This window comes from Acidobacterium sp. FHG110202_01 (assembly GCF_059115305.1).
In genome coordinates this window covers 115,343-173,013 of record NZ_JBZYWJ010000008.1, presented here as the reverse complement: position 1 = coordinate 173,013, position 57,671 = coordinate 115,343, and the positions used below count along the sequence as shown (strand labels likewise).

39 protein-coding genes (2 of these 39 running past the window's edge) are annotated in these 57,671 nt (G+C 57.0%); 24 read left to right on the top strand and 15 right to left on the bottom strand.

Annotated elements, in window-relative coordinates; genetic code table 11:
- Together AC5S16_RS17430 and AC5S16_RS17425 are read left to right on the top strand one after the other, a co-directional pair.
- Positions 1–129, top strand: partial view of a PadR family transcriptional regulator gene (locus tag AC5S16_RS17430; protein ID WP_493931379.1) — the final stretch only. 219 nt of this gene lie to the left of the window's left edge; the window shows 129 of its 348 coding nt (coding positions 220–348); its start codon lies off the left edge, out of view; the stop codon is at positions 127–129.
- Positions 126–2,771, top strand: a complete 2,646-nt coding sequence (locus tag AC5S16_RS17425) for an ABC transporter permease (RefSeq protein WP_493931378.1) — start codon at positions 126–128, stop codon at positions 2,769–2,771. Before AC5S16_RS17430 ends, AC5S16_RS17425 begins: the two co-directional genes overlap by 4 nt.
- A 36-nt stretch (positions 2,772–2,807) precedes the next feature.
- Here the strand turns inward: AC5S16_RS17425 and AC5S16_RS17420 are convergent, their stop codons facing one another.
- The 4 genes from AC5S16_RS17420 to AC5S16_RS17405 all read right to left on the bottom strand — a co-directional run bounded on the left by AC5S16_RS17420 (position 2,808) and on the right by AC5S16_RS17405 (position 7,150).
- Positions 2,808–3,800, bottom strand: a complete 993-nt coding sequence (locus tag AC5S16_RS17420) for a substrate-binding domain-containing protein (RefSeq protein WP_493931377.1) — start codon at positions 3,798–3,800, stop codon at positions 2,808–2,810.
- 267 nt (positions 3,801–4,067) lie between these two features.
- A complete protein-coding gene (locus AC5S16_RS17415) occupies positions 4,068–4,901 on the bottom strand; it encodes a response regulator (protein ID WP_493931376.1) in 834 nt (277 codons plus the stop codon).
- A gap of 736 nt (positions 4,902–5,637) precedes the next feature.
- Entirely contained in the window at positions 5,638–6,477 is an 840-nt protein-coding gene (locus tag AC5S16_RS17410; protein ID WP_493931375.1) for a DNA-formamidopyrimidine glycosylase, read from the bottom strand.
- Between the two features lie 40 nt (positions 6,478–6,517).
- Entirely contained in the window at positions 6,518–7,150 is a 633-nt protein-coding gene (locus tag AC5S16_RS17405) for a hypothetical protein (protein ID WP_493931374.1), read from the bottom strand.
- 348 nt (positions 7,151–7,498) lie between these two features.
- Between AC5S16_RS17405 and AC5S16_RS17400 the strand changes: the two genes are divergently transcribed.
- From AC5S16_RS17400 to AC5S16_RS17390, 3 genes are all read left to right on the top strand, one after another.
- Positions 7,499–8,815, top strand: a complete 1,317-nt coding sequence (locus AC5S16_RS17400; RefSeq protein WP_493931482.1) for an adenylosuccinate synthase — start codon at positions 7,499–7,501, stop codon at positions 8,813–8,815.
- 128 nt (positions 8,816–8,943) lie between these two features.
- Positions 8,944–9,240 carry a putative quinol monooxygenase gene (locus AC5S16_RS17395; RefSeq protein ID WP_493931373.1) on the top strand — a complete coding sequence of 99 codons (297 nt, stop codon included), beginning with the start codon at positions 8,944–8,946 and terminating at the stop codon, positions 9,238–9,240.
- Between the two features lie 79 nt (positions 9,241–9,319).
- Entirely contained in the window at positions 9,320–9,955 is a 636-nt protein-coding gene (locus AC5S16_RS17390; protein WP_493931372.1) for a nuclear transport factor 2 family protein, read from the top strand.
- Between the two features lie 170 nt (positions 9,956–10,125).
- Here the strand turns inward: AC5S16_RS17390 and folP are convergent, their stop codons facing one another.
- Positions 10,126–10,989 carry a dihydropteroate synthase gene (gene folP, locus AC5S16_RS17385; RefSeq protein WP_493931371.1) on the bottom strand — a complete coding sequence of 288 codons (864 nt, stop codon included), beginning with the start codon at positions 10,987–10,989 and terminating at the stop codon, positions 10,126–10,128.
- Between the two features lie 29 nt (positions 10,990–11,018).
- Between folP and dacB the strand changes: the two genes are divergently transcribed.
- The 3 genes from dacB (at position 11,019) to AC5S16_RS17370 (ending at position 13,970) form a co-directional block, all read left to right on the top strand.
- The gene (dacB, locus tag AC5S16_RS17380; protein WP_493931370.1) at positions 11,019–12,602 is read left to right on the top strand and encodes a D-alanyl-D-alanine carboxypeptidase/D-alanyl-D-alanine endopeptidase; all 1,584 of its coding nucleotides are present in this window, start codon (positions 11,019–11,021) and stop codon (positions 12,600–12,602) included.
- A 126-nt stretch (positions 12,603–12,728) separates the two neighbouring features.
- Complete coding sequence (locus tag AC5S16_RS17375; protein WP_493931369.1) at positions 12,729–13,283, top strand: hypothetical protein; 555 nt, start codon at positions 12,729–12,731, stop codon at positions 13,281–13,283.
- Between the two features lie 210 nt (positions 13,284–13,493).
- A complete protein-coding gene (locus AC5S16_RS17370; protein WP_493931368.1) occupies positions 13,494–13,970 on the top strand; it encodes a P-loop nucleotide/nucleoside kinase family protein in 477 nt (158 codons plus the stop codon).
- A 22-nt stretch (positions 13,971–13,992) separates the two neighbouring features.
- Here AC5S16_RS17370 and AC5S16_RS17365 read toward each other — a convergent pair whose 3' ends face one another.
- The gene (locus tag AC5S16_RS17365; RefSeq protein ID WP_493931367.1) at positions 13,993–15,051 is read right to left on the bottom strand and encodes a zinc-dependent alcohol dehydrogenase family protein; all 1,059 of its coding nucleotides are present in this window, start codon (positions 15,049–15,051) and stop codon (positions 13,993–13,995) included.
- Between the two features lie 82 nt (positions 15,052–15,133).
- On the opposite strand from AC5S16_RS17365, the gene AC5S16_RS17360 reads away from it, so the two are divergent.
- The gene (locus AC5S16_RS17360) at positions 15,134–15,724 is read left to right on the top strand and encodes a TetR/AcrR family transcriptional regulator (RefSeq protein WP_493931366.1); all 591 of its coding nucleotides are present in this window, start codon (positions 15,134–15,136) and stop codon (positions 15,722–15,724) included.
- Positions 15,725–15,748: 24 nt separating this feature from the next.
- Here AC5S16_RS17360 and AC5S16_RS17355 read toward each other — a convergent pair whose 3' ends face one another.
- Positions 15,749–16,990 carry an SGNH/GDSL hydrolase family protein gene (locus AC5S16_RS17355; RefSeq protein WP_493931365.1) on the bottom strand — a complete coding sequence of 414 codons (1,242 nt, stop codon included), beginning with the start codon at positions 16,988–16,990 and terminating at the stop codon, positions 15,749–15,751.
- Positions 16,991–17,176: 186 nt separating this feature from the next.
- On the opposite strand from AC5S16_RS17355, the gene AC5S16_RS17350 reads away from it, so the two are divergent.
- Positions 17,177–17,518 carry a PadR family transcriptional regulator gene (locus tag AC5S16_RS17350; protein WP_493931364.1) on the top strand — a complete coding sequence of 114 codons (342 nt, stop codon included), beginning with the start codon at positions 17,177–17,179 and terminating at the stop codon, positions 17,516–17,518.
- The gene (locus AC5S16_RS17345; RefSeq protein WP_493931363.1) at positions 17,515–20,211 is read left to right on the top strand and encodes an ABC transporter permease; all 2,697 of its coding nucleotides are present in this window, start codon (positions 17,515–17,517) and stop codon (positions 20,209–20,211) included. Before AC5S16_RS17350 ends, AC5S16_RS17345 begins: the two co-directional genes overlap by 4 nt.
- A gap of 21 nt (positions 20,212–20,232) precedes the next feature.
- Here AC5S16_RS17345 and AC5S16_RS17340 read toward each other — a convergent pair whose 3' ends face one another.
- Positions 20,233–23,568, bottom strand: a complete 3,336-nt coding sequence (locus AC5S16_RS17340; protein WP_493931362.1) for a TonB-dependent receptor — start codon at positions 23,566–23,568, stop codon at positions 20,233–20,235.
- 246 nt (positions 23,569–23,814) lie between these two features.
- Here AC5S16_RS17340 and AC5S16_RS17335 point away from each other — a divergent pair, with 246 nt between their 5' ends.
- The 5 genes from AC5S16_RS17335 to AC5S16_RS17315 all read left to right on the top strand — a co-directional run bounded on the left by AC5S16_RS17335 (position 23,815) and on the right by AC5S16_RS17315 (position 32,389).
- A complete protein-coding gene (locus AC5S16_RS17335; RefSeq protein ID WP_493931361.1) occupies positions 23,815–27,198 on the top strand; it encodes a protease pro-enzyme activation domain-containing protein in 3,384 nt (1,127 codons plus the stop codon).
- 100 nt (positions 27,199–27,298) lie between these two features.
- Positions 27,299–27,655 carry a c-type cytochrome gene (locus AC5S16_RS17330; protein ID WP_493931360.1) on the top strand — a complete coding sequence of 119 codons (357 nt, stop codon included), beginning with the start codon at positions 27,299–27,301 and terminating at the stop codon, positions 27,653–27,655.
- Positions 27,652–27,987 (top strand): DUF2127 domain-containing protein, encoded by a 336-nt coding sequence (locus AC5S16_RS17325; protein WP_493931359.1) that lies wholly within the window; start codon positions 27,652–27,654, stop codon positions 27,985–27,987. Before AC5S16_RS17330 ends, AC5S16_RS17325 begins: the two co-directional genes overlap by 4 nt.
- Positions 27,988–28,009: 22 nt before the next feature.
- On the top strand, positions 28,010–28,924 hold the full coding sequence (gene lipA / locus AC5S16_RS17320) for a lipoyl synthase (RefSeq protein WP_493931358.1): 915 nt from the start codon (positions 28,010–28,012) through the stop codon (positions 28,922–28,924).
- Positions 28,925–29,431: 507 nt separating this feature from the next.
- A complete protein-coding gene (locus AC5S16_RS17315; protein ID WP_493931357.1) occupies positions 29,432–32,389 on the top strand; it encodes an Ig-like domain repeat protein in 2,958 nt (985 codons plus the stop codon).
- A gap of 116 nt (positions 32,390–32,505) precedes the next feature.
- Here the strand turns inward: AC5S16_RS17315 and otsB are convergent, their stop codons facing one another.
- Positions 32,506–33,288 carry a trehalose-phosphatase gene (otsB, locus tag AC5S16_RS17310; protein ID WP_493931356.1) on the bottom strand — a complete coding sequence of 261 codons (783 nt, stop codon included), beginning with the start codon at positions 33,286–33,288 and terminating at the stop codon, positions 32,506–32,508.
- Entirely contained in the window at positions 33,278–35,566 is a 2,289-nt protein-coding gene (locus AC5S16_RS17305) for an alpha,alpha-trehalose-phosphate synthase (UDP-forming) (RefSeq protein ID WP_493931355.1), read from the bottom strand. Before AC5S16_RS17305 ends, otsB begins: the two co-directional genes overlap by 11 nt.
- Positions 35,567–35,977: 411 nt before the next feature.
- Between AC5S16_RS17305 and AC5S16_RS17300 the strand changes: the two genes are divergently transcribed.
- The 3 genes from AC5S16_RS17300 (at position 35,978) to AC5S16_RS17290 (ending at position 41,455) form a co-directional block, all read left to right on the top strand.
- On the top strand, positions 35,978–37,432 hold the full coding sequence (locus AC5S16_RS17300) for a carbohydrate porin (RefSeq protein ID WP_493931354.1): 1,455 nt from the start codon (positions 35,978–35,980) through the stop codon (positions 37,430–37,432).
- Positions 37,433–37,620: 188 nt separating this feature from the next.
- Positions 37,621–39,150, top strand: coding sequence for a helicase HerA-like domain-containing protein (locus AC5S16_RS17295; RefSeq protein WP_493931353.1), 1,530 nt, complete (start codon positions 37,621–37,623; stop codon positions 39,148–39,150).
- Between the two features lie 274 nt (positions 39,151–39,424).
- Complete coding sequence (locus AC5S16_RS17290) at positions 39,425–41,455, top strand: S53 family peptidase (RefSeq protein ID WP_493931352.1); 2,031 nt, start codon at positions 39,425–39,427, stop codon at positions 41,453–41,455.
- 284 nt (positions 41,456–41,739) lie between these two features.
- Here AC5S16_RS17290 and AC5S16_RS17285 read toward each other — a convergent pair whose 3' ends face one another.
- The gene (locus AC5S16_RS17285; protein WP_493931351.1) at positions 41,740–42,402 is read right to left on the bottom strand and encodes a cysteine hydrolase family protein; all 663 of its coding nucleotides are present in this window, start codon (positions 42,400–42,402) and stop codon (positions 41,740–41,742) included.
- Between AC5S16_RS17285 and AC5S16_RS17280 the strand changes: the two genes are divergently transcribed.
- The 3 genes from AC5S16_RS17280 to AC5S16_RS17270 all read left to right on the top strand — a co-directional run bounded on the left by AC5S16_RS17280 (position 42,401) and on the right by AC5S16_RS17270 (position 45,688).
- Positions 42,401–43,120, top strand: coding sequence for a gluconate 2-dehydrogenase subunit 3 family protein (locus AC5S16_RS17280; protein ID WP_493931350.1), 720 nt, complete (start codon positions 42,401–42,403; stop codon positions 43,118–43,120). The two genes, AC5S16_RS17285 and AC5S16_RS17280, sit on opposite strands and share 2 nt — an antisense overlap.
- Before the next feature lie 16 nt (positions 43,121–43,136).
- Positions 43,137–44,711, top strand: a complete 1,575-nt coding sequence (locus AC5S16_RS17275) for a GMC oxidoreductase (protein ID WP_493931349.1) — start codon at positions 43,137–43,139, stop codon at positions 44,709–44,711.
- A 206-nt stretch (positions 44,712–44,917) separates the two neighbouring features.
- Positions 44,918–45,688, top strand: a complete 771-nt coding sequence (locus AC5S16_RS17270) for an SDR family NAD(P)-dependent oxidoreductase (RefSeq protein WP_493931348.1) — start codon at positions 44,918–44,920, stop codon at positions 45,686–45,688.
- Between the two features lie 261 nt (positions 45,689–45,949).
- Here the strand turns inward: AC5S16_RS17270 and AC5S16_RS17265 are convergent, their stop codons facing one another.
- The 3 genes from AC5S16_RS17265 to AC5S16_RS17255 all read right to left on the bottom strand — a co-directional run bounded on the left by AC5S16_RS17265 (position 45,950) and on the right by AC5S16_RS17255 (position 53,031).
- Complete coding sequence (locus tag AC5S16_RS17265) at positions 45,950–49,666, bottom strand: BadF/BadG/BcrA/BcrD ATPase family protein (RefSeq protein ID WP_493931347.1); 3,717 nt, start codon at positions 49,664–49,666, stop codon at positions 45,950–45,952.
- Positions 49,667–49,886: 220 nt separating this feature from the next.
- Positions 49,887–51,677, bottom strand: coding sequence for a hypothetical protein (locus AC5S16_RS17260; RefSeq protein WP_493931346.1), 1,791 nt, complete (start codon positions 51,675–51,677; stop codon positions 49,887–49,889).
- 70 nt (positions 51,678–51,747) lie between these two features.
- A complete protein-coding gene (locus tag AC5S16_RS17255; RefSeq protein WP_493931345.1) occupies positions 51,748–53,031 on the bottom strand; it encodes a radical SAM protein in 1,284 nt (427 codons plus the stop codon).
- A 271-nt stretch (positions 53,032–53,302) separates the two neighbouring features.
- Here AC5S16_RS17255 and AC5S16_RS17250 point away from each other — a divergent pair, with 271 nt between their 5' ends.
- Positions 53,303–55,405, top strand: coding sequence for a sigma-54-dependent Fis family transcriptional regulator (locus tag AC5S16_RS17250; protein WP_493931344.1), 2,103 nt, complete (start codon positions 53,303–53,305; stop codon positions 55,403–55,405).
- 231 nt (positions 55,406–55,636) lie between these two features.
- Here the strand turns inward: AC5S16_RS17250 and AC5S16_RS17245 are convergent, their stop codons facing one another.
- Positions 55,637–56,935, bottom strand: coding sequence for a metallophosphoesterase family protein (locus AC5S16_RS17245; RefSeq protein WP_493931343.1), 1,299 nt, complete (start codon positions 56,933–56,935; stop codon positions 55,637–55,639).
- Positions 56,936–57,205: 270 nt separating this feature from the next.
- Here AC5S16_RS17245 and AC5S16_RS17240 point away from each other — a divergent pair, with 270 nt between their 5' ends.
- Positions 57,206–57,671, top strand: the 5' portion of a protein-coding gene (locus AC5S16_RS17240; RefSeq protein ID WP_493931342.1) for a hypothetical protein. 83 nt of this gene lie beyond the right edge of the window; the window shows 466 of its 549 coding nt (coding positions 1–466); its start codon is at positions 57,206–57,208; its stop codon lies beyond the right edge, outside the window.

Sequence of the window (57,671 nt, the reverse complement as noted above, 5' to 3'; positions counted from 1 at the left end):
CGTCGCGCGCGGTTTTACCAGCTGACACGTGCAGGCGGCAAGCTGCTGGAAGCTGAGAAACGAGGTTGGGAGCAAACGACGGAGATTATCGCGAAGTTCTTCGCAATGAAAGCGGAGGATTTCTCATGAGAATTATCAGGCGTCTTTTGGCGCGTCTGGTTAACTTTGCTACGGGGCGGCGCGATGACCAGCGTCTGCAGGAAGAGATGGAAGAGCACATCGCGCTGCAGACAGAGGAGAATCTGCGTACGGGCATGTCACCCGGCGAGGCGAGGCGTCAAGCGGTAATAAAGTTTGGCACAGCAGCATCCGTTAAGGACGATTATCACCAGGAGCAGGGGCTGCCATTGCTTGAAAACCTGCTACAGGATCTGCGGTACGCGCTTCGCCAGATGCGCAAATCGCCGGCATTCACGGTAATGACGGCGCTGATTCTGACTCTTGGCATCGGCGTAAATACAGCCATCTTCAGTATCGTTTATCACATTCTTCTGGAGCCTTTGCCATTCCCGCAATCGAATCAACTTTATGCGGTTTGGGCTCGCTCTGATGCTCAGGGCAACACGCATATCGCGGCGTCCGGCCCGGATTTCCTTGATTATCAGGACCAGAGCCGGTCCTTCTCCCGGATCACCGAATACCTTCCTTATTTCAGTGAGACGTGGACCGGCGATGGAGATCCGAAGCTGCTTCGGTGTACAGGCATTTCGGAAGGTTTCTTCAACATGCTCGGCGTTCGCCCATATATGGGCCGCTTTTATACCTCAAAGGAGTACACCGATCTCCGGAATCCTACTGTTGTGGTGTCCTACCGATTTTGGAAATCAAAGCTTGGAGGCGACCCTCATGTTCTGGGCCGAGTGATCCACACTAACGAAGCACCCGCTACGATTGTCGGAGTTGCACCGCCTCTCCCCGATCTTTTTCCTGATACAGATATTTTTGCTGAAGTAAACACACGCCCAAGCTGGGAATTTATGAAGTGGCGGAGCAACAAATTCCTGCGGGTGATGGGCCGGCTGAAACCAGGAATGACTGCGGCCATGGCGGAAGATGAGTTGACCAGAATTTTGCGCCGCGCTCCAGGAGAACCACCGGATGTTCGCGTGCAACTCGTTCCTTTGAAAGAAGACCTGGTTGGCCCTGTACGCACGCAGTTGCAAATGATTTTGCTGGCTGTCGGGCTTGTGTTGGTGGTGGCATGCATCAATGTCGCTGCTCTGCTGCTTGCCAGATCAGCGCGCCGCAGCAGTGAAATGGCCGTTCGGTTGAGTTTAGGAGCTGCGCGGAAACGGCTGCGGCAGCAGCTTTTGACAGAAGGATTCGCGCTGACGTTTGTGGCATGCTCGCCGGGTGTTGTTGCAGCGTGGCTAGTGCTCAAGCTTCTTCCTCGCCTGCCTGCGCTGGGACTGCCGAGGCTGGATGGAATCCATATAAACGGCTCTGCTCTGCTGTTGACTGCAGGTATTGCTGTCCTGACAACGCTTCTCTTCGGATGGGCGCCATCGCTCATATTTTCCGAACTTGATCTTGCGTCCTCCTTGAGGACAGGCCGGAGTAGTGCCGGCATGGGGCATCGCCGGTTCTTTTCCGGGCTGATTGTTGCAGAGATCGCTTGCTCTATGGTCCTGTCGATTTGTGCCGGACTGCTTCTGCATAGCTATTGGCGGCTTTTGCGTGTTGATCCTGGATTTGAGCCTGACCACACGCTGACGACATATTTGCGGACAATTGAGTACGGACCAGCAGGGCGGGGTTTCTGGAGAGACGTGCTTGACGGTGTAGGAGGCCTTCCTGGAGTACGCGCTGTGGCTGTTGCCGACTGCACGCCTGGTCAAGGCGCTGCCGTCACTACGCTCGTATTCAGCGACCGTGCCAATGATCCCAATCTCCCCGCTCCTGCCAAAGGCTGCTGGGCAAGCTCCGATTTTTTCCGTGTCGCAGGAACGCCTCTTCTTCATGGACGCTTTTTTGATTCCAGCGACAATGCTGATTCCGGGCCTGTGGTCATCATCAACGAACAGGCTGCGCGCCGCTATTGGCCCGGAGAAAACCCCCTTGGAAAACTGATCGGCGTCAACTATACGGGGGCGGGCAGAGTAGGCGCGTCCACTCCACGGCTGCGCAAGATCGTAGGAGTCGTGAAGGGAATGAGACAGGGCCCTCCGGAAGCACCGATTGAGCCTGCGGTATATATGCCTTATTTGCAGGATGAGACCTACCACGATCTCGCGTCCATGAGCCTGTTCGTGCGCAGCGCAGGCGATCCGCTTGCGCTCGACCACGCCATTCGCGCAAAGATTCATGCCGTCCGGCCCAGCCAACCGGTTGAGGACATACGAACCCTGGAGAATATTGTCTCGCTCTCCATGGCCCCGAGGCGATACAGCCTCTCGTTGCTTGCAGCATTCGCAGCATTGACGCTACTTGTTTCCGCAGTGGGCATCTATGCGATTGTGTCTTACACCACTCTCCAGAGGACACGGGAATTCAGCATCCGTATCGCTGTCGGGGCAACACGCAGCAACATCATGGCTACTGTGTTGCGCCAGGGCTTGGTTCTTACGCTCATCGGGATTTCTCTCGGTATAGGCGCAGCGTTGCTGGCTACCCGTACGCTTGCTCAACTGCTCTTCGGTGTCAGCCCTCTTGATGCACTGAGCTTTTGCTCTTCAGTGGTTTTGCTGGGGCTGATTTCATTCACAGCATGTATCGTGCCTGCGCTGCGGTCGGCCCACCTTGATCCGGTCGAGGTGTTGCGGTCCGAATGAGGCAGCCCAGTTAGACGAACCCCGATGAGAAATCCCTCAGTGCCCCGCCTGCGCCGCAGAGTTCGCATACAGATCTACGTTCACCTTGTCCACCACCGCTGTCCCCGTGTCGATAAATGCGGGGAACGGCGAGAAGGTATCGACGCTGTAGTCGCTGCGCAGCGTTTTCGGTCCGTCGTGGAAGACCTGGTCGAGCGCCTTCAGCCCGACATATCCCATTGTGTAAGGCTTCTGCGCAATGGTCGCATCAACCACGCCGCTCTTGATCAGGTTGAGCGTGTCAGGATCGATATCCATCGCAATCAGAGTGCGGTCCGCTGCGTGAGCATTCTGGAGCACTGTTCCCACTTCCTTGCCTGCAGCAGCTTCAAGGCAGACAAAGGCATCGATCTTTCCCGCGCCCGTTCGCGCCAGGAACTCCTGCGTCTTATCGAATGCAGCGGTAGGCTGTCCCTTGATATCGACCACCTCGACCGTCTTGATTCCCGGATGGTCGCTGAAAACATCCTGGTAGCCCTTGAAGCGCTCATCAAGATTCGGCTGCCCCGGCATGGTAAAGAACACCACGTTTCCTTTTCCGCCGGGAAGCTTGCTCACCAGCCGCTGGCCGCCCAGGTGTCCCGCTTCAAGATTGTTGGTGCCGATAAAAAACAGCCGGTGGCTGTGCGGAGCGTCCGAGTCCATCGTAATCACCGGAATGCCCGCATCGATCGCTGCATTGATCTCCGGCGTAAATATTGATGCATCCGCCACCGAGATGAGAATGCCGGCAGGCTTGGCCGCAATGGCATGCTGCAATTCAGTCAGCTCGGCCTGCTGATCGTAGGTATCCGGGCCCACCACTCTGGCCTTGGCGTGATACTCCGATGCGGCCTTGTTGAATCCCGCCGCCGCCGTCTGCCAGTAGGCAAGCTTCAGATTGTTTGCGATCAGGTAATACGTCTCGGAAGTGGAATGACGCTGGCACCCTGTGAGAAAAAGCAGTGCGATGGTCAACGACAGCAGGAACCTTCTATGAACCGTTTGCATAGGGACCTCGCAATGTGAGAATTGCGCGGTAGTCCCGCCCAAGCAGCGGTCCATTCCTGATTTTTTTCCGGGGCCCGGACAGGCCGCCGCGCCGTACGCGCAGGAATTCTACTCCTATACAGAAAAGTTTGGCCCGGCGTATGCCCCTCAGGTGAAAGGCGCAGACAAAACTATCGTGTATGGAGGCATGGTGTGCCCTGGTGCCGGGTGCCCCAGGTTCGCGCAGCTAACCTGGGGTTGTTCGAAAAAATGTCGGCCAGTAACCGCTCAGGCTTCGAGCGATTCCGTCTCTTCCTCGAGGCCGTGGCGGCGCAGCAGGTTGGGCAGGTTCTGCGAGAAAGCTGAGCGCGGCATCACCATATCGCAGCCGGCCTCAATAGCCTTCACCTTCAGATCGCCCTGCAGGTGCGAGAGAAATCCAATGACCGAGGTCCCGCGCTTGAGCTTCGACTTGATCTTCGGGATCAGCGTCAGCGGCTTGGCATTGGCGTTGTTCAAATCAAAGACAATCAGCGACGGCTTCTCTTCTTCCGGAACATTGACAAGCTTCGAGACGATGTCCTTGTCGGCTTTTACGAACCCAACCTTCACGCCCAGCTTGCGCGAGGTCTCATGAATCTTAGCCTGGAAGAACAGGTCTTCGATAAAGCAGAAGATGCGCGTGGGCGCGTCTTCGCGCGCTGGAGCGGGCGGTGGTTCCACGGGGGCAATTGCATCGATCGGCTGGAATCCATTCAGATGATGCCCATTGCCGTTCCGGTATTCGATGGTCGATGGCGGCCCGTCGGCAACATTGCCGTTCACGGCGCGATAGCTGTGATCCATGGGACCGACAAAAACCTGCTGCTTGCGCTGCTTGTTTCTGCGGCGCCCGCCACCCTGTCCGTTGCCGCTTCCGTTCTTCTGGAAAAATCGGTTTTTTCCGGATTGCTTCGGGTTTTGTCCCTGTTGCTGGTGGTTCTGCTGCCCGTTTGGCTGGGGATTCGGGCCTTTTCCGCCCTTGCGTCTGCGACGCCGGCGGCGATGACCCTGGGGCTGACCGCCCTGCGGCACAGGACCCTGCGGCGGCTGTGCCTGGGGCTCGTTCTGTTCTGTTGTCATGCTTGCACTTCCTGGTGCGTTGACATTTGGTTACAGCGTATTTCCGGCGGAAAGCTGCTGCCTGCTTTCTTTTATCGGGTGAGCCGGGAGATTCATTGATTCATAACTCCGCGCCTTTCAGCACAGTCGCCTGATTCAGAATGACGAGGGAGGAACCGGGTTCCAGCCTGCACTGTATCGCGGAGCTCGGGAGTACGATCTCTTTCAACTCGCTATCACTAGTATTGGGTGTTCACCCGGGGCTTCGCCCTCTGATGAAACGCGCCAGTTGAATTCTTGACTGTCGAGAAACGCGGCGAACATTCCGGGTTTTCGCTACCCGGCATCAGCCGCTCGATAGGCAAAGACAATACTACTCATTATAGACGAGGCTGGCAAGAGGCTGGATGCGGGAATTTCAAAAATCAGTCCAGAGACAGGAAAGGACCGCCTTCATAGCGGCCCTTCCTTGATGGCCAATCACTGGCCTCCCTCGAAAAACCCGCCTGCCAGTAGCATTCGGGTGAAGATCTCCGGCCCGGGTGAAGATCTTTAGCCTTACTCTCGAAAACCGGAGTCTGTGTTTTTGCCTTCCGCCTAGTCCGGAAAGCCATACGTCGCTGGCACAGACTTAATAAGCAATTCTTATGCCGTAGTATTCATTGTTTAGAATCAATCCCTTACAGCATGGGCCCATCAAATATCTTCAGATTCTGGAAGGCACAATTCAAAGGAGTTTCATAAAACCATACATTTTTCACTTCTGACAGCTGGGGCAATAATGGGTCCCCCGCCCGCCGAGGACTGTCCTCCGAATTGCTGTCCCGCAGACCAGGCAGGGCTCACCTCCGCGCATGTAAACCCGGTGTTCGAGCTGAAAAAACCCCTTCACTCCCTCGGCGTCCACATAATCGGATACCGACGAACCGCCCAGCCGGATCGCGTCCTTAAGAACCACCTGCAAAGCTTCGTGCAGTCTCAGGAGCTGCTCCCGCTTGAGTCGCCCGGCCATGCGCGTCGGCCGGATTCCGGCCCGGAAAAGGCTCTCATCGGCATAGATATTTCCCACCCCATGCAGCAGTTTCTGGTTCAGCAGTGCAGCTTTAATGGAAGTTTTTCTCCCCCGAAAGAGCGCCGCAAACTCTTCAGGAGAGATAGTCAGAGGTTCAACCCCGGTTCCTGAAAACGGCCTGCCGCTCTTCTCTGAGCCATGGTCTACATTGTGAATCGCCAGCCGCCCAAAGCGCCGCGGGTCAACAAAACGCAGCTCTCTCCCGGAATTGAGAGACAAAACGGCATGGGTATGCGATGGCATAGGAATCGATGCAGCAGACACAAGCAGACGTCCAGTCATGCCGAGATGCACAACCCATTGCGAGCTGAGTTTCTTCCTTCCGCCCGCCAGATCAAAGACAATGTGCTTGCCCACACGGTACACGCGCTCAATCCGCTTGCCCGTCAATTCGCGCGCCATCTCTCCGGGGTTGGTCTTGAAAGGCTCCGGCTTCGACCCCAGCCAGACCGCCTCGATCATGTCGCCGCGCACACGCAGGTCGACACCGTTGGCGACAGTTTCTACTTCAGGCAATTCAGGCATCGCTCTTATTTTTGCAGATGGCTATGAGAACGTTGAGGCATCAAGGCGCCTTGGCCAGCTGCTTTTCCGATTCTGCAACCAGCTTTCGGAATTCATCGACAGCGGGAACGCCTGGAGATTGAAGCGCGTCTTTTGCTGTGTATCGCCAGACCGGCGGAGTATCCAGCGGATTGACGTCCGGAGTATTTTTATTGCCGCGATACACGACGAACATATCCTGAGCCGGCCCGGCTTCCATCTGCGGGTGAGGATCGGAAGCTTGCGGGGCCGATGGGTCGTTGGCTCCTGGATTTCCATGCTGGACACCGATCCTGCCGCCTGAATCAGCGGGTTGGAGCACAACAGGCCGGTTGTTGACAGGAACACCGCCAATGGCAGGCTGCACGATTTTGCCGCTGCCTCTACGAACCGTAATAATCAGATCTGCGGTCGAGTCGCTCATCACTGGAGAAAGCCTGCCCCATTTCATCAGGGTTTTTTCCACGTCCTCGCGGGCGGTGGCATTGGCGTTCGGATTCTCGATGTCCATCCCGGCATCGGGATCAGCCACAACCAGCACCGTTTGCGCCTGAAGAATATCTGCCGGCAGCAGAGCTTTTTTCTTGTCCTTTGCAGCACAGATCAGACAGAAAAAGAGCAGTATCGAGGCTGTAAAACTCCTGCGGCAAAGCACGGCTGCCCTCCCTCAAGCTGCGAATCAGTCTAGTCCACAGAGCGCGTAATGTGAAAGATTTACGGAACGGACTTACTTTTTGGTCTCCCGGTCTGCTCGCGTTATCATAGGTATTTGGGTTGAGCATTCGCCCACGATCTGACACAGACCCTCAAGCCAGAGATTCTCGCTTCAGTTTTTTTTCGAGTTCCAGCCGCCTGAGGGAAAGTGTGCGAAACGCATTTTCAGAATTGGTCTGCCAGAAGCCACCGTCCTCAAGTTGCCGCGACCACCAGGGAGCGGCAGCCCTGAACAATGCCAGACGAGGCCGCAGTAATTCTGAAAATGCCGGAAGGCGTAGATAAAGTGATGCGAGCAAAAACAGCAGTGGTTCTGGGCGCCCAGTGGGGCGATGAAGGCAAAGGCAAAATCGTCGACGTGCTCTCCGAGCGCTTCTCCGTCGTGGCCCGCTACGCCGGCGGACACAATGCCGGACACACCGTCATCATCGGCGGGCAGAAGTTCATCCTCCAGCTCATTCCCTGCGGCATCCTGCGCCCGGGCTGCAAGGCCGTCATCGGCAACGGAGTCGTCCTTGACCCCATGGCCTTTCTGAAAGAGGTAGCCAAGCTGCGCGACCTCGGCGTCGATGTAGACAACCATTTATATGTATCGAACCGCGCCCAGGTCATTCTCGAATACCACCGCATGATCGAGCTTGCCGCCGAGAGCGCCCCCGGCCGCCAGAAAATCGGCACCACCAGCCGTGGCATCGGCCCTGCGTATGAAGACAAGATGGCGCGCAACGGCCTGCGCGTCGTCGACCTGCTCAACACCAACCTTCTCAAGACACACATCGAGAACGCCTGTCACGAGAAGAACACCATCGCCAACGCGCTCTTTGGTGCAAAGCCCCTCGATCCGGCAAAGATGTATGTCGAGTATGCCCGCGCCGCTGAGCAGGTTGCCCCTTTTGTCACGGACACGGCCTCGCTGCTTAACAAAGCCATTAACGAAGGCGGCAGCGTAATGTTTGAAGGCGCGCAGGGCACCATGCTCGACATCGACCACGGAACCTACCCCTTCGTTACCTCCTCTTCCGCCACTGCCGGCGGAGCCGTCACAGGAACCGGCGTCGGCCCCACGAAGATAGGAACCGTGATCGGCGTCACCAAGGCCTACGTCACGCGCGTCGGCGAAGGTCCCTTCCCGACCGAAATCTTCAACGGAGCAGGCGATATCCTGCGTGCCCGCGGTCAGGAATTCGGCGCCGTCACCGGCCGCCCGCGCCGCTGCGGATGGCTCGATCTGCCGCTGCTTCGCTACTCCAACCAGATCAATGCCACCGAATGGCTCGTCGTCACCAAGCTCGACGTCCTCGACACACTCGAGGAAATCCCCGTCTGCACCGGCTACAAGATCGATGGCAAGCTCATCGACACCATGCCTGCCGACGTGCGCGGCCTCGAAGCCATCGAGCCGGTCTACACCAATCTCAAAGGCTGGCAGACCTCGACCGAAGGCATCACCGAATTCGAGAAACTACCCAAGCTCGCGCAGGAATATCTCCGCTTCCTCGAAAAGGAATCGAATGCGAAGGTCGGCATGATCTCCACCGGCCCCGACCGCGACCAGACCATGCTGCTGCCCGAGTTCGCCGCCGCCCTCGACGAACTGCACGCATAAATAAAGGGGCTTGTCATTCTGAGCGCAGCGAAGAATCTGTTTTTTGCTGGCTCCTCCACGATGACGGAGGGCCACGCGAATGACCGCTTCCCTTCGCGCCCCTTTTGTCGTACTTTCAACCTTGAGAAATGAAACCCATGGTCAGCTTTACTGTCCGCCTGCGCTTTGCTGATGAAGACCGCCAGAACGTCTCCGAGATTCTGGAAAAGCTGGCCGTTGCCTCCCGCCAGGAACCCGGATGCGTCTCCTACATTCCGCACTGGGTCGAGGCCGAACCCACCACCGCCGTCATCTACGAGCAGTACAGGGACGCCGAGGCGCTCGAAGCTCACCGCGCCTCGCCCCACTTCAAGCAGTACGCCGTGGGTGGCCTCTACCAGCTGATGCGCGAGCGGGAAGTCGAAAACTTAACTGCAGTCATTTAGTGTTTCGAGCAGGATACAAACCGAAGGGCCGCCCATCTTCGGCATCGCATCCAACCATGCTTGGGAATATCCTGAGATTATGCCGGACAACCATCCAGTTCTCCGAATCGAGCCTTTAACGCCAAAAAGCGACCATCCGGCATTTCTTTTTGACTCGCTGCTTCCCGGCAGACTAACATCCGATACGCACATGCCCCGATACTCCCGCGTCCGTACCCCGCTTTCAGCAATGAAGGGCGCAGGATTTTTGTTGCTCCTGTTCGGCTTTTTCGGGCCGATTACAGTCACCCCGGCATTCGCGGCTCTGCCCCACCGCCCCGGGCACGAACTGCATAAGGAAATCGAAGTGCTCGAGATGCAGTGGCGCCAGGCACAGCTGAGCAATGACGTGACCGCCATGGACCGCCTGCTCGCCGAGGACTACATCGGCATCAGCGCCAACGGCACCATCGAAACCAAGGCCGAAGCCCTCGCCCTGCGCCGCGCCGGAACGCTCCACATCACCACCCTCGACCTGGACGACCTGAAAGTGCGCATTTATGGCGATACAGCGGTCGTTACCTCCCGCGCGGATCTAGCCGGCACCAACGGCGCAAGCGATATCAGTGGGAGATACCGCTACACTCGCGTCTACAGCAGACGCCTGGGCCAGTGGAAGATCGTAAGCTTTGAAGCCAGCCGCATGCACGACGTAGGCGAACGCGAAAAACATTAAGGGCTGAATATATGGGTGCCCCAGGTTCACGAAGTTAACCTAGGAGGTTCGCAGGATTACTGACTGAACCAATCAGGATGCGGTGGCGACGCGGAAACCTGGGTGCCCCATCCTTTCCGGAGGAAAGGGTGGGAGGTTCGCAGGACATCCGTCGAGCCACAGTGCAAGAATCAACCCCCATCCATAACAGCATCCGCAATCCGAGCCGCTTCCACCGCCGGACGCACATCATGCACCCGCACCACATCCGCTCCCGCAAGAATTGCCGCCGTCGTCGCAGCCACCGTAGCATGAAGCCGCTCCTCAACAGCAGCACCCCCCAGGAACGACTTCCGCGATACCCCGGCAAGCAGCGGCTGGCCCAGCTCGCGTAGCTCCGCCTGATGCGCCAGCAGCGGATAATTTTCCACCAGGCGCTTGCCGAAACCATATCCGGGATCAAGCACAACCCGCTCCCGCGAAATCCCCGCAGCTACCGCCGCCTGCAGGCGCTCGTCAAGTTCGCGCTTTACCAGCGGCAACACCTCTTCAGGCCCAAGCGCAGGCAGCGACTTCCACTCATCCGGACGGCCCCGCGTATGCATCAGAACCACGCCACACTCTAGCCGCGCGCACGTCGCAGCCATCTCTTGATCCCAGAGAAATCCGCTCACATCATTGACTATCTCTGCGCCGGCATCGACCGAAGCGGCAGCCGTCGATGCTTTATAGGTATCAATCGAGATCAGCGCTTCAGGCCGCGCTTTGCGGACTGCTTCGATCACCGGAAGAACGCGCGCTTGCTCCTCGTCAGCAGAAACCAGCTCCTTCTGCCCAGGCCGCGTCGATTCGCCGCCAACATCCAGAATGTCCGCGCCCTCATCCAGCATGCGCAGTGCCTGCTCCACAGCAGCCTGCGCATCCAAAAAACGTCCACCATCGGAAAACGAATCCGGAGTGACATTGAGCACGCCCATCACCAGCGTCCTCTTCCCCAGAGCAACCGAGCGTGTGCGCAACCTCCAGAGAAATTCATTGCGCCGGGCAAAGGCCATACGAGCTAATGCTACACTTCAAGACAAAAATGCTGACCTTGCCCCGTCGCACACTGATTGCCTGCCTGATCGCTCTCGTCTGTGTCTCACCCGCGTTCGGAAAATCAAAGCACAAGCCTAAGCCTGCGCCTCTGGCAGCGGCCATCCAGACCATCCTCAGCGACCCCATGGTGGCACGCGCGCACTGGGGCATCTCCGTCGTCACACTGGACGGCAAGCCCATCTACGCGCTCAACGATGGGCAATACTTTCAGCCGGCCTCGAACGCCAAGCTCTTCACCACCGCTGCAGCGCTCGCTCTGCTCGGACCCGACTTCAAGCTGAAGACCTATGTCGTAGCCGAAGGTCCCATCACCGACGGCCACTTGCAAGGCTCGCTGCGCCTCATCGGCGGCGGCGATCCCTCGCTCTCCGGACGCACCTATCCCTACACTCCGCACGCCGAGCGCGCCGCGCAGCCCTTGCAGGCGCTCGACGACCTCGCAGCCCAGGTGGCCGCCAACGGCATCAAGTCGCTCGATGGAACCGTCGTCGCCGACGACACCCTCTTCGCCTGGGAACGCTATGGCTCCGGCTGGGGGCAGGACGATCTTCAGTGGGACTACGGCGCACCCGTCTCCGCGCTCACCATCAATGACAATGTGCGCTTCCTCACCCTCGCGCCCGGCGCGCGCGCAGGCGACAGCGCAGTTGCTACCTGGAACCCCAGCCTGCCCGACGACACAACAGCGCTCAAGAACGAAGTCATCACCTCGCCCACAGGCTCGCAATCGCATCTTGGTTTAGACCGCCAGATCGACCAAAGCTACCTGCGCGCCTACGGCGTCATTCCTCAAGGTGGCAAGCCGGAAAGCTTCGGCATCGCCGTGCAGGATGCGGCAAAATTCGCCGGCGACAGCTTCGCGCAGGCGCTCACAGCACACGGCATTCAGGTAAGCGGCCCGGTACAAGCAAGCCACCGCCTCTCCGGGGACACGCAGGAATTCAACATCGAAACCCGCCAGCCGCTCGCTCTGAAACCTGCGCTCGACACGCAGCTACCCTTCACGCCGTCCGCCGGAGCGCGCATCGTAGCCGAGCGCACTTCACCGCCGCTCAGCCAGATCGTCACCGTCACCAACAAAGTCAGCCAGAACCTGCACGCCGAGATTCTGCTGCGCCTGCTCGGCAAGGCCCAGGGCGACGACGGCTCCGTCGAGCAGGGCGCGCGCGTCGTGCGCCAGTTCCTCACCACCGCCGGCATCTCGCCCGACGACTTCTACTTCCTCGACGGGTCCGGCCTCTCGCCGCAGGACGTGATCACGCCGCGCGCAGCCACGACTCTGCTGCGATACGCAGCGCAGCAGCCCTGGGGAGCGGTCTACCGCGCATCACTTCCCATCGGCGGAGTCGACGGCACCCTCCAGAACCGCTTCAAGGAGCCGCCGCTCAAAGGCAATGTCTTCGCCAAGACGGGAACGCTCGCCGAAGTCCACGCCCTGAGCGGCTACCTCGTCGCATCGAGCGGCCGCACGCTGGTCTTCTCCATCCAGTGCAACGACCACTCTCCCATCACCGACAATACCCGCGAAGCCATGGACAAGGTAGTGGCAGCCATCGCCGCCGCAAATTAGATTATCGCCACTGTAAAAGCGGGAAGCAGCTAAAAACAAATAAGTTCAAAAATGAGTTGACTCGGCGATGATGCGCTCGTTGAGACTGAACTTTAGTAAACAGAAGTGCGTTTATGAGGACTGTAGATGACCGGAAGTGTTAGGGTGATGGGCGTGAAACCGTATCCTAAGTATCTCGATTGGCTGCGCTATCTATCCGCCTGGATGTTGTATTTCTATGGCGTGAGCAAGCTTACTGGCCATCAACTCACCGTTCCCTCGTGGGTGGCACAGAAGCCGATAGGCTCGCTCGATGGTTATACGCTGACCTGGTACTACTTCGGCTACTCGCACACGTATAAATACATTCTCGGCTCTATTCAGGTTATTGGCGCTTCACTATTGCTGTTTCGCAAGACGGCCTTGCTTGCTGCTCTGATAATGACGCCGATGATGGTCAACATCATGCTCATAAACATCTTCTACTCAATTACATTTGGCGCGGAGCGCACAGCCTCCTTCATCCTCGGGTGCATGCTCTTGCTCTTATGGCATGAGCGTGATGCACTTTTCCAAATATTGTGGATCAGCCAATCGTCAGAGTTGAAATCCCAGCAAAAGCTTCATTGGACATTCCGAACGCTGATACTCCTTTTCGTGTTGGGGGAGATAATACTTGGCAGCACACTGCTGGCTCATTAGAACAGTCGCGTCCACCCCTCGAAGATTGCCGCTAAGGCGCTTGAAACGAAGAGATGCCGAGCAATACCGCAATCTTGCGATAGATCAAGCATTAACGAACAGGTATCAGTCCCCATAAATCGGCTTGTGTTTACTGATCATGAATTCAATTGTTACCAACAGGCCAACGCGCTTATTCAGCCTCAACACAGCTCTTACACTGAACTTGATATGAGTGCGCCCCTGCAACCAAGGCTCTTCATCATCTGCGGATTACCCGGTTGCGGCAAAACAACCCGCGCCAGGCAGCTAGAAGATAGGTTCCGCGCCATCCGTTTTTCGCCAGACGACTGGCTCACCGACCTTGCGCTCGATATTTATGACGAAGCAATGCGCGAGAAAATCGAAGCTCTGCAATGGAAGCTTGCCCAGGCTCTTCTCGATCGCGGTCTTTCCGTAATCATTGAATGGGGCACATGGGGACGGTCTGAGCGCGACACACTTCGCCTCACAGCAAAAAATCTCGGAGCAGCCGTAGAACTGCATTACCTCTCCGCTCCCATTGACGTTCTATACGAGAGAATCCAGCAAAGGAACAGGGAGTATCCGCCCATCGCACGCAGCGATCTCGAGCAGTGGGCCGAGCTCTTTGAAGAACCGACTCTGGAAGAACTGGCCCTCTTCGATCCCCCCGTAACTGATCTATAAATGTGCAGCCTGAAAGAGCTGTTCAGAATTCATCAATCACCACAACCCCTGTAGTGCCGTAGCTCGCCATCGCTTCGAGCACACCAGTCACGCCATCCAGGTTCACTTTCTCGCGCACCACCAGACCCGGTTTCAGAATCCCGGCCTCGCACATCGCCAGCATGGTGCTGTAACGCTGGCCCTGCATTCCAAATGCGCCGTACAGTTTCAGCTCATGCAACAGGATGACATCGATAGGCAGCGGCACATCACCCGCTTCCTTCCTCGTAGTGTGTCCAAGCTGGACATGCCGCCCAAGCTTGCGCAGTGAGAGCACCGAATTGCGGCATGTTTCCGCAATGCCAAGCGCATCGATGGAAACCTGCGCGCCTCCCCGTGTCAGCTCTCGTATCGCCTCAACCGGATCCTCCCTCCGGCTATCTATCGTATGCGCGGCGCCCAGCTCCCGCGCCGCTTGAAGTGCCTTCTCTGAAGTATCGACGGCGATGACATTTCCACCAACCGCTGCCGCGATCTGTACGGCGGAAAGCCCCATCCCTCCAACTCCATGAACTGCGACCCACTCTCCGCCGCGGACATTGGCCTTGTCTACGACTCCATGAAATGCAGCCATATAACGGCAGGCCATGCTGGCCGCATCCACAAACGGAATCGCGTCCGGCAGTCGCACAAGATTGACATCCGCAAAACGGACTGCGACATATTCTGCAAATGCTCCCCAGTAGGAGACCCCGGGCACAAGCTTTGCGCCTGAATCGCAAATGTGCTGGTTCCCGCTGCGGCACCATTCACACGTTCCTTCCCCTGGATTCATTGGGAAGATCACGCGATCACCCTTCTTCCATTGCCTCACCTCTGCTCCAACCTCTTCGATCGTGCCGCTGAACTCATGCCCCAATACAAACGGAGGCTTGATCGCGAGCCCTCTCCACTCCCAGTCACCGGTCCAGAGATGCCAGTCTGTGCGGCAGATACCGTTTGCGCCGACGCGGAGAATCACGCCATCAGGCGGGCATTCAGGATCCGCAACATTCATGACAACCAGAGGCTTCGCCAGTTCTTCCACAACCGCTGCCCGCATGCAGAATCTCCTATTCTTTGTCGATTGACAAAGAATAGGAGATTGCCTATCGTTCTGTCAATTGATACTCATGGATAGACCTATGGCAGGACGCCCCCGGGAATTCGACCGAAACACCGCGCTTGAGCGCGCTCGCGATCTCTTCTGGGAGCGAGGCTATGAAGGCGTCTCCATGTCTGATCTCGTGGAGCGGCTCGGACTCGCATCAGCTCGTCTTTATGCCGCTTTTGGCTCCAAGGAAGATTTGTTTCGCGAGGCAGTCGCGCTCTATGAGTCGCGCGAAGGCGGGTTCGCGGATCGTGCGTTGTCCGAGCCTGATATTCAGGAAGCAATCCGTCGGATGTTTCGCGATGGCATTGAGCTTTACACCCGCAAATCAGGGCCTCGCGGCTGCATGGTAGTTTCCGCCGCAACCAATTGCACCGCAGGCAATTCTCCAGTGATGGAGTGGCTCGCCGGCCATCGCCGCAGAAGGACCGCAGCGATTGCGAAGCGCTTGAAACAAGCCGTCCGCGAGGGAGACCTGTCCAGGAAGACGGATGCTCAATCATTGGGAGATTTATATGCGACGGCGCTCCACGGCATCTCCGTTCAGGCGCGTGACGGGGTCTCGCGCGAGCGTCTTATGGCAATGGTTGCTCCCTTGATCGCTCTTCTCCAGGTCCATCCTTAAACGTAGAACCGTGCAACGCACTCATCACTTCTCAAAAAGCTCCAAAGGAATTGCTTCCCCCATCGCCCGATACCCCGCTGGAGATGGATGCAGGTGGTCCCCGCAGTCGAACTCAGGCCGCAGCCGTTCAGGGTGCTCCGGATCGGCCACAATCCTGTCGAAATCCACCACCGCATCGAAATGCCCCGCAGCGCGAATCCACGCATTCACCTTCTGCCGGTCGTTTTCATTGGCCGCGTCCGGATGATAATAACCCGAGCCGCCAAAGGGCATGATCGTTCCACCAATGGCCTTGATGCCATGCGCATGCGCGCGCCAGATCATCTGCTGGTAAGCTCCGGTCATGCGCCGCACCAGATCTTCGTGCTGCTCTTCTGTGGCCGCGCCGGTGCGCGTCAATGTCCCGAGATCATTGATCCCCTCAAGCACAATGACGTAGCGAACACCCGTCTGCGCTACAACATCGCGATCAAATCGCGCCAGTGCATTCGGCCCCAGCCCATCGAGCAACAACCGGTTTCCGCCAATGCCGTGATTGAGCACAGCCACATGATTGGTCGCCGCAGAGTGCTGCAGCTGTGCAGCCAGTACATCCGGCCAGCGGTCATTGCCGTTCGTCGTCGCGCCGTGGCCGTCCGTAATCGAATCTCCGAGCGTCACCACCGACCGCGCATCCGCCGCAGCCGATACATCTACTCCGGAAAGAAAATACCAGTGATCGATCGACTGCGCCGCCGGCATTTCAGCGGCAGAAGCCGCCACGCCCGCAGCCAGATAGGAAGTCGAGCGCGACCCCGGATGGCCCGTCTCCTGTCCCGGCGCTGCTTCGATCTGCATCGTGATCGCCAGGTCTGATAATGCCGTCACCGGATAGTCCAGCGGATCGGAAACATACTCCGCGCCCATCGGGATCAGCACATCCTCGCGCTCATTGAACTTCACCGCCCGGTCAGAAGCAGGATCGATGCGATTCGCCGCCGGCGAAAGCGGCCGCGCCACGTGCACCGCCGTCAAGTGCAGCGGAGCCGTACCAAAACTATTGGACACGCGCACCCGGATCATCTGGCCACCAACCGTGAGGTGCACAATCTGGCGCAGTATCGCATGGTTCAGTCTCTCCATCGGCACTGCATTGTTCGGTTCCGGAACCTGCTGCGAAGCCGCCCACGATCCGACCCATGCAACCGAAACCTGCGCATACGCGGTAACTGTAGCAACGAAAAATATCAGGAAAGCGAAACAGTCTCTGGCCCTCGCGAATGTCATGGTCACGCTCCTCATGCGCCTCTTCAAGCCTAATTTTTACCATTTAATACGTGCCACAAACTAAATAAAAAAGATAATCGAGCTCTTTGGAGCCGCACAACCCGGCATCGCCTTGCGCAACACCCGTCTCCTTGACGAAATAGGAGAACGAAGCGTACTCTCCTATTCCAAATAGGAGAGCGCACGATGCCAAAGCGAATTGATCTTCCGCAGGGCGCGCTGGAAATGCTTATCTTAAAAGCGGTATCCCTCGGCCCGCTGCATGGATACGGCATCCTGCTCCGCATCCAGCAGATTTCCGGTGAGCGCCTTGAGATTCTGCAAGGCTCGTTCTACACCGCCATCTATCGTCTCGAGCGCAATGGATGGATCCAGGGCGAGTGGGGAGAATCGGAGAACAACCGAAGAGCCAAGTTTTATAGCCTCACGGCGTCCGGCAGACGCCAGCTCAAAGAAGAAACAGCAAAGTGGTCAGACATGGCAAGTGTTGTCGCCGGCATTCTGAAGACAAAAGCGGAGGAGCTATGAGCCTCTTCGCCGCGCTCCGCTGCTGGTGGAAAGCGATTCTCAATCGCTCCCGCACGGACCATGACGTCAAAGAAGAATTCCAGTTTTATATCGACTCCTACGCCGCCGATCTCATCCGGCAAGGTATGGAACCAGCCGAAGCGCAGCGCCAGGCGCGCATCGCTCTCGGTCGCGCAGAAACACAGAACGAAAAGTACCGGGCGGCCATCGGCCTGCGCGCCTTCGACGAACTCGGCACTGACATCCGCTATGGACTGCGCTCGTTATTCAAAAACCTCGGATACGCAAGCGTCGCCATTCTTTCGCTCGCCTTAGGTATCGGCGCCACTACGGCAATGTTCAGCCTGATCTACGCAGTCCTCATCCACCCCTTCCCTTACGCAGATTCCGACCGGATCATGAATCCGGTCCTCATCAACGAGGAGCGCCCACAGGAAGTGCGATGGTTTGCCACAATCGCTTCGCAGTTCCAGGTCTTGCGACATGCGAAATCAATTGAGGATCTATTGGGATTTGCCTCAGCAAACACCGAGCTTACAGGGAGCAATTTTTCGGAAGATGTGACAGCAGTTTATCTAACCGAGAATGCCGATACGTTTTTCGGAGTACCAGCATTGCTGGGACGCGGCATACAACCCTCTGACGCTCAAACTCGCCAGCCTGTTGCTGTTTTGAATTACCGCTTCTGGCAGCGCCATTTTCAGGGCGATCCTTCAGTGATTGGTCGAACGCTGCAGCTCGATCATGTGAATTACACGATCGCCGGCGTCATGCCGCGCAGGTTTACGTTCAACGATACGATCTCGATCGGAGATGTATATCTGCCAAGAAACCTGCTTCACGATACCGTAAACCCTCCAACCATGTGGCCATTTATTCCTTGGATCAAGCTCAAGCCCGGCGTCAGTCCAGCTGAAGCGAACGCCGAGTTGGAAGCCATCGTCCGGCAGTTTGCGAAAGAGCTTCCGCAACGATATCCCAGGAAATTTCATATGCAGTTGCAGCCAATCATTGCTCCCTACAGCCAGAACACAGGCAGAATGCTTGCCCTGCTTCTGATCAGTGTCGCGCTGCTGCTCGCGATCGGCTGTGCTAACTGTTCCATCCTCATGCTCGCCCGGGGTTCCGTGCGGCAGCATGAATTGGCTTTGCGGCAAGCAATAGGGGCAAGCCGCTGGAGAATCATTCGCCAGCTTCTGATCGAGTCGTTAGTGATCGCTTTTTCTGGAGCAGTCTTCGGAGTAGCAGCCTCCTACTGGCTGGCCAGGCTGCCTGTGCAACTCGCACCTGATTCTTTTCCTCCTGAGTCTCTCGTGCGCATCAACCTGCCTGTTCTCGGCTTCTCACTGGCATTGGCAGTGGGCGCAGGTGTCCTCTTCGGTCTGTTCCCGGCGCTGAGACTATCCCGCACAAATATGTCCCAGATGATGCAATCGGGCCTGCGAAGAATCCCCGGAAGCAGAAAGAACAATAAATTCAATCCGCTCATTACAGGACAGATTGCACTTACTCTCCTTCTCATGACGGCAGCAGGCACAGCGACAGCGGGCTTTCTCCGCCTGACACGAGTTCCTCTTGGCTATGATCCGCAGCATGTAATGCAGATTGGCATCATGACACACTGGAAAGACGCCAGGACCTGGGCAGGAATTAAAGCGTGGCCGGACCGGGTTGCTTATTTTGAGCAGATTCGGCAGAAGATTGCTTCCGTTCCCGGTGTCATCTCAGTCGCAGCCGGAACCTTTTCCGCTCCGCCCGACAGTGGCGTCGAACAAAAATTTGAACTGGAAAGCAAAACTGCAAACAGCGAGTTGCTGGCCCGTCTACACCGGATCAGCCCCGAATATTTCTCAACCCTGAGAATTCCGCTTCTTGCCGGCCGGATATGGAACCAGACGGAGAACACACGCGGCGATTCCGTCGCCATCGTCAACGAGAGCTTCGCTCGCCGTTATCTGGCAGAAGGCAACGCAATAGGCCAGCAGGTTCGGATGCCTGACCTGAAAGCCCTGACACCCCTGGTGGCAGCATCGTCCAACAGCGCAGGCTGGCGGCAGATCATCGGCATCGTGGGCGATGCGCGGAACGATGGAATCGACCGCCCGGTACTTCCGGCAATTTACGTGCCGTACACAACTATGATGGAGCCCTTCGCGCAGTTCGACATACGCACTCAGGGCGAGCCACTCGCATACCTGCATTCCATCAGGCAAGCCGTGCAATCCGTCTCCTCCGACCAGCAGGTCTCCAATGGAACCTACGATCTGAAAGACGCCATCGAGCGTGACTCGCAATGGACGCGCCAGCGTCTCTTTTCCGTTCTCTTCGGATGTTTTTCTGCGTTGGCGCTGCTGCTCGCTCTTGCGGGATTGTTCAGCGTTGTCTCTTACAGCGTGGCGCAAAAGACCGCTGAATTCGGCGTCCGCATGGCCCTGGGAGCATCCCGCAGCCATATCTTATGGATTGCCACACAGGTTGCAGTCCGAAGCGTCATGGTTGGCATTGCCGACGGGCTGACCATCGACCTGCTCACCCACAAACTGTTAACACGCTGGATGAACAACAGCGATCTCGGCTCTCATGCTCTCGCGCTCGCGGCTTTGCTGCTTGCCGCCTGTTCGATCATCGCCTGTCTACTGCCTGCGAGGCGCGCCGCTTCGATTCATCCAGTGGAAGCACTAAGATATGAATAGCCCGGAAATTACTTAAGCCCGTTACATCCGCAGCCGCAGCGCAAACTGCGCCACACGTGGATCGGTAATCGTGCTGGAAATGCTGCCGAAAGCCGCGGCGCCAAAGCTTCCATTCGGCTGCCCGAAAGCCGGCGTGTTCGTCACATCGAACAACTCGCCGCGAAACTCCAGATCAGTCTCTTTGGCGAAAGTCCAGTGCTTCGCCAGCGCCAGGTCAAGATCGCGATAAGCCGGCCCACGCACCGGGTTGCGCGATGCATTGCCGATCGTGAACTGCGGCGCCGGCGCAAAGGCAGCGGTGTTAAAGAACTTCGCCGGAGTTCTCTCGCCTGCATCAAGCGAAGTCTTGCCCGTTACGTTCGGCCGCTGCAGCACGAACCCGGCAAACGAGTTGAGATTGGTCGCCTGCGTCACCGTCACCGGCATGCCTGACTGCAGAGACAGAATCGCATTCAGCGCCCATCCTCCCAGCGCGGCATTCGCCCATCCCTTCGAGGCAAACGCATGGCCTCGTCCCGCAGGCAGCTCATAAATGCCGCTGGCCGTCAGCACATTCGGCATATCACCGCTCGATGAATCACGCTCCAGCCATGGACGAAACGTATCAGCCGCAACCAGGCTGCTCGAATTCGGCGCCGACAGCACAGTCGAAGAAAACACCGAAGAAGCATCATCAATCAGCTTGGAGTGCGTGTAGCTGAACAGCAGGTAGATGCCATGATGAAAGCGCTGCTCCACCTTAGCCTCAATCGCGTTGTAATTGGTTGTGCCGCTGTTGTTGCGATAGATGGCCACATTCTGGAACCGTGGATAAGGTTTCAGCAGTTGCGCCGCTGTTGTCGTCTTGCCTCCAATCGGGCTCGAAACCGGCAGCTCACCATAGTAGGGATTGGGCACGCTCTTCGTCAGCGCAGCGCCCTCGCTCAGCTGTTCGGTAGTGAGCTGGTTGAGATTGGAATCCGGAATGCCGACATGCACAACATGCGAGCCTACATAGGCAACCTCAAAGCTCAGATCATTGGTCACCGCGCGCTGCACCGCAAGGTTCCACTGCTCGACATAGCCCGAGCCCGCTTTGCGATTCACGGTATACACGCTCTGGCCCAATCCCGCATCCGGCGTCAGCGGAATCGGCGCCACCGTGGGCCCATTCGAAAGCGCGAATGCGGCATTTACATTGTCGAGCGTGCGCTGCTGCACATTCTGGATGAAAGGAAACTGCGGCGTCGTAAACGGAGTCGTGATACCCGACTGGTCAATAAACACAATCCCGAAGCCGGAGCGCACCACCGTCTTCGGATTCACGGAATAAGCAAGACCGATGCGCGGAGCAAAGTTGCCGTAGTGCAGTTCGCGCGCGCTGCGCGAAAAGCCGTCGACGCCCAGATAATCCAGCTGCTGCGTCACCAGATTGAACACCGCTCCCTGGTTATTCTTTTCCGTCGAAGGCTCATGCAGCGTATAGCGCACGCCCAGGTTCAGCGTCAGGTTCGGCAGCGCCTTCCAGTCGTCCTGCACAAAGTACTCATGGATAAAATCGCGCGGGCGAATCTTGCTCTGCTGCAGGTCAATCTGGAATGTATCCACCTGTCCCAGCAGGAAGCTCGCCAGAGCATTGCCGCTGCTCGATACACCCTGCTGGTTCGTGCCTGTCACAGAAAAAGCAAAGGAGCCGGTCGGGTTCGGCGGTGAAACCGTATTGAGCTGATACCAGCGAAAGTCAATGCCCACCTTAATGGCATGAGCGCCCTTCTCCCACAGCAGCGTGTCGCCCAATTCCCACACGCCTGTCTGGTATTGCGAGAACGTTCCTGCCGAAGGTCCCAGCTGCTGGAACCCTGCAATCGTAAAGAGCGGCAGCGCATTATTGAAAGCGGCATTCGTCGGAATGCCTGGAATCCCCAGCGCATCCGATGCAGTCGAGCCCAGCGTTGTGCCGGCAATATTGTTGCTGCGCCGCGTGTAGCCAAGCCGCGCATCGTTCACTACTGACGGGGAGAACGTATGCGTCTCATGGAACACAGCCTGCTGCCCCAGAACATTCGACAGCCCCACCACATTGCCCGTCCCGATCACCGAACCGCTGATCGCACCGCTTCCATCCGGCAGCGGCGTCACCGGATTCTCCACCTCGTGATAGTAGGTGTACCGGCCAAAGGCGCGGTCGCGCTCGTGATACGCTCCGTCTACGCGAACATCAAACTGGTTCTGGTGGTCGTCATCATTCGCCGTGCGGACATAATTGTTAGCCGCACCGGAGCTCGTCGGCGTAGGAAAGCGCGCGAGCAGCGCCGCAGCCACCGGATCAAGCGGCTTGTTGATCACATCGTTCGGGAACTCCTGCCGCACCGTCTGCCCACTCACCACCGTCGATGTCGACGGATCGTAGATGTGCGACACGCCGGTAAAAATACCCTGCCGTTCGGCAAGCGTCGGAATCGTCGAAGTGCGCGTGACGCCGATGCGTTGCTTGATCCCCTGATAGTCCCCGAAGAAGAACAGCCGGTCATGCACGATCGGCCCGCTGATCGTGCCGCCATAAAGATTGCGTCGGTACTCCGGCTTTGGGCCGGTACGCGCAAAGTAGCTCCTGGCATTCAGGTCTTCGTTGCGCAGAAACTCAAACAGGCTGCCATGAAAATTATTCGAGCCCGAACGAGTGGCCACATTCACCACGCCGCCGTTGAAGCGTCCAAACTCAGCGGGCACATTGTTTGCTTCAATCGTGAACTCCTGAATGCCATCAATAATGGGAAAGAACGCAACCTGCCCCGGCTCCGGCTGCAATGCTGAAATGCCATCGAAGAGATATTCATTGGTTCGCGGACGTCCGCCATTGATGCGCGGCAGCTGCGTTCCCTGCGGCAGCTCCACACCCGGAGCCAGCTGCGCCAGCTGAATAAAGTTGCGCGCGTTGAGCGGCAGGGCCAGCACGGCCGTTCCCGGAACAGTCGTCTGAATATTGCTCGTCTGCGTCTGGAGCAGCAGCGCATCCTCAGTCACAGTCACTGTCTCATGCACGCTGCCCGCTGAGAGCGCCAGATCAAGCCCCACCGTCTGACCCACGCGCACTACGATCCCTGAGCGTTCCAGCCGCTGAAAACCGGAAGCTTCGACGCTGACGGAATAAGTCCCGGACACTAGGTTCGGAAAAACATATTCTCCTTCCGAGCTGGAAGTAGTCGACTGCATTACCTGGGTCGCCGTCTGCGTAAGATCCACGTGGGCAGAAACCACCGCATTCCCCGAGGGATCGGTGACGCGGCCTTTCAGCTCGCCAGCAATCTGCGCCTGAACAGATAGGGATGCAAAAACAAGAAAAATACCGCCCAGAAAACAGCGTAAAGACCAGGACACAGCAATCTCCTCGGATAGCGGAAGTCAAAAGAATTACCTATCCAAGCTACACCATGTTTCGTATTGATTTATGGATGTATATCGAATTTATTTGAACTAAATCATATATATATATCGATCACAGGATCTCACCACACATACCGTATACTCGTAACCAGCAAAGGCAGCCACCAGGTAAGGATTCCCCCTCCCGCTCGGTTCCGCAGCAATTGTTCAAGTCCAACACAAGCAGTTCACAGGAAACATATGTTTCATGCACGTTGCGGGACGCGTGTCCCCGTTTTGTGCCTGTCCGCGCTCATTGCGGTCGGGCTGTTTGCTTTCTCTACCTCAGTCCCGGCCCAGACTCCATCAGAGGCTGTCGTCGCCAACCGCATTACGCAGCCCATCAATCCTGATGCACGCATCACACTTCAGCACAACATACATCCGCTGGCACTGCCGCGCTTCGATCGGGGAGCCGCACCGGAGTCCATGTCCACAGGGCGGATCATGCTGCTACTCAAGCGCAGCGATGCGCAGGAGTCAGCACTCAGGCAGTTTCTCAGCGATGTGCAGAACCCGGCTTCGCCTAGCTACCGCAAATGGCTTACTCCGGCACAGTTCGGCAAGTCGTATGGCATCAGTGATGCGGACCTGACTGCCGTCACCGCCTGGCTGCAGTCGCAGGGCTTTACCGTGGACAAGCTGCCGCAGGCGCGCAACGCCGTCATCTTTTCCGGAAACGTCGCTCAGACTCAGCAGGCCTTCCACACCGCCATTCACAGCTACTTCGTCAACGGCGAAACACATTACGCCAATGCAACCGATCCGCAGATTCCCGCCGCGCTCGCCCCGGTCATCGGCGGCATTGCGTCATTGCATGATTTCCGCCCCCATCCATACGCAACGGTAAAGGCCACAGCCCACTTCGACTCCGAAACCCACACCATCAAACCCGATCTCACCCTCCAGGACCAGCAGGGGAATAATTATCTCTTCGTAAATCCAGCGGACGCAGCGACCATCTATGACACGCCTGTTCCGGTACTGAATCCCAGATACACTGGAACGACTTATGATGGAAGCGGGATAAACATAGGTATCGCTGGTGTCAGCAATCTTGGCTGTGAATCCTGCAACTCATCGGATGTTGACAACTACCGTAGCGCCTTCCTGCCTTCGCTCTATGCCATTTACTCACCGACCATCATTGTTGACGGCAATGATCCAGGCATGGTTCCTGGCGGTGCTGCAATTGAAGGTCTGCTGGACAATGAAGTGGCCGGAGGCGTTGCTCCTGGTGCAAAGATCTACTTTTATATTTCCGCTGATACCGATATCCAGTCCGGACTCTTTCTCGCCATCTATCGCGCCCTCGACGACAACGCAGTCAGCATTCTGAATGTCAGTTTCGGCCAGTGTGAAGCCTTTCTTGGCACCAGCGGCAACTTACAAGTATTGAACGCCTGGGAACAGGCAGCGGCACAGGGCATCAGCGTCACAGTTTCGACGGGCGACAGCGGCTCCGCAGCCTGCGATGATCAGAACACTGAGAAGACTGCGCAAAACGGCCTCGCTGTGAATGGCCTTGCATCCACGCCTTATAACATCGCAGTCGGCGGCACAGACTACAACATTCTCAGCAGCCAATTCAGCACCTATGTAAACGCAACCAATAGCTCGTCCAACTACTACCGGACCGCTCTCAATTACATCCCGGAGAGTCCATGGAACGATTCCACCACTGCCAACGGTAGCGGCTACACATCAAATAGCCCGGATAAAGACAGCAAAGCAAATACCAATATCGTTGGCGGAGGTGGCGGCATAAGCAGTTGCACGCAGTCGACAATTTCCGGAAATACGGTAACCTGCACAGCAGGCTATTCGCAACCATCATTCCAGCGCGGAATTGTCCCCAATTCTATTTTTTCCAGTGCTTTTGTCACTCGTGCTGTTCCCGATGTTTCCTTCCTTGCTGCCAACGGCAAATATAAGGCGCTATGGGTCATCTGCGCGGACGGCTATCTTAATGGATCTGGCCCGCAGGGAACAGCAGGGGCAGACTGTCAGAACGGAAATGGGCAATTCACCAGCGACGCCACCTTCACAGGCGTCGGAGGAACCTCAGCGGCAGCTCCCGCCTTCGCCGGTATGCTCGCACTCATATCTCAATCCCAGGGCGGCGCTCGTCTCGGACAGGCAGACTATGTCCTGTATAATCTTGCGGCACAATCATCGCTTTATGGAACTGTCTTCCACGATATCGCAGCCGGCAACAACTCAGTCTATTGCGCCTCCGGCTCAAACGACTGCGGGCCCAATAGCTTCGTAACGGGATACAATGCTGCCGCAGGTTACGACGCGGCCACTGGCCTCGGGAGCTTGGATGTGGCTCAGCTGGCAGCTAACTGGGGAAATGCCAAATTCACGTCGAGCAGCACAACCTTGCAAATGGGCGCAAGCTCTACCGGGTTGAGCACTTCGCCGAGTGTGAATGTACAGCATGGTACGCCTCTATATTTCAGCGTCAGTGTGAATCCAGCACAGGCAACAGGCGACGTCGTTATTGCGCCTGCTGGCACTACGCTGACATTGTCAAACGGAAGCGCAACAGGCTCATCCAGCGCACTTCGGGGCGGCAATTATGCAGTGATTGCGCGTTACGGTGGGAACAGTACTTACGCTGGCAGCACATCGAACAACATCGATGTAACCATATCTCCTGAACCCAGCGCGACTCTTCTCAACGTCTACATCTACGATCCTTCTACTGGCCGCTCTTATACGGGTTCTGCCGACAGCATTCCTTTCGGTCAGTTCAACTTCGCAGATGCCCAGCCTGTTTGCGGCAGTTGCATCTCCCCAGGCGGTAAGATTACGCCCAACGGTGTCGCCACTGGCAGCATTTACTTTTACGAAAACGGCAATATGTTTTTCCACACTCTCATTGCGAGCAACGGCATAGCTACTCTCACCAACTATCAGAATCCTGGATTCAGTTTCGCTACAGGCAGCCACAGCATTACGGGTCAATACTCCGGAGACCAAAGTTTTGGCGCCAGCACGAGCAGCGCTATTTCGTTCACTGTCGTTCCAGCCAGCACCACGACCACAGCCACTTCGAGCGCTGCGAGCATTGCTTCGACCGCAAATGTAACCATTACGGTTGCAGTTGCAGCCAACAGTATAGGCACGCCTCCTTCCGGCACAATCCAGTTCTATAAAGGATCGGCCGCTCTCGGTAACGCCGTTCCTTTAACGCAGGCCTACAGCCCTACAACCGGCCTGGTGCAATCGACGGCAAGCATCTCAATCTCGGGAAGCCAGCTCGTTGCCGCCAACACCGCCAGGCTCGGGTATATAGGCTTCCCCGGGGAAATCTCCGGCGGAGCAGCCATGGCCTGTGTCTTCTTCTTTGCCATTCCGAACCGCCGCCGAAACTGGCGTGGTTTCCTGGCCCTTATCACTCTAGTCTTCGTCATCTCCACCATTACTGCATGCAGTGGCGGCGGCAATAGCAGTGGAGGAGGAACAACACGTACAGGGAGCACCAGCAGCACGGCCACCATCACCGCGAAATACAGCGGCGATACAAACTACACTGCGTCCACCTCAACAGCAATCACAATCACGGTAACGCGATAACCTGCACCAAGGGGTTGTCCTGAACGAAGCGCAGTGCGATGAAGGATCTGCTTCATCGCACCCTTCGCGCACTGCGATCACTTATGATGAACACATAGCCTTGTCAAAAAAACAGAAACAATTCCTTGGCATTGTGGCAGCCCTCATCATCATCGGCTGCCGGCCATCGCTCCCGCCTTCAAAACCGCTGAACCAGCTCACTCCGGAAGAAGCAGAAGGCCGGCGAGTGTTCGTGAACCGCTGCAGCCGCTGCCACAATGCCGACAGTGACACAGCCCTCAACGGGCCCGGACTCTTCGGCCTCTACCGCCGGAAGTATCTCCGCAACGGCATGCCGGCGAATGACGACCGCGTCACCGACATCATCGAGCATGGCCGCGGTATGATGCCTGCGATGGGCAATACCATGGACGAAGAGCAGCTCGCGGCCCTCATGGCCTACCTGCACACGTTATGACCAACGAAGTGAAAGGCCCGCTCCCGGGCATGGCCGTTATCTCGCTCTGGATGCTCATGCTCTGCGGCATCGGCCTCTACGGAGTCATCACGCACCATCTGCCCATGGCCGTCACCGTGCTGTGCGCCTTCTTCGCCGCGGCCGCCAGCGGTCTTCTCCAGCAGCGCCGCTGGGGATGGGCGCTCGCTCTCGCCGCAGCATTTCTCTCCATGTGCTATGGAGCGTACATGCTCGTGCGCTTCCACCAGGCGCCGCTGATCGTGATGATCGCCGTCAATCTGATCTTCTTCCTCTACCTCGTGCGGCCCGAGGTGATCGAGCGCCTTCGTTAATCGCCGTTTACAATAGAAGGTTATGGCCACAGCCCCGGAACTCATACAGATTGACCTCGCTCCGCGCAAGCCCGCTCCCAAGCCGGAGTGGCTGAAGGCCCGCGCCCCCGTAGGCGACAACTACCACGACCTCAAGAAGCTCGCGCGCAGCCTCAATCTGCATACCGTCTGCGAATCCGCACACTGCCCCAACATCGGCGAGTGCTGGAACCATCGCACAGCCACCTTCATGATGCTGGGCAACACCTGCACGCGCCGCTGCGGCTTCTGCGCCGTTCCCAAGGGCCGCCCCGATGCCATTGATTTTGACGAGCCGCGCCGTGTCGCTGAAGCTGTGGCTGAGCTTGGACTGAAATTCGCCGTCATCACCAGCGTCAATCGCGACGACGATATTCTTGGAGGCGCGCGCGCCTTCGCCATGGTCATCAAAGAAATTCGCAGGCAGGCTCCGGGCTGCCAGGTCGAAGTCCTGATCCCTGATTTTCAAGGCAACGAGGAAGCCATTCGCATTGTGGTCGAAGCGCATCCCGAGATCCTCAATCACAACACGGAATCAGTCCCGCGCCTCTACCGCGCCGTGCGTTCCGGAGCGCGCTACGAGCGCACACTGCGCCTGCTCGAATACTCGAAGGAAATCGATTCGACCGTCACCACCAAGTCCGGCGTCATGGTCGGCCTCGGCGAAGAGATGGATGAGTTGCTCCAGGTCTACCGCGATCTCGCCGCTGTAGGAACCGACGTGCTCACCATCGGCCAGTATCTGCGCCCATCGAAAGACCATCTGCCTATGGCGCGCTACTACACGCCCGACGAGTTCTCCTTCATGAAACAGGAAGCGCTGAAGATGGGCTTCCACCACGTTGAATCAGGTCCGCTTGTCCGCTCCTCGTACCATGCCCACGAACAGGCAAACTCCTCCGGCGTCGTCTGCCAATAAATATCGCTAATTGCAAAAGCCCCCGCTTCTGAACAATGCAGAATTGCAGCCGGCAATACTGTGTCGGTTATGGGTGGGCTCTTCCGGCATCTATGAATAAATTGGGTCACTCGCAATAGTTACCTTACATAGTTACCTTTTCCAAGTTAGCTGGCTAGTTATCGCAGTTACCATGAATTACCTTCGCGAAAGTTACCATCAAAAAACTGTGGAAAACCTTGAATATCAGGGGTTCTGGGATAACTTAATTTCTATTTCCGGGTATCTTACTTACAAGAACTGTTACACGGTAAGTTACAGTTCACTCTCGTCAGCAACTAAAGACCTGCAATCCCAGGACATCTGAAACAACTGCGTTGTGCGCGTTGTGCAGGAGGAATCTGTACGCGGTCCGAGAGATTCCAGTTAAGGTGGCCCATGAATTTCCCTCGAGTATTTGCTCGAATCCTTCCCCTGTCTCTGTTGTTAGCTGTTTCGGCCGGTGCGTTCGCGCAGGTCCCAGGCAAGATGCTCGCTTTATATAGTCAAGCCTCGACAGATCCTGCCGATGCAGTGTGCCCGCGTTTTCCTGCAGGATCGCAGGTCACTGATCCGCCGGAGTTAACCAGCCAGAATGGAATTCTGGAAGTTACCTTCAAGTTTCAGACTGCAGTGGATGCTCATGGATTGACGCGCTACTGCTACATCACAGATATGGGATCGCAGGCTCCCACGCTGCATGTTAGCCCCGGAGATAAGCTGGTCATTCATTTTCAAAATGATCTTCCATCATCACAGACGGCTGGCATACAGGTTTCAGACAATGCATGCAGCGCTCAGTCAATCGACGCCAGCTCAACGAATCTGCATTTTCCTGGGCTGAATATTGCCCCCGTGTGCCATCAGGATGAAGCGCTTCATACAGCTGTCTCGTCGCAGCAGTCATTCGATTACACTGTGCAGATTCCAGCCGATGAGCCGCCGGGACTTTATTGGTATCATCCGCAATTCAGTGAAGACCAGGTTCTTGGCGGAGCTTCCGGCGCGATCATTGTCGACGGCATTCAGAACTTCAACTCAAGCCTTGCCGGACTGCCTGAAAGAGTTTTCGTGCTGCGCGACCAGAAGGCTGCATCCTCAACAGCAACATCTGGGACTACGAGTCTGCAAACTGACTTATCGCTGAATTATGTTCCGGTTACTTATGCGGCGAATACTCCAGCGGTGATTCAGACAGCGCCATCAGAGCAGGAGTTCTGGCGCGTCCTCAATGCTTCTGCTGATACGCTTCTTGACCTGCAGGTCACCATCAACAATGTGGCGCAGCCATTCAAGGTTGTTGCGATTGATGGCGTGCCTTTGAAGAACAGCGATGGAAGTCCAACTTCCGAGACGCAGACCGACTATGTATTGCCGCCGGGCGCGCGTGTGGAGTTTGTTCTTACAACACCGGCCAGCAGTCAACAGGCGCAGCTCGTCACTAAGCCATGGAACAATGGCGCAAGTGGAGATTCTGATCCAGGCAGAATAATCGCCAGTATCCAGCCAACCTCTGCGGGTACGAGCGCTGAAACCTCGCTTGCAAAGCAACTGCCTGCAGCTGCAGCTCAGCAGGCAGTCACACGCTTTGCCGGGCTCAACAGCACATCCTCTACAACTCAGCGCAAACTCTATTTCTCGCAGAATGCGGACGCTTCGCAGGATTACCTGACAGTGGACGGCCAGACGCCTGCAGCTTTCGACAGGAGCGCGCCTCCCAGCATCACTGTTCCCGGCGGAACCGTGGAGCAGTGGACCATTGAAAACCGTTCGGAAGCGGATCATGCATTCCACATTGATCAGACCCACTTTCAGGTGCTCGCCATCGATGGACGGCCGGTCAATGACTCAAGCATGCGAGACACCGTGAATGTGCCGCACTGGAGCGGCAATACTTCTGATCCTTATCCCAGCGTGAAGCTTCTTATGGACTTCCGCGATCCTAATATCGCCGGGACATTTCTATATCAGGACGAGACCCTGTCTCATGCTGATCGCGGAATGATGGGAGCTGTTCAGGTTCAGGCTCAGGCAGCCACTCCTACAACCACGAAACTGACTGCATCTCCTGCGAATGCTGTGCTGGGACAGACAGTGACCTTCACCGCTACAGTCACTGGTTATTACCCAACAGTTGATCCGGAGACAGTAACCTTTCTTGATGGAACCACTGTAGTAGGCACGGCAACCATGGATAAGTCTGGTGTTGCCGTCTTCAAGACAAAAACACTGACACTTGGCACTCACTGGATCCATGCTTCCTATCCAGGAGATAAGTGGTTTGAGAGTTCCAATTCTTTCGCGGTTGAGGTCCAGGTTACACCGGCAACTACAACTACAACATTAACCGTCTCAGATGATCACCCTGTGCTGGGGCAGACCATAGCCTTCACTGCCACTGTCACCGGCTTCAATTCCGCTGTGCCGAGTGAAACTGTAACCTTCCTCGATGGAACAAGAGTAGTAGGCACAGCCACAACAAACAGTTCTGGCGTTGCGGTCTTCAAGACTAAGTCATTCAAACTCGGCACATACTGGATCCATGCTTCTTATCCGGGAAATACCTGGTTCGCAGCATCTACTTCTTATGCCATTAAGATCACCGTTTCGCCGGCGACGACTACGACTACGCTGACTACCTCCGCGACTAACATTGCGCCAGGCCAGCCAGTAACCTTCACGGCGTCTGTCATAGGTTTCAATTCCAGTGTCGATCCCGAGCCCATGACTTTCTACGATGGAGGGAAAGCTTTAGGCACTGCAACTTTGAGCGCGCCTGCTGCTGACCGGACCAGAACAGCTACCTACACAACAACAGCCCTTGCAGCAGGAACTCACTCGATCACTGCTTCCTACCCAGGAAATACATGGTTTGCAGGTTCTACTTCATCCGCAGTTACGGTTACCGTTGGCGGAGCAGCTGCAGCAACCGGATTCACTTTGACTGTGAACCCTGCAACTTTGACCGTTGTTCAGGGACAGTCTGCAACAGCAGACCTGACCGTGACACCTCAGGACGGATTTAATGCTCCGGTGTCATTCAGTTGTGAAGGACTGCCCGAGGGCGCGCAGTGCAATTTCAGCCCGTCCACGGTAACGCCTGATGGAACGAATGCAGTCAGCGGCAAACTTACAATCACTACATCTCAATCGACCGCGCTGCTTCATCCACGGTCATTGCCGCGCACCTTCTATGCCTTCTTATTGCCCGGGTTAGGCCTGCTGCTTGGCTTTGCCGGACGCAGTAAAAAACTCTACACAAATGGCCGGCTGCTTTGCATTCTTTTCGCACTGCTTGCCATAACTTCATGCCTGACTGCTTGCGGAGTTACTGTGAATCCCAATCCTCCGGGAATCAGCAGCAACGTTACAGTCACAGCTTCAGCGTCTTCCGGCACAACCCAGTTGAGTCATTCAGCGAATGTGACACTGACGGTCAAGCGCTAGGCGAGAACTTAAAATTCGACGCAGGCATTTCCCTGCCGTCACCCATGGCATTGTTTGTACAGGGCACAAACAATGCCATCTTTTTTGTGGGGGATATAGGAGCTTCCACTCACAGCTCAAGAGGCTTCCGACCATGACTCCAGAAAAGCAATCAGCTCTTCCGGAGGGCGAATCCATGCACTGGCAGCTGTCTCCCGGTATTCCGATCGCACCAGGATAGCCAGGCCCCGTCCGCGTAGAGCACGGAAACCGTCCTCGTCTGTGAGGTCGTCTCCGAGAAAAGCAACGGATGCGGTTGAATCTGCGCTCGCCAGGATGGCGCTGACAGCATCGCCTTTATCGGGACGGGCAGCACGAATCTCAACGCCGCCTTCAAAGGACAGAAGTTTGATTGCCGGTACTTCGTTGAATCTGCTCCAGTCCTTCTCGACACGGGTGCGAATGTCTGTAATTTCCTTTGCGCCCAGACCGCGCCAGTGGACAGCAACGCCTCCCGGCTTGATTTCAGCAATCGAAAGCAATCCCGATTGACGCAGCCAGTCTTCGGCTTGTTCAAGAATCGAGGAGGCCTCTGGATGGATCTCTGCGCGTCCGTATGCGCCGTCCGCCGAAATGTGCTCCATCCCATGCGCGCCCCATACTTCGAAATGCTTCAAGGGATGGAGCAGCTTCTGTATTTCACTGATCGGGCGTCCGGATACGATGGAGACCTTCGTTCCGCCTTTTTGAATGATCCGGTCCAGTAGCGGAATGATTCCCTGGTACGGGTAAGCTTTGTGGCGGTCCGTTTGGAACGGCGCCAGTGTGCCGTCGTAATCCAGGAGAAGTTGTGAAGTCGTCGTGCGATCCAGCCGGCGAAAAAAATCCGCGACTGCTGCATTTCGCTGGTTATCCTGCACGCCGGGCCTCGCCTGTAGTCGTCTTCACGACTTCGTCTCTGCTGAGGCGAAGATCACACAGTTCTCCGATCAGGCTGCCTGCCCACCAGTAAATGTTGTGCTCCTTGATGGATTGCCGCATGCGCTCCATGCGATCAGCCACTTCGCTCACATCCATCTCCAGCGCCTGTGCAATGGCGTCCCCCGTAGCCTCGGTATCGTAAGGGTTGACGATAATCGCATCACGCAAATCCCGGGCAGCGCCCGTAAACTGGCTCAGAATCAAAACGCCGCACCCATCTGAGCGGGAAGCGACATACTCCTTCGCTACGAGGTTCATTCCGTCATGCAGTGATGTCACCATGCAAAGGTGTGCCACGCGGTAATAGCGTCTCACCTCTTCATGACTGTGCTGGCGATTCAGAAGAACGATAGGCCGCCATTTGCCTTGTCTGAATCTTTCGTTGATGCGGTTCGCTTCGTGTTCCACTTCTTTTTGAAAATCCGCATACCGTGGAATCTGGCTGCGCGTGGGCGCCCCGATCTGAACAAAGGTAAATTTCCCCCGGTAGCGTGAATGCTTTTCAAGGAACGACTCTACTGCCTGGAACCGTTCAATGATGCCCTTGGTATAGTCCATTCGATCGACGCCGACACCCAGAAATGTTGTTTCGATTCCGAGTTCGGCAATCAGCGCGCTCCGCTCTTCTGCGCTGTTGCTTTCTGAAGGAGTCTCTTCCGTCATAAGAAAATCAACGCTGATGGGAAATGGCTGAACTGAGGACCAATGATTCTTCCGTCTGACCGAAAAATGCTCCCAGTCCACTCGCGCTTCGAGCACGCGATCCACGGTGCTGAGAAAATTGTTGCAGTGCGCCTGCACATGGAATCCGATTAAGTCTGCTCCCAGCAATCCATCCAATATTTCCTGCTGCCATGGGCAGATGCTGAATGCTTCAGGGTTCGGCCACGGAATATGCCAGAAGATGGCAACCCGTGCATGAGGTAGCCGGTCTTTCACCATCCGCGGCAGCAGCGCAAAGTGATAATCCTGAATCAGAACGACGGGAGATTTCTCTTTTCCTATTTCTTCCGCGATAGCATCGGCAAACCTTGCATTGATCTCGTTGTAGTATTCCCAGTCCGACGCCCGGAATATCGGCCGCGCATGAGCCATGTGGCACAGTGGCCACAGGCCTTCATTGGCAAAGCCGTAATAGTAGCCGTCTTCTTCTTTTTCGGTGAGCCAGAGGCGGCGCAGCGTGTATTTCGGATTGCTCGGAGGGACCTGCAGACGGTCATGGCTGTCTACCGTATCTCTGTCCGCATCTCCGCTGCCCTGTGCTATCCAGGTTCCGTTGCAGGCACAGAGAATCGGTTCAATCGCAGTAACGAGTCCGCTGGCCGGAACCGTCACTTTGACCTCGCCGCCCTGCCAGCTGTGAATATAGGGCTCGCGATTGGAAACTACAAAAAGGTTGCTTCCATTCAGCTTTGTGCGTACATGCTCAGCCAGTCGCTGCGCCGTCCAGAGCGACTGGTTCGTATTCCGGAGCCTGGCTTCTATCTCTGCGGCCGCACGCGCCTGGCGCATGCTTTCTGCAAGCGGAGCCACTTCCCGCGTTAACGGTTGCAGGAAATCGAGATCTTTGGCCGAAGGCGGCGTGACATGCCGGTCCATGCGCAGTGTTTTCATCCACTGCGCTGCTCGCGCGATTGGGCCAACGAGGCTCCAGCGCACAATCAACAACGTAATTCCGACAATGACCAGCACCTGGCCGGCGATATGTATGAATGCCTGGCCCCAGACGTGAAATATCTGAGCACGGATGTAGCCTGTATCGTAGACAACGATCATCCCGCCCGCAACACTGCGATTGACCGCATGCAGCGGTGCAGCGAGAACATACAATCGTCTGAAATGCACCCGCATGTAGACAGTTGCAGGACGGTCGTTCACTACTGCGTCTTTTAAGATTTGCGGTGTCGAGGGCGCTACATCACCAAGATTGCGTGTAACGACCAGCGGGAAGGATTCAGAATCGTATATGCCGATGCCGAGCAGATGGTCTCGATTGTTGAAACGCTCGACCATTGCGGCCAGCCCGGTCCTGTCTCCGTTCTGCAGGTAGGACTCAGCATTTACTGCAAGACTTTCTCCGAATGTCTCTGCTTTCCTTTCCAGATCAAGACGGAGTTCATCCTTTTCGGTCCGCACCTGGTACCAGGACGATACCAGGGACACCATCGTGACTCCGATAATCAAGGCTACAATCAACCGCAAACTCAGAATCCGCATTCACCCTCACCTGACTTATGTGCGATACAGTCGATCCGCAAAAAAAGTAATACGATAACCAATCCCCCGGCGCGAAATAGCAAGATGATTCGAGCGCACGCAATGCCATGTGCGTGGAACACCTCATATGTTCAAGTTTAACAATCCGCGACAGACGGAGAGAGAAGACACTTCCTGCGACAGCTGCAACTCGATTCTTTTGAATAGATGCACTCTGCGCCTGATAAGCATAATGGGAGCCCAGCGCTGCGAATGTCTCTGCCGATAAAGAGGCCCTATTTCTACCCCAGCACCATTGCTATAGCGATGAGTCTCAATCATTTAAACCAATCGTTACATTCATTAGCCTGCCGCCAATGTAGCTTCTTTTGAATGGGAGGTCTTTGCCACAAACACCGGGCTGTCTTGTCGATGGTTCTCCTGGTTATTCTTTCCGGAGCACTCGCCGGCGCGCAGCAGACTCCCTCCCTGCCCGATGCGCCTGACACAGTCCCCGATCACGTCCCCCTCGGCACGAACGGCGCTCCTGAGAACTCCAATTCTCCCCCGCAGCTCCGCCAGACCATCGAAGACCAGTCCGACGACCAGGCAAATCCAGCCTTCATTTCGAAGCACTTCATCGCCGACCGCTTCTGGATCTCCGGCCAGTCCAACTTCATCTTTCAGGCGCATACGCCTTTTCATTCGCCCTACGCCGGCCCTAACAGTTTCCACTCCTGGGGAGAGGCAGATGTCTCCCGCACGCTCACTCTCTATACCGGAGTCAGGCTCTTTCGCTTTACTGAAGCCATTGTCAGCATCGACGAAGCCGGAGGCCACGGCATAAGCGATGGCAATGGCGTTGCCGGTTTCACCAACGCCGATGCGATCGCCCCCGGCCTCAGCCGCGATCTCTACGTTTCCCGTGCCTTCTACAACCACATGGTTCCGCTCACCGCCGACCGCATCAGCGAAGATCCCAATCCCTTCGTCCTGCCCTCTTCCATCCCGCGGCGACGCTTTGAATTTACCGCCGGAAAATTCAGCCTGCTCGACTTCTTCGACGTCAACGAAGTCGGCAGCGATACCCATCTGCAGTTCACCAACCTCGCCATCGGCAACACCGGTACCTATGAAAATGGAGCCGACGGCCATGGCGATACCGTCGCCGCCATGGTGAACTATCAGGGCCCGAAAATCGGCATCCGCTTTGCTGAAGCTCTCCTGCCCAAGTTCTCCAGCGGCAACAATCTCGACTATGACATCCGTCACACGCACAGCGAAAACCTGCAGCTCGACTACACCGGCTTTGCCATGCAGGGTTACCAGACGCACTTTCGCGCGCTTCTCTTCGTGAACCATGCCAAACTCGGAAACTACCGCGAAGCCATCAATGCTTACCTCGACGGCCAGGACAAAACTCCTGACATTACGCTTCATCGCCATTCGGAAACAGTGAAGCCGGGTTTCGCTATGAATTTCGAGCAGGATCTTCCCGCCAACTTTCGCGTCTACATGCGCACCGGCTGGAACAACGGTTCATACGAGTCCTTTACCTTCAGCGAAATGAACAATACCGTCTCCTTCGGCGCAGATCTCTCCGGCGACTTCTGGCATAGAAAGGATGACCGCCTCGGCAGCGCCTTCGTAAACAGCGGCCTTTCCGACGACCATCGCAGGTATCTCGCGCTCGGAGGCATCGGCTTCATGCTGGGCGATGGCCGCCTGAACTATGGACGGGAAACAGTAAGCGAGACTTACTACACCGCCCACGCAATCGGCGGCCTCTACCTCGCCGCGCAGCTTTCCTTCGTCAACAATCCGGGCTTCAACCGCGACCGCGGCCCCATCATCGTCCCCGGTCTCCGCGCCCACATCGATTTCTGAAACTCACAGAGGTTTTCTGTTCAAAAGCAGTTTTTCGTTCAGATATAGAACGATGTTTATGCGTTTTGAAGGGGCACGGCTTCAGCCGTGCCGATAGCGGTGGAAAGAACGCGGCTTCAGCCCCTGAGGGACAACTATTTACTTGTACGAAAATGCTCTAGAATCAAGCAGTCCGGAGGTATGTCCCATTGTCTGATCCGCTTCTGATTGCTCAAGGCGAAGGCCCGCTCGAGCTTCTTCCCGCCATGGCCAACCGTCACGGCCTGGTCGCCGGAGCTACCGGAACCGGCAAGACAGTCACGCTGCAGGTCATGGCCGAGGCCTTCAGCCGCATCGGCGTTTCCGTTTTCGCCGCCGATGTAAAGGGCGATCTCTCCGGAATCAGCCAGCCCGGCGTCAGCAATCCCAAAATCGCCGAACGCATAAAACAGCTTGGCCTTTCCGATTTCAACTTCGCCGGCTGCCCCGTCACTTTCTGGGATGTCTTCGGCGAACAGGGCCACCCCATCCGCGCCACAGTTTCCGAGATGGGCCCACTGCTCTTCTCCCGCCTGCTCGGCCTCAACGACACGCAGACCGCCGTCCTCACTCTGGTCTTCAAGCTCGCCGACGACCAGGGCCTGCTCCTGCTCGACCTCAAAGACCTTCAGGCCATGCTGCAGTTCGTCGGAGAGCACGCCCAGGAGCTGCAGGTGCAATACGGCAACATCTCATCAGCCAGCGTAGGAGCCATCCAGCGCGGCCTGCTCACGCTCGAACAGCAGGGCGCCGGCAAATTCCTCGGCGAGCCCGCGCTCAACTTCGACGATCTGCTGCAGACCGATGCGAACGGCCATGGCGTCGTCAACATCCTCGCCGCCGACAAGCTCATTCAGTCGCCCCGTCTCTACGCCACTTTCCTGCTGTGGCTCCTGACCGAGCTCTTCGAAAAACTCCCCGAAGTCGGCGATCCTGAAAAACCGAAGCTCGTCTTCTTCTTCGATGAAGCGCACCTGCTCTTCACCGACCTGCCCAAGGCCGTCGAAGACAAAGTGCAGCAGGTCGTCCGCCTCATCCGCTCGAAGGGCGTTGGCGTCTACTTCGTCACTCAGAATCCCATCGACGTGCCCGACGAAATCCTCGGACAGCTCGGCAACCGTGTGCAGCACGCCCTGCGCGCTTTCACTCCGAGAGATCAGAAGGCCGTCCACGCAGCCGCACAGACCTTTCGCACCAATCCAAAGCTCAACGTGGAAACCGTCATCACCGAGCTGGCCGTAGGCGAAGGTCTCGTCTCTTTCCTCGATGAAAAAGGCACACCGGGTATCGTTGATCGCGCCTTCATTTTGCCGCCCCACAGCCAGATCGGCCCCATCACCCCGGACCAGCGCAAGCAGCTCATCGCCGCTTCTCTCGTCGCCGGAACCTACGAGCAGGCCGTCGACCGCGAATCCGCCTACGAGCGCCTGAAAGGCCGCGCCACTGCAGCGCCGCCGGTTCCGCCGCCCTCATCCGCACAAACGCCTTCAGCCACCAAACCCTGGTATGACGGACTGGCCACCACCATCGGCACCATCGCCACTGCAGGCACAGGCCGCTCCGGCCACGGCGATTCCCTCGTCGAAGCCATGACCAAGAGCGCCGTCCGCACCATCGGCAGCAGCGTAGGCCGCGAACTGGTCCGCGGAGTCCTCGGCTCCCTCCTCGGCGGCTCAGCAACCGGAAGCCGCCGAAGATAGATATTCTGTGGAACTCTGTGCTCTCTGTGTACTCTGTGGTGAAAACGTTTTTCGCGGAACTTTGGCGCACTTAGCGTCTTGGCGGTTGATTTTATGTTGACCCCACGCCTGCACTCGGCTATGCTCCTCCCGCGCGAGGAACCCACCCATGAATCTCAAATCAATGGCTTCGTGTCTTTCCCTGTCGTTCGCCTTCCTTTGTTCTAACCTTGCATTCGCCCAGACCAGGATCGCTTCCCAGCCCCTCATCACCCAGAAAATCGACGAAACCAGAATGGTCGAAACAACCCGCAATATACGCCCTGAAGCCACACCTCAAAATGACCGTGGCATCGTGGCTAACAGCTTCAAACTGGACCACATGGTCCTGCTCCTGCAGCGCTCTCCGCAACGTGAGGCAGCGCTTGAAGCCTACATGGAATCCGCCCAGACCAAGGGCAGCTCCAACTACCAGCACTGGCTTACCGCCGACCAGCTCGGCAGCGACTACGGCCCCGACCCCGCCGATATCGCCACCGTTCGCGACTGGCTCACCATGCACGGATTTCAGGTGAACAGCGTCTCAAAAAGCGGTACCATGGTTGATTTCTCCGGAACCGCCGGCCAGGTCCAGGAAGCCTTCCAGACAGAAATTCATAATCTGGAGACCAAAGGCGAAAAGCACACCAGCAACCTCACGACTCCCAGAATCCCCGCTGCCCTCAGCTCAGTCGTCATCGGCATTGCCGGGCTCCACGATTTCCGCCCGCACGCATCCGCAGTCCGCGCCATGCCGCGAGCGCAGGGCGAAAAGCCGGCGTCAGGCATTGTCCCGGCATTTACCGTCAACAGCTCTTATCAGCTGCTCACTCCCGCCGACTTCGCCACCATCTACAACATGAATCCGCTCTACAAGCGCGGCATCACCGGCAGAGGACAAACCGTCGTCGCAGTAGAACCGACCGACGTTTACTCCACCGCCGATGTCGAAACTTACCGCAAGACCTTCGTGCCCGGCTTCAAATATGGATCGTTCGTCCAGACCCATCCTGGCGGATGCGGCGATCCCGGCCTCTACGAGCCGTGGCTTTTTGAAGCCGCCGTCGATATGGAATCGATCACCGCCTCCGCGCCCGACGCGCAGGTCGTGAATGCTGCCTGCGCCAGCACCTCCGCCAACTTCGGCTCCTTCATCGCTCTGCAGAATGTCATCGACGAGCGCGTACCGCCCTCCATCATCAGCCTCAGCATCACCGAATGCGAAGCCGCGCTGACGGAATCCGGCAACAAATACATCAACTCCATGTATCAGCAGGCCGCCGCCGAAGGCATCTCGATCTATGTCTCGAGCAGCGATGCCGGAGCCGCCGGATGCGATGACTTCGACACGGCAAACGCAGCTGTCTACGGAATCGCCGTCAACGGCCTCGCCTCCACTGCTTATAACGTCGCCGTCGGCGGCACCGACTATGCCGACACCTACCTGGGCGCAAACGCTCAGTACTGGAACACCACCAACAGCGCCACCTATGGCTCCGCAAAATCCTACATCCCGGAGATTCCCTGGAACGACTCCTGCGCCGGAACTCTGCTCTCGACCTTCGAAGGCTACGCAACGCCGTATGGCACGAACGGCTTCTGCAATTCTGATTTCGGATCGAACTTCCTCAACATCGTCGCCGGCAGCGGAGGCCCCAGCGGTTGCGCCTATGGTGAGACCAGTCCGGACGCCGGCACACCCGCCGTCAGCGGAACCTGCCGCGGCCGTGCAAAACCTCTCTGGCAATATGGACTGGTCGGCATGCCCTTCGACGGCGTGCGCGACTTGCCCGACATCTCCCTCTTTGCCGCCAACGGCCTATGGGGACACTACTACACCTTCTGCTTCTCCGACGCCAGCCAGGGTGGAGCACCCTGCACCGGCGATCCCGCCAACTGGGGCGGCGGCGGCGGCACTTCCGCCAGCGCTCCGCTGATGGCCGGCATCCAGGCCCTCATCAACCAGAAGGCCGGATTCCGTCAGGGAAATCCCAACTATGTTCTCTATAGCCTCGCCCGCCGCGAATACGGATTCTTCGGTAATAAGGCGTGCGACTCCACAAAAGGCAAAAACGCCTGTATCTTCCACGACGTCACCCTCGGTGACAACGACGTGGATTGCACCGCTCCCAACAGCTGCTACGCGCCATCCGGAACCTACGGCGTACTCTCAACAAGCACAACCAGGTACCGCGACGCCTACAGCACAAATACCGGCTGGGACTTCGCCACCGGCATCGGCACACTCAACGTAGAGAAGCTGGTCGACAACTGGAACTTCTGGTAACGCAGCAACCTTATACAAGCCGGGCGATATTTCTCTCGCCCGGCTTGAGCGTTGCCAGGTGAAATAATTGTCATCCCGGCAGGGGCACTCACGCTCAGGTTGTCATCCTGAGTGTAGCGAAGGATCTGCTTTTCTTTCGTGGTGACAGGATACTCTATGAAAACTCTGTGCCCTCTGTGGTGCAAGAGATTTTCTTCGCGGATTTCTTGGCGCACTTAGCGTAGATCGGGGTCCCTGGCACACGCGATGTTCGTGTGCTGGGGTGATTGGCGGTAGATTTCCGACTACAAAGCAGCCCTGAAGTCTACATCCTTGGCCTCGACCGTCCCAGCCGTTCGCCCCGGCACCGTCTGATAAGTCCAGTACAGATTCGTATGCGCGACAACCAACTCCGGAGGTGGCGCACCCCACGCCGTCTGGTCCTCCGTCGTGTGAGCGTCGCTGACAAGAATCACATCGTATCCTCTGACCAGCGCGCCGTGCAGTGTTGAGCGGATGCACGCATCCGTCTGCGCACCAGCAACGATTAGCCGTCCCACACCAAGGCCTGCCAGCACAGTCTCAAGACTCGTGCCCTCAAAGGAATCGCCATAGTTCTTCTCGATAAGCGGCTCACCCTCAGCCGGAGTCAGCTCAGGCACAATTCGCCAGCCGTCGCTCCCTCGCGCAATCTGCTCATCGGAGTGCTGTACCCAGACAACAGGCACCTGTTCCTGCCGCGCCTTCTCGACAAGCCCGCCAACATTCGCAACCACTATGTCGCGTTGATAGGCCCCTGCGACAACACCGTTCTGCACATCCACAACAAGCAGCGCTGTCTTCGGACGATTCGCAAGCGTGGTCATGCCATCCATCATGGCACAGACGTAACCCGATCCTCGCCCGCCGCATATAGACGCAAAAGTTGATCCGGTGTAGCGTGGATTGCGAGGCAAAAAAGCGTACATGATCCGCCGTGAATTCCTGCAAGGTATCGTTTCCATCCTGGTTACACCCAGAGCTCTACTCGCGCAACAGGAAGCGCCCAAGCCCGCGCTGCCGCCGCCCGCTCCCGTCCCCTGGACGCTCGGCCTGAATCCCAAAACGCCTCTGCCTCACACGTCCGTGGCCGACGCCATTGCCGGCACAGACCAGCGCTTCTTCACCGCGCAGCAGATGGCCACGCTCACAAAACTTTCCGACGTGCTCCTGCCCCCGCTTGAAGGCAAGCCCGGCGCCCTCGATGCCGGAGCGCCGCTCTTCCTCGATTTCCTGATCGGCACATCGCCCGCTCCCCGGCAGAAGCTTTACACTGAAGGCCTCGACTGGCTGAACTCCGAAGCGCAGGCAAAATACAAAAAGCCATTCGCCGATCTCGACGCCACGCAGATCGACCCGCTGCTCAAGCCATGGCTGCGTACCTGGATGTCCGACCATCCACCCACAGAGTTGCACGCCAGCTTCGTCAATATCGCGCACAGTGACATTCGCGCCGCCACTGTCAATTCAAAGCCGTGGATCGACGCCGCCTTGTCTTCTGACAGTGAGCGGCGTCCATCCGAAGGCCTGTACTGGTATCCCATTGAACCGGATATGCGCGCGGCAAACGCAGATTGCGTGCGCACGCCTCCGCGTGTGATCGCAGCGCCCCGGGCCACCCACACCATTCCCTCTTACCCGCGTTAAACGCACTCGTTGACTCATGATGAAAGATGAAATCTTCGACGTATTGATTGTTGGCTCCGGGCACGCCGGAGGCATGGCTGCAAAAGTTCTCACCGAAAAGGGCGCGCGCTGCGTCATGCTCAACGCCGGCCCCGTCGCCGACGTGGCTCGCGATGCGCAGCAGAAGTTTCCCTACGAGCTGCCCTACCGCGGCTTCAAGCCGCCCGGCCGCCTCGAGCACGTCTTCCAGGCCAACGAGTACAACGCCAATGTCTGGGTCGACGAGCAGGAAGTCCCCTACACCTTCCCCGCTGACAATCCCTACAACTGGGTCCGCGTCCGCCTCTTCGGTGGACGCTCTCTCTTCTGGTCGCGCCAGTCCTTCCGCCTCAGCGATTACGAGTTCAAAGCCAAATCGCACGACGGCTTTGGCGACGACTGGCCCATCAGCCATGCCGATCTCGCGCCATACTATTCACGCGTCGAAGGAATCTTCCAGGTCGCTGGCGCTCTCGACGGCCCGCCGCAGATGCCTGACGGCAACTTCATCATCGACGATGCCCCCTGGTCCCAATCCATGCAGCGCTTCATCAAGGCAGGGCAGAAGTTCAACATGCCCGTTTGCAAGCAGCGCCGCGCTATGGGTCGCGACGGCCTGGCCAGTTCCGTCAATCTTCTTGTGCCCGATGCGGAAGCAACCGGCAATCTCACTTCCATTGCAAATGCCGTAGTGCGCGAACTGACCGTCGACAAGAACACCGGCCTGCCCAACGGCTGCCATTTCGTCGACCGCCTGTCGCGCCGCGAAATGCACGTCAAAGCACGCATCGTCGTGCTCGCCGCCGGAACGCTCGAGAGCACGCGCTTGCTCCTCAATTCAAAGCTCGCCAATTCGAGTGGCCTCGTCGGGCGCTACCTCATGGACCAGATTTACGGCGCTGGCGTGGTCTGTTCCGTCCCCGAAGCGCGCAACGGCCAGGCCACAAGAGAGCTGATGGGCGGCGCGGCCATCGTTCCCCGCTTCCGCAACATCAACACAAAAAGCAGCTCCTTCCTGCGTGGATACGCCCTCAACGTAACCAGCACCATTGGCCAGCTAGGCCCAAGCAATTTTGCCGCTTATGGAGCCGAGCTCGATCGCAAGCTCAAGGAGTACGAAGGCAGCGGCTTCCACATGACCATCATGGGCGAGGTGCTGGGCCGCTATGAAAACCACGTAGAGATAGACAAGCAGAAGACCGACGCCTGGGGCATCCCCGCGCTTCGCGTCGTGACCAAATACACTGACAACGAATACAACATGGCGAAAGACGCCGTCGAAGTCGGCTCACAGGTTGCGCACGATGCCGGCTTTGAAGTGCTATCGAGCAACCCGGTCCCCAATCCGCCCGGCTATAGCATCCACGAAGTGGGCACCTGCCGCATGGGCGACGACCCGAAACACAGCGTGCTGAACAAGTGGAACCAGAGCCACGACCATAAAAACCTCTTCGTTGTCGACGGAGCGAGCTTCACCAGCGCAGGCTGGCAAAACCCGACCATGACCATCCTGTCGCTGTCGATGCGAGCCTCCGAACACCTGGCGGAAGAGATCAACAAACACAACATCTAAATAGGCGAGGGCTGGGTGCCCTCGCAATTAAAATGCTGTCATCCTGAGCGGAGCGAAGGATCTGCTTTTCTCTGCGGACCTCCGCGTAGACTCTGCACCCGGAGCCTGCCCTGAGCGGAGCCGAAGGGCGGTCAAGCTTTTCTTCGCGGGTTCTTGGCGCACTTGACGTCTTGGCGATAGATTTTCAGAAAATATAGAAAAACAATATGAAAGAAAAACGCACAGCAATCGTCACCGGAGGAGCCCAGGGAATCGGCCGCCGCACCGCAGAGCTATTAGCCGGGCGTGGCTTCAACCTCGCGATCATCGACCTCCACCACCCCGACGAAACCATCAAAGCCATCGGCAGCGAGGCGTTCGGCTTCGCCGGCGACATCTCGAACGAAGAGACAGTCCACAAATTTGCCGGCGAGGTCTTCACCCGCTATGGAAGCGCCGAGGTGCTCGTCAACAACGCCGGCATCAGCTTCATCTCACCCGCGGAGCGCACCGCCGTAAAAGACTACCGCCGCGTCCTCGAAGTGAATCTCGTCGCGCCTTTTCTGCTGGCAAAGACCTTCGGAGAAAAGATGCTCGAGGCGCGTCATGGCTCGATCATCAATGTCGCCTCTATCGCCGGCCTGATGGGCGTCTCCGACCGCGCTGCTTACAATGCATCGAAGCATGGCCTCATCGGCCTCACGCGCACCCTCGCCGCCGAGTGGGGAGGACGTGGCGTCCGCGTCAACGCTGTCTGCCCCGGATGGGTCAAGACCGCCATGGACGACGTCGACCAGGCGCAGGGCACCTACACCGATGACGACATCACGAGCCGCGTCCCCATGGCCCGCTTCGCCGCGCCGGACGACATCGCCCGCGCCATCGCATTTCTAGCCGACAGCAACGAGAGCAGCTTCATCAACGGCCACTGCCTCACAGTAGACGGCGGCTGGACCGCCGACGCCAGCTGGCAATCCCTCCGCCTCCAGAAACGCTAGTGTGGTGAGTTTTTTTAGTTTGCTAAATAAACGCTGTCATCCTGAGCGCAGCGAAGGATCTGCTTTTCTTTCCCGCTTGCAGAATTCTCTGCGAGAACTCCGTGCTCTCTGTGTCCTCTGTGGTAAAAAGTCTTTTCTTGGCGCACTTAGCGTCTTGGAGTTTGATTTACTGGTGCAGAACACCGACCGCCAGCTAGAGGCTGGTGAAAAATAATCACAACCGCATAGGGGTTTTAGCTCCGGAATTCTCGCGATAGTGGCTCAGTCCCCGGCGACCGCCATCTCCTGTTGCTCCTGAGCCTGGCTGCGCAGCATCCGCTCAAACTCCGCAAGCTGCGCGTCAATATCCATTTCCTTATTCTTGCGCTGAATAATGTCCTCGCGATAGCGCCGCAGGAAATAATCGATCGTCTCCACGCGAATGCGGATCGACCCCGAAGGCTTGTTCTCATCGAGGTCCTTGAACGAGAAGTAAGGCGTCCCCGACTGCTCGATAATGCCTTCGATCACTCCATAAATCGGAGCATCATGCCCGCACTTGAAACTCGACACTTCCAGCGCCACAAGATTCGGATGCCGCGCCGTAAACTTCGCCGCCCACACCTTATGGTTCGTGCTCGTCGAATAGCGGTTCTTCCACACATCGCTGATGTCCAGCGGATGCGTGATCATTCCCGCGCGCACCTCATCGCCGAAGAGCCGTTCCAGCAGGTCTTCATCAATCGGGAGCGTGCTCTGCGAGAACACCGGATAGCCAAGCTTCTGGAACTCCTCCATGATCTCGTGATTCAAGCCCGGATCGTGATGATACACGCGCCCCAGCATCACAATGCCGATGCGGTCCTCGCGCTCCAGCTGATCGAGGGTCTCGCGCGCCTGCCGGCGAATCTCCTCCTCGCAGTCAAGCAGCGCCTTGAAGCCGACTTCAATCGCACGGTCATTCTCTTCGCGCGAAAGTCCAAGCACCGGCCCCCACGCCTTATACATCTGGTCGGCGCATATCTTCTGATCCTGCAGGTTCAGGATCGGATCCATGTACGTAATGCTGTTCTCCGTGAAGATATCGCTTTCCTTGGTGAAGGCCGCCTTCACCACTTCCGGAGTAGCCGTCACCGTCGGGCATGCATTCGATCCCGTCAGGTTCACGAGCGGCGTGTGCAGCACGTCATACATCGGGAACCACACCGCATTGAGCGGCTTCTTGTTGTGCTTGGTGGTCAGCAGGTTGTAGACATGCGCAATGCCGATCTTTGACGGATAGCATGGATCAATCGCGCCGCGGTTGGCTCCGGCACGATAAAGCTCCGGTGTCGTGTAGTCGGAGTAGAGGATGTTCTCCGCCTTCAAGCCGAGGCTCGCAAAGTAAGCATTGAACAGCGGCGCGTATGTGTACGTATTCAACAGGCGCGGAATGCCGACGCGGAAATCCTTGCGCCGCTCCATCAGCGCCGCACGCTCTTTCACATTCTTCGAAACGAACAAACCCTTGGTGCTGGGCAGAGCATCCGCAACCGCCGCCACCTGGCGATGCTTGAAGACATCATGCGCTGCAATATCGACAAAGTTGGGATTCGCCTCTTTGATCTTGTCGATATCGGCCTTGATGTCCTTCATGTCATCCAGATCTTCGACCGTGCCCTTTTCGCACGTCGCAATAATCAGCCGCTGTTCGCCCATGCGAAGCGGCACTTTCGTCTTGCGCGGCTGGAACTCGACCGGCTTCGGCAGCTCAATCACCTTGCTCGATCCCGGCGCCACCTGAATCTGAATCAACGGCTCTGCCTTGGCCTTGAACGGAGAAGCATGCGATGTTCCGCATCCTCCGCCCGTGCTGCACGAAGATCCATGCGCATGCGTTTCCGCCTCGGGCAAGTTCGCCTGAACCTGCTCCAGGCTCGGCAGGTTCGCGATATTTGTAACCGCTGCAGTTACTTCTTCCGGAGTCGCCGCGCGATCTGTTCCCGCAGCCGCCGCTTCGCCGTTCGCATCCACATCAATGAACGTGCGCAGGCAGTTATTCTTGCAGAAATAGCAGCGCGTGTCTTCATTGCGCGTTGTGCGGTAGCGAATATTTCGAACAGCCTCAAGCCCGATAAACGTCGTCTGCTTGCCGTTCTTCCAGAGCCGCAAAGCCTCCTGCGCCGCGCCGATCGCGCCCGACTCGCCGCAGTGCTCATGCACGATGATTTCCGGCTCTTTGCCGTTCGCGCGGAAGCTCGACTTGATGAAATCGACTTCTGCCTTCACCACCGCCATGTTGTTCTGCGTTCCGCCCTGCAGCACAAAACGCGAGCCCAGCGCCGCGAGGTTCGGAATACTCGCGACGTACAGGAAGACGTTCTTCGGCAGCACATCCGCAAGCCCGGCAAGAATCTCTTCCGAACGCCAGCCCTGCCGCTGGAAGTTCACAATGTCCGACTGCATGAACACCGCGCAGCCATATCCGAATGAAGGCATAGACTTGGCGCCGAAGGCGATATCGGCAAACTCCTCCACCTTCATGCCAAAGCCTTCCGCCGTCGACTGCAGAAAATATCCGTTGCCCGCCGAGCACTGCGTATTCAGCTTGAAGTCTTTTACGCGGCCATCCTTCAGGACAATCAGCTTGATGTCCTGTCCGCCCACATCCACAATCACATGTGGATCGTCATAGAACTTCAGCGCTGACTCCGTGTGCGCAACAGTCTCCACCAGCGCCACGTCAGCGTGCAGCACATCCTTCAGAATGTCCTTGGCATACCCGGTCGTTCCAACTCCAAGCACGTCGAGCGTCGCGCCCTTGCTTTCTACCTGTTCGCTCAGCTTCTCGAACATCTCAATCGTGTCCTGAATCGGATTGCCGTTCGAGAGCTGATACGTCTTGCAGAGAATGTCGCCCTCAGTGCTGAGCAGCACAGCCTTGGTCGAGGTAGACCCGCCATCAATTCCGATAAATCCGGAGACCACCTGGTCCGGCACGAATTCTACCGGCACAAATTTCTTGCGCTTGTAAATGGACTTGAAGTCATCGAGCTCCGTGTTGTCGGTGACCAGACCCTTCGTGCCCGAAGCCGCCTTCTCTTCCGCGCGGCCATAGTCGATGTAGTAGAGCAGTTTTTCTGCGCCCAGATACTTCCCGATCGCCGCTTCCTCATCCTTGCCGAATTCCACCGAACCCAGCGCCGCAAAGTATTGCGCATTCTCCGGAACCTTGATCAACTCTTCCGGAGTCGCGCCCGCAGGGATCTCAACCTTGCGATCCTTCCACATGCGAGGAATATTCGCCTGCCACGCCTCGCGCATACCGCGAATAAACGAGTTAGGCCCGCCCAGCAGCAGCACATGCGGACGCAGCGTGTGCCCGCGCGTCAGCACGCTGAGGTTCTGCAGAACAATGGCTTCAAACAGCGATGCCATCAGCTCATGCGACGGAGTGCCCGTCTTCTGCAGGCCGTTGATATCCGTCTCGGCAAACACACCGCACTTGCCGGCAACCTTATGCAGCTTGACGTCGTGATATCCCTGGTTCGCCAGTTCCGACGCAGGAATCTTCAGCTTGGCGTTGATCTTGTCGATGACTGCGCCCGTGCCGCCGGCGCACTTGTCATTCATCGAAGGAATCTTCTTCTTGCGCCCGGTCTCTTCATCGTCCTTGAAGACGATGATCTTCGCATCCTGCCCGCCGAGCTCGATCACCGAATACACTTCCGGATGCAGCTTCTCCACCGCGAGAGAGACAGCATGTACTTCCTGCACAAATTTCGCGCCGATCAGCTCAGCGATCGTGCCGCCGCCCGATCCTGTGATAAACACACGCGTATTTGCTGGAGAAATCCCGGCCTCGGCTTCCATGCGACGCAGGAACTCGAGCACCTTCTCCGGCTGCCGCGTCTCATGCCGCTGATAATCCTGCCACAGGATGGCGTCGGTGGCCGCATCCACCACGATCGCTTTGACTGTTGTTGAACCTACGTCCAGACCAACCAGAAGCTGCTGCATCCGCGATTCTCCTGAATTCTCAATTCGGCCTTACAGTTTCATCAGCGCGCGATAAACATAAGCCTCAGTGACTCACTGCCTGAGGCCGTCTGCGATCGTGATAGTCCAGCGCACTACGCAGCGCAATGTGTACTACTGCGGCTACCGCAACAATCCCCATGCTGAGACAGGCTTCCACACAGGTCCGTATAAGAGCGCGCATAAAGCAACTCCATTTCGGTTATGCAACGTTTGCCGTCGCCAGTGAAACGCGGACGCGCCGGTTGTACGCGCGATCCTTGTCCATCAGGTCACTCACATGCGAAGCAAACTGCGCCGCCGTTCCGGCAACTCCCTCGCGGTGAGGAACCTTATACAGCGCCTGCGAGAGCTGCGGATGGTCGGCCACATACTCGCGCAGATCATCGAGTGACTTCCCCGTCTGATCGAGCACGCTCTGGAACTCAGCGCGCGCCTTTGCCTTCGCTTCCGCCAGCGCCATCTGCACGCGGCTGTGCGCATTCACTTCGCCTTCGCCGGAAGTCTCGATAGGCAGGAAGATCATGTCCTTGAACTTGTTGACGACGCGCGATTGCACGCCATCCGACTGCGTGGAAGGCATGCAGCCGAAGGGCTTGAGCGCCAGCACCATGTGGCACAGGTGGTTCACGGTGTAGTAGACATTCTTGCCCACTTCCATGAAGCCTTCGCCGCCACGCGCCAATTGGTGGTAGAAGGGATGCGCCAGCCGCGACAGCTCCTTCTGCGGAATCAGATGATGCGCAGTGTCGCCCATGTGCTTGATCGTGCGGTGATAGAAGTACGTCCACATCGCGCTGCCGACAGTCAACCCGCCGGTTTTCTTGAAGAGGTAAAGCTCATTCATCAGCTGCTTCTTCAGCTCATACCATTTGGGATCTTTGAAGGGAGCTTCCACATCCGCGCGCGCCTTCGCGCCTTCCTTCGCCACATACATCATGTATGCAATCCAGGTAGCAATCGGTTCCACCAGCACCTGCGCGCCTTCCTTCTCAAGAAAGGCAAACATGTTGAAGTTTCCATCGCCTTCCGTCGTCTGCGCCCAGAACTCGCCCGTGATCTTGATCACTGGCTTCACGCGCAGGCGGTCGATCTGAATGGCGTTGATGCTGTCCCTGCACGCATGAAGCGCATCCACATATTCCTTGCCATACAGGTTGTGGGCAACTTTGCCCAGCGTGCAGCCAATGCCTTCAATCTTCTTATGCTTTTCGAGGAATGGCTTTGCCCAGTCCGGAGATGCATCCATAATGTGCCAGCGCTTGCGGTCGCGCAGCGTGTCAGTCAGGGTCTTCGCCGCATCCTGAATCACGCGGTCCGTCTCTCCCTTGTTCACTTCAAAAGGACGAATCTGGTACGCCAGCTCATTCATCACATCGCCCAGGTTGAGCGCGTTCAGCATCCCCATTCCGAAGTCGACTGAGAACTTCAGCCCCGGCTCACCGCTCGCCGCCTTGATGCCATCTGTTTGCTGGAAGAGCAGCACGCGGAAGCCATCGAAGCCCGCATTCTGCAGCGCAAAGCGGTACTCCGCCTCATACATGCCGAAGCGGCACGGCCCGCACGAACCAGCCGTAAAGAAGACGTAGTTATCGATGATCTGCTGGCGCGAAAGCCCCTGCTGTTCCAGCCCCTGCAAGTAGCGCACCAGGTTGCCGACAGTAAAGTACGTCGGATTACACTGGCCGTTGTTCCCGTATTCCTTGCCTGCCTGGAAGTCAGCCACTACCGGTGTGGGAATGTTCTCGCAGTGATAACCGCTGCCATGAAAGACGGCCTTGATCATCTCTTCGTGTTTCCACGTCAGGCCGCCAAACAGAATCGTGACATAGTCGCGCTCTGCCGCCGTGAATGTGCGCTCGACCGGTTTCTTGAATTCACGCATTTGCCTGAGGCCTGCTTCCGCGCGAAGCCGCGCGCGCTCTGCGTCAATGCGTGCCTGAATTTCCATCTCGAAGTCTGTCTGGACAATCTCGTTTGCGGCTGCTGGCATAAAGCTTCTCCTTCGGTCGGATTGTTGGTTGGATGCAAGTCCCTTTGAAACGAAAAAACAGATCTCTTATTTACATCTGCCCCTTCACGCCCTGGAATCCGTGCGAGAGCTGCTTGAAGAAGTACTTAATAACGCGTTGATCGTTATAGCACCATCCGAGAATGTGATTCAACGTTGAAAAGCAGTGCGTCTGGCAGGTTTCCTTCTGGTGGTCTAACTGCTTTGTTTCGAACTTATGGTTGCCGACTACTCCCCAGTCATAACTTGCGGTATACATCGGAAAGCAGGGAGCCAGTGTTCCATCCACGCGAATAATCATGGAATTCTGTCCGGCGCGGCAGTTCCACGGGAAGTGCTCTCCCTTCATGAAATCCACCATCTGCCACAGGCGCGTATTCGAATTCACCATCTTGTAGCCGGAATCCTGCTTCTCCGTAAGCCACTGTATAGTTTCTTCTACTGCAGGCCAGTCTTCTTTGGTGATATACGTTACATTGTTTTCCGCATGTTTGAAATGCTCATCTTGCTCGAGCAGCGGAGATTCGTTGATGTGATAATCGGTCGCAATGCCGTTATCGTGCGCGATCTCAGTAAGTTCCCGCACGTCATCCAGGTTGTTACGGCAGATATTGATGTTTAGAAAGACCGAGTATCCGTACCCATATTGTTTACGAACCAGGTAGTCAAATTGTTTCCGGATCGGCGCGAGCGCCTTCGGCAATCCCGGCTTCAGATCCACCGCGTCCACCGCAATGTTGAAGGTGGACATGCCGGCATCGGCCAGCTTATCAATCACATCCGTGCGCAGCAGACGCGCGTTCGTCGGCAGATAAATCCAGAAATTCTTCTTTGCCGCATAGTAGGTGATCTTATGAATCAGGTCAGGACGCAGCAGCGGCTCGCCGCCCATATACGCCAGCACGCGGCATCCCGTCCCGTGCAGCCAGTCAATCGAGCGCTTCGCCGTATCCTCTGACATTCCCTTTACTTTGTTGTCGAAGGCCCAGCAGTAGTGGCAATCAAGATTGCACTTGAACTCGGTAAACAGATAAGCAATCAGCGGATGAAAGTCGCCCGCCGTCACCCGCGAGCGAATGTATGGGAAAAGCCATCCCTGCATCGCATGATAGATCTGCCCCGGCTTGTACTTGCGCTGCTCCGGCGGAGTCCAGTCTTCGTCAAAATCAACAGGTCCCAGCAGCTCAGGGCGCTGCGGAAAGACCGGATCAGGAAACCGCTGCGGCTCACTCAAAGGAACTAAATGCGTAGTATCCGTAACCGGCCGCGTAAGCAACTGATGAAGCTCAACATCCAGACGAAAATTCTGCGTTCTCTCTTCCTGCTGCTGATACATGCTGGATTCCCTCCCTCAAGGCATTACTGTTGCACGAGAGATTCCAAACTTGTTCCATCCTTTAAGTGCAGGTGATCTCATTACTTATCAGCAAACATGTCGGCTTCCCGGCGCATCAGTGACGTCATCTGGCTGCCAGAATATAAGCACGTGCCAACATGTTGGCGCACCATGGAAGCTATTGCAGCAGGTTCGTATCTAATAGAAACTTGCTACTTTACCAACTAGGCAGACATCTAACTTTCATTTAGTGACGCGGAGTGGGTGAGGGATGGCAACCTCGCTACATGGAAATGAAAAAAAATACAGCGGCGTACTCCCTCAGTTTTCACCGGCGCAGCGCTATGAAGTCTTCATAAAGCTGTCGCGCGCCATTGGAACTCATCGGGATGCAGACGAGCTCTTGCGTGCTCTGGCGAAAGAGCTGCGAGCCGTAGTCAGTGCGCATACCATTGGTGTCGTCCACTACAACGATGCTGCCCGCAGAGTGCAGTGGTGCGGGATGGATGTAGAGAACCATCCCTTTCCCCCTGTGCCTCATTTTCCATGGGAAGGCTCTGCCTGCCGCTGGGTCTATGAACACCAGCAGCCCCTGGTCGTTGATATGACGAGGCTCACCTATCCCTTTGCAACATCAGTCGAGTTCCTTTTGCAGTTCGGCATCCTCTCCGTCTGCATTCTCCCGCTCACCACCGCGCACCGCCGCGTGGGAGCTATCCTCTTCGCCAGCCAGCGCGCAGGATACTACACAAAAGAAGTACTTGGCCTCATGTCCGTCATGGCCGACCAGGTAGCTCTCGCCATGGATGACGCCTTTAATGTTGCCGAGCTGCAGCAGACTCGGACACGCCTCGAAAACGAAACCACCAAGCTCAAGCTTCTGCTCGACCTGAACAACGCTATCGTCTCCGACCTCGAACCGACCACTCTTATCAAGGACATCTCCCCGCGTATGCGCGAGCTGATGCAGCTCGATGCCGTCGCCCTCATTCTTCCCGACTCGGGCAGCCGGTCGCTCCGTCTCCATACGCTCGACTTCCCCGACAGAAGAAGAACGCTGCTCAAATCCGTGCAGCCCATCGAGAACGAATCCATCGCCGCTAAAGTCTTCCGCTCCGGCCAGCCCCTCATCGGCAACCTCGATCGCCTCAAGGAATCTGGTGTGGATGACCCGGCCTCCATCGCCGGCCTCCAGACCGTCTGCGTCCTTCCTCTCATTCGCCGCGACCGTGTTCTCGGCGTCCTCGGATTGGGAAGACTGCAGGAAGAGGCCTTTGCGCAAAGCGATATCGACTTCCTGTTGCAGGTCGCCCGCCAGGTCTCCATCGCGGTAGAAAATGCACTCGCCTACCGCCAGGTCACCAGCTTCAGCGACCAGCTCTTTCGCGAAAAACTTTACCTGGAGGACGAAATCCAGAATCAGTTGCACTTCAAAGAGATCGTCGGCACCAGCGATACGCTCCGCCGCGTCTTGCAGCACGTCGAAACCGTTGCCCCTACAGAAACTACTGTCCTCATCTCCGGAGAAACCGGAACCGGCAAGGAACTCATCGCGCGAGCCATCCACAACATGAGCTCGCACAAAAAAGCTGCCTTCGTAAAAGTGAATTGCGCCGCCCTGCCCGCGGGACTGCTCGAAAGCGAGCTCTTCGGCCATGAGAAAGGCGCCTTCACCGGAGCGCTCGCCCAGCGCATCGGCCGCTTCGAGCTCGCCAATGAAGGAACCATCTTTCTCGACGAAATCAGCGAGCTGCCTCTCGAGCTCCAGCCCAAGCTGCTCCGCGTTCTGCAGGAGCGCGAATTCGAGCGCCTCGGCAGCTCGCGCACCCTGCGCACCAATGCGCGCCTCATCGCCGCCACCAACCGCGACCTCAAAGCCATGGTTGCTGAGCAGAAGTTCCGCGCTGATCTCTTCTACCGCCTCAATGTCTTCCCGCTCACGCTGCCGCCGCTGCGCGAACGCCCCGAAGACATTCCGGCCCTGGTAAGCCATTTCGTCCAGCACTACAGCCGCGGCATCAACAAGCAGATCAACTCCATCAGCTCTGAGACCTTGGACGCGCTCATGCGCTACACCTGGCCGGGAAACATCCGCGAGCTGCAGAACGTCATCGAGCGCGCCGTCCTTTTATGCGACGGCTCCACGCTCAGGATTCCGCCATCCGAGTTCACTCTCGACCAGGCCGATCATCATGCCGCATCGAACGGCAAAGCTGTGACCCTCGAAGAAGTCGAGCGCAGTCACATCCTGTCTGTACTTAAGGAAACCAACTGGATCTTCTCCGGCCCCAAAGGAGCTGCGGCGCGGCTGGGTATCAAGCGCTCCACCCTCCAGTTCCGCATGAAGAAGCTGGGAATCACCCGCCCCACATAAAACTAATCTCAGGTAGGGCGGAGCCATAAATATTAGTTTGTCATCTTGAGCGCAGCGAAGGATCTGCTTTTCGCGTCGATAGTCACAACCATGAGTGGAAACTCACAAATCTCATCCGAAAACTAATCACCCCAGAACAAATCCAGCGACCAACGGGAGCGGCAAGTGAAGCACGCTCCACCACCCAGGCAAGAATGGCGCCGAAAGGCGCGTGGGCCTGGACGGCCAGTCCTACGAAGTCGTCCGCGCTGCCAGATTCACCGTCACATAATCATTCGGCGTCTTCTTTGTCGTCCCATCCACTGCCGGATGATACTCCACCCGCATCGTCTTCGCATTCACCATGACGCGCAGATAGCCATAGTTCACATCGTCATAGCTCTCAAGCGTAAGCGTGCTGTCAATCGGATACGGCGTGCGCAGCGTGTTGCCGTTCGAATCCTTGCGCATCTTGGCAATCGCATGGCCGCCATTTCCGCACACTATATACGGAATCGTCATTCCATTCACTGTGCGCGAGTACCGCTGATAATTATGCGAGTGCCCGGAAAACACCGCGTGCGGCCAGAACCCTGCAGCCTGCGCCGCATCGTCAATGTCCCCAGACATCTTCGGGCTGCCTCCGTGCGTTGCGCCGCCCGTATACGGTGGATGGTGCACTGCGACAATCACCGCTCCCGCATACTTCTCCGTCTTGCAGCGTGTCAGCGCAGCCTTCAGAAAATCCAGCTGCACATCGCTCAACAGCGGCCGCGTGCCGCCTTCGGTTGAAATCACGCCCGGGTCTTCCAGCACATTCGAATAAATCCCGAGAATGCGCACAAACGGCGCATCGAACGTGAAATACACTCCCGGCGAAATCATCGTCGAGCGCATCAGCGCTCCGGCATCCGGGCTCTGCTCCGGTGTTTCTGAGCAGAAATTTCTCAGGAACGCATCAAGGGAAGGCGCGGCATCACCTGAATACACCAGCCCGTCATGGTTGCCGGGAATCGCAACGATCGGCCCCGGGTAGTCGCGGTATGGCTCGAAAAACTGGTCGTAGTAGTACTTCGCTTCGCCGAAGCTGTAGACCACGTCACCCAGATGAAAGAAAAACGACGGCACATTCGCAGTGTTCGACTCGCTGAAGTCCGATGTCATCTTATCCGCCACCAGTGACTGCGTCTTCGGCCCGATCACGCTGCCCGTGTCTCCCACCGAGTGAAAGACAATCTGTCCAGCCTTCTCAATCGCGCCAGTCTTCGTCGCTCCCTGGCTCCCGTAAACTTCCTCGAGCGTAAGCACCGGCTCCGTCGCACCGCCGCGCGCCTCTGGAATTGCCTGCACCAGGCTGTCGTTCACCTTCTTGTACAGGCCCGAGTCCGAAGGATGCGGCGTCTTGAACGATGTCGGATCATTGCTCGGCTGCGGCTGCCCGAAGACCGGCTGGCCGTCGGCTAATGGAGATGTGGGCGAAGGGGTTGGCTTTGGCGGGTTCTTTTTCGGATGGGATTTTTTTGAAGGGTGAGAAGAAGTGTGTTTTGGCATAAGTGTATTTCTCTATGATGCTCAACCCTTGAAAGATTACGCCCGTTCCCATAGTGAAAAGCATGAATAAAACGTGACAATTTCTGCGTCAGAAACATGCGCACTTTGGCAGATCAAGTGCTAATTAATGTCGATAGGAACCAAAGAAGTATCTTGCGGTTTGTAACGATTTGATTCATCTCTTATCAATACAAGTGATGACTTTTCCGGGAAGACCGGGTTCATAAGATGTGGCCCGCTTTTCCGGAGCAGAGAAGGAGAAGTCACGAAATGATTCCCGAGGACCATGCACTGCGCCAGTTCTTTCACGATGTCGTCGCCGACTGCTACAACGAATACGTCAACATGGACGACAGCGAAATCACAACTTACGTCGCCGACCTGCTGACTGACTTCTGCGTCTCCGAGCGCCTCTATCCCATCCACGACGCCGAAGGTCATCCCGTCAAAGACGTAGGCGACATGCTCCTGGCCTCTGACCCCGTGCTCGGAACCGCTTCCTCCTTCGACGACGAGCGCCGCATCCGCAAGCACATCGGCGACTACACGCTCTTCTGCACCGGCATGTATCCGGAATCCGTCCACAAGTGGCGCGAAAACGAAAACGCCAACCTCTACGAAATGATCCGCACCGGCAAGGAAAGCTACTACATCGTCTCTCAGTTCGACCTCTTCGAATATGCCGTCGAAGCCCCACTCTTCGGCCGCCTTTCCGAGGCTTTCGAAAGCTGCATGT

What these genes read in the sequence shown, in the direction of transcription:
- AC5S16_RS17370 (WP_493931368.1), top strand. Translation starts at nt 13,494, where the DNA reads ATGAGTGCGCCCCTGCAACCAAGGCTCTTCATCATCTGCGGATTACCC.
- AC5S16_RS17265 (WP_493931347.1), bottom strand. Translation starts at nt 49,666, where the DNA reads ATGCAGCAGCTTCTGGTTGGTCTGGACGTAGGTTCAACAACAGTCAAA.
- AC5S16_RS17355 (WP_493931365.1), bottom strand. Translation starts at nt 16,990, where the DNA reads ATGACATTCGCGAGGGCCAGAGACTGTTTCGCTTTCCTGATATTTTTC.
- AC5S16_RS17260 (WP_493931346.1), bottom strand. Translation starts at nt 51,677, where the DNA reads ATGCCAGCAGCCGCAAACGAGATTGTCCAGACAGACTTCGAGATGGAA.
- AC5S16_RS17395 (WP_493931373.1), top strand. Translation starts at nt 8,944, where the DNA reads ATGAAACCCATGGTCAGCTTTACTGTCCGCCTGCGCTTTGCTGATGAA.
- AC5S16_RS17345 (WP_493931363.1), top strand. Translation starts at nt 17,515, where the DNA reads ATGAGCCTCTTCGCCGCGCTCCGCTGCTGGTGGAAAGCGATTCTCAAT.
- AC5S16_RS17425 (WP_493931378.1), top strand. Translation starts at nt 126, where the DNA reads ATGAGAATTATCAGGCGTCTTTTGGCGCGTCTGGTTAACTTTGCTACG.
- AC5S16_RS17420 (WP_493931377.1), bottom strand. Translation starts at nt 3,800, where the DNA reads ATGCAAACGGTTCATAGAAGGTTCCTGCTGTCGTTGACCATCGCACTG.
- lipA (WP_493931358.1), top strand. Translation starts at nt 28,010, where the DNA reads ATGGCCACAGCCCCGGAACTCATACAGATTGACCTCGCTCCGCGCAAG.
- AC5S16_RS17360 (WP_493931366.1), top strand. Translation starts at nt 15,134, where the DNA reads ATGGCAGGACGCCCCCGGGAATTCGACCGAAACACCGCGCTTGAGCGC.
- AC5S16_RS17410 (WP_493931375.1), bottom strand. Translation starts at nt 6,477, where the DNA reads ATGCCTGAATTGCCTGAAGTAGAAACTGTCGCCAACGGTGTCGACCTG.
- AC5S16_RS17325 (WP_493931359.1), top strand. Translation starts at nt 27,652, where the DNA reads ATGACCAACGAAGTGAAAGGCCCGCTCCCGGGCATGGCCGTTATCTCG.
- AC5S16_RS17270 (WP_493931348.1), top strand. Translation starts at nt 44,918, where the DNA reads ATGAAAGAAAAACGCACAGCAATCGTCACCGGAGGAGCCCAGGGAATC.
- AC5S16_RS17275 (WP_493931349.1), top strand. Translation starts at nt 43,137, where the DNA reads ATGATGAAAGATGAAATCTTCGACGTATTGATTGTTGGCTCCGGGCAC.
- AC5S16_RS17300 (WP_493931354.1), top strand. Translation starts at nt 35,978, where the DNA reads ATGGTTCTCCTGGTTATTCTTTCCGGAGCACTCGCCGGCGCGCAGCAG.
- AC5S16_RS17390 (WP_493931372.1), top strand. Translation starts at nt 9,320, where the DNA reads ATGCCGGACAACCATCCAGTTCTCCGAATCGAGCCTTTAACGCCAAAA.
- dacB (WP_493931370.1), top strand. Translation starts at nt 11,019, where the DNA reads ATGCTGACCTTGCCCCGTCGCACACTGATTGCCTGCCTGATCGCTCTC.
- AC5S16_RS17315 (WP_493931357.1), top strand. Translation starts at nt 29,432, where the DNA reads ATGCTCGCTTTATATAGTCAAGCCTCGACAGATCCTGCCGATGCAGTG.
- AC5S16_RS17375 (WP_493931369.1), top strand. Translation starts at nt 12,729, where the DNA reads ATGACCGGAAGTGTTAGGGTGATGGGCGTGAAACCGTATCCTAAGTAT.
- AC5S16_RS17400 (WP_493931482.1), top strand. Translation starts at nt 7,499, where the DNA reads ATGCGAGCAAAAACAGCAGTGGTTCTGGGCGCCCAGTGGGGCGATGAA.
- AC5S16_RS17285 (WP_493931351.1), bottom strand. Translation starts at nt 42,402, where the DNA reads ATGTACGCTTTTTTGCCTCGCAATCCACGCTACACCGGATCAACTTTT.
- AC5S16_RS17245 (WP_493931343.1), bottom strand. Translation starts at nt 56,935, where the DNA reads ATGCCAAAACACACTTCTTCTCACCCTTCAAAAAAATCCCATCCGAAA.
- AC5S16_RS17365 (WP_493931367.1), bottom strand. Translation starts at nt 15,051, where the DNA reads ATGCGGGCAGCGGTTGTGGAAGAACTGGCGAAGCCTCTGGTTGTCATG.
- AC5S16_RS17415 (WP_493931376.1), bottom strand. Translation starts at nt 4,901, where the DNA reads ATGACAACAGAACAGAACGAGCCCCAGGCACAGCCGCCGCAGGGTCCT.
- folP (WP_493931371.1), bottom strand. Translation starts at nt 10,989, where the DNA reads ATGGCCTTTGCCCGGCGCAATGAATTTCTCTGGAGGTTGCGCACACGC.
- AC5S16_RS17250 (WP_493931344.1), top strand. Translation starts at nt 53,303, where the DNA reads ATGGCAACCTCGCTACATGGAAATGAAAAAAAATACAGCGGCGTACTC.
- AC5S16_RS17290 (WP_493931352.1), top strand. Translation starts at nt 39,425, where the DNA reads ATGGTCGAAACAACCCGCAATATACGCCCTGAAGCCACACCTCAAAAT.
- AC5S16_RS17350 (WP_493931364.1), top strand. Translation starts at nt 17,177, where the DNA reads ATGCCAAAGCGAATTGATCTTCCGCAGGGCGCGCTGGAAATGCTTATC.
- AC5S16_RS17280 (WP_493931350.1), top strand. Translation starts at nt 42,401, where the DNA reads ATGATCCGCCGTGAATTCCTGCAAGGTATCGTTTCCATCCTGGTTACA.
- AC5S16_RS17305 (WP_493931355.1), bottom strand. Translation starts at nt 35,566, where the DNA reads ATGCGGATTCTGAGTTTGCGGTTGATTGTAGCCTTGATTATCGGAGTC.
- AC5S16_RS17255 (WP_493931345.1), bottom strand. Translation starts at nt 53,031, where the DNA reads ATGTATCAGCAGCAGGAAGAGAGAACGCAGAATTTTCGTCTGGATGTT.
- AC5S16_RS17335 (WP_493931361.1), top strand. Translation starts at nt 23,815, where the DNA reads ATGTTTCATGCACGTTGCGGGACGCGTGTCCCCGTTTTGTGCCTGTCC.